General features: G+C 66.5%; 48 protein-coding genes (2 of these 48 cut by a window edge). 27 read left to right on the top strand and 21 right to left on the bottom strand.

The genetic code is table 11. The features are described 5' to 3' along the window. The 3 genes from HB681_RS14185 to mdeB all read right to left on the bottom strand — a co-directional run. A protein-coding gene (locus HB681_RS14185) for an efflux RND transporter permease subunit (RefSeq protein WP_213955456.1) crosses the window boundary here: on the bottom strand, positions 1 to 3171 show its 5' portion. Its footprint begins 18 nt before the window's first position; only the first 3171 of its 3189 coding nucleotides appear in the window; the start codon lies at positions 3169 to 3171; its stop codon lies off the left edge, out of view. Between the two features lie 6 nt (positions 3172 to 3177). Further along, the gene (locus tag HB681_RS14180; RefSeq protein ID WP_256353918.1) at positions 3178 to 4452 is read right to left on the bottom strand and encodes an efflux RND transporter periplasmic adaptor subunit; all 1275 of its coding nucleotides are present in this window, start codon (positions 4450 to 4452) and stop codon (positions 3178 to 3180) included. A 564-nt stretch (positions 4453 to 5016) separates the two neighbouring features. Next, on the bottom strand, positions 5017 to 7653 hold the full coding sequence (gene mdeB / locus HB681_RS14175) for an alpha-ketoglutarate dehydrogenase (RefSeq protein ID WP_213955455.1): 2637 nt from the start codon (positions 7651 to 7653) through the stop codon (positions 5017 to 5019). Positions 7654 to 7758: 105 nt separating this feature from the next. Between mdeB and HB681_RS14170 the strand changes: the two genes are divergently transcribed. Beyond that, positions 7759 to 8232, top strand: coding sequence for an Lrp/AsnC family transcriptional regulator (locus HB681_RS14170; protein WP_213955454.1), 474 nt, complete (start codon positions 7759 to 7761; stop codon positions 8230 to 8232). Positions 8233 to 8279: 47 nt separating this feature from the next. Here HB681_RS14170 and HB681_RS14165 read toward each other — a convergent pair whose 3' ends face one another. Beyond that, the gene (locus tag HB681_RS14165) at positions 8280 to 9140 is read right to left on the bottom strand and encodes a TetR/AcrR family transcriptional regulator (RefSeq protein ID WP_213955453.1); all 861 of its coding nucleotides are present in this window, start codon (positions 9138 to 9140) and stop codon (positions 8280 to 8282) included. Between HB681_RS14165 and HB681_RS14160 the strand changes: the two genes are divergently transcribed. The 4 genes from HB681_RS14160 to HB681_RS14145 are packed head-to-tail and all read left to right on the top strand — an operon-like array spanning position 9130 to position 11971. Continuing rightward, entirely contained in the window at positions 9130 to 9681 is a 552-nt protein-coding gene (locus HB681_RS14160) for a flavin reductase family protein (protein ID WP_213955452.1), read from the top strand. The two genes, HB681_RS14165 and HB681_RS14160, sit on opposite strands and share 11 nt — an antisense overlap. 27 nt (positions 9682 to 9708) lie before the next feature. Then, a complete protein-coding gene (locus tag HB681_RS14155; RefSeq protein WP_213955451.1) occupies positions 9709 to 10917 on the top strand; it encodes a hypothetical protein in 1209 nt (402 codons plus the stop codon). A gap of 20 nt (positions 10918 to 10937) precedes the next feature. Further along, entirely contained in the window at positions 10938 to 11513 is a 576-nt protein-coding gene (locus HB681_RS14150) for a VOC family protein (RefSeq protein WP_218628210.1), read from the top strand. A gap of 26 nt (positions 11514 to 11539) precedes the next feature. After that, the gene (locus tag HB681_RS14145) at positions 11540 to 11971 is read left to right on the top strand and encodes a nuclear transport factor 2 family protein (RefSeq protein WP_213955450.1); all 432 of its coding nucleotides are present in this window, start codon (positions 11540 to 11542) and stop codon (positions 11969 to 11971) included. Positions 11972 to 12011: 40 nt separating this feature from the next. Here the strand turns inward: HB681_RS14145 and HB681_RS14140 are convergent, their stop codons facing one another. Continuing rightward, the gene (locus HB681_RS14140; RefSeq protein WP_213955449.1) at positions 12012 to 13616 is read right to left on the bottom strand and encodes a CocE/NonD family hydrolase; all 1605 of its coding nucleotides are present in this window, start codon (positions 13614 to 13616) and stop codon (positions 12012 to 12014) included. Positions 13617 to 13816: 200 nt separating this feature from the next. Beyond that, positions 13817 to 15085, bottom strand: a complete 1269-nt coding sequence (locus HB681_RS14135) for an AraC family transcriptional regulator (RefSeq protein ID WP_213955448.1) — start codon at positions 15083 to 15085, stop codon at positions 13817 to 13819. Here HB681_RS14135 and HB681_RS14130 point away from each other — a divergent pair. The 4 genes from HB681_RS14130 to HB681_RS14115 are packed head-to-tail and all read left to right on the top strand — an operon-like array spanning position 15065 to position 18466. Then, a complete protein-coding gene (locus HB681_RS14130; RefSeq protein WP_213955447.1) occupies positions 15065 to 16342 on the top strand; it encodes an MFS transporter in 1278 nt (425 codons plus the stop codon). The genes HB681_RS14135 and HB681_RS14130 overlap by 21 nt on opposite strands. Positions 16343 to 16399: 57 nt before the next feature. After that, positions 16400 to 17026 (top strand): hypothetical protein, encoded by a 627-nt coding sequence (locus HB681_RS14125; RefSeq protein WP_213955446.1) that lies wholly within the window; start codon positions 16400 to 16402, stop codon positions 17024 to 17026. Further along, positions 17023 to 18180: a zinc-binding dehydrogenase gene (locus tag HB681_RS14120; protein WP_213955445.1), complete on the top strand. Its 1158-nt coding sequence runs from the start codon at positions 17023 to 17025 to the stop codon at positions 18178 to 18180. Before HB681_RS14125 ends, HB681_RS14120 begins: the two co-directional genes overlap by 4 nt. Then, positions 18137 to 18466, top strand: coding sequence for a hypothetical protein (locus HB681_RS14115; protein ID WP_256734935.1), 330 nt, complete (start codon positions 18137 to 18139; stop codon positions 18464 to 18466). Before HB681_RS14120 ends, HB681_RS14115 begins: the two co-directional genes overlap by 44 nt. 63 nt (positions 18467 to 18529) lie before the next feature. On the opposite strand, the gene HB681_RS14110 is transcribed toward HB681_RS14115, so the two are convergent. The 5 genes from HB681_RS14110 to HB681_RS14090 form a co-directional block, all read right to left on the bottom strand. Beyond that, positions 18530 to 20005 carry an 8-oxoguanine deaminase gene (locus HB681_RS14110; RefSeq protein ID WP_213955490.1) on the bottom strand — a complete coding sequence of 492 codons (1476 nt, stop codon included), beginning with the start codon at positions 20003 to 20005 and terminating at the stop codon, positions 18530 to 18532. A 59-nt stretch (positions 20006 to 20064) separates the two neighbouring features. After that, entirely contained in the window at positions 20065 to 21492 is a 1428-nt protein-coding gene (locus HB681_RS14105) for a nucleobase:cation symporter-2 family protein (RefSeq protein WP_213955444.1), read from the bottom strand. Between the two features lie 153 nt (positions 21493 to 21645). After that, a complete protein-coding gene (locus HB681_RS14100; protein ID WP_213955443.1) occupies positions 21646 to 22551 on the bottom strand; it encodes a LysR family transcriptional regulator in 906 nt (301 codons plus the stop codon). A gap of 10 nt (positions 22552 to 22561) precedes the next feature. Next, positions 22562 to 23134 carry a nucleoside 2-deoxyribosyltransferase gene (locus tag HB681_RS14095; protein ID WP_213955442.1) on the bottom strand — a complete coding sequence of 191 codons (573 nt, stop codon included), beginning with the start codon at positions 23132 to 23134 and terminating at the stop codon, positions 22562 to 22564. An 8-nt stretch (positions 23135 to 23142) separates the two neighbouring features. Beyond that, positions 23143 to 24384, bottom strand: a complete 1242-nt coding sequence (locus tag HB681_RS14090; RefSeq protein ID WP_213955441.1) for an amidohydrolase family protein — start codon at positions 24382 to 24384, stop codon at positions 23143 to 23145. Positions 24385 to 24524: 140 nt separating this feature from the next. Between HB681_RS14090 and HB681_RS14085 the strand changes: the two genes are divergently transcribed. Both HB681_RS14085 and HB681_RS14080 read left to right on the top strand, forming a co-directional pair. Beyond that, entirely contained in the window at positions 24525 to 25919 is a 1395-nt protein-coding gene (locus tag HB681_RS14085; protein WP_213955440.1) for an FAD-binding oxidoreductase, read from the top strand. A 138-nt stretch (positions 25920 to 26057) separates the two neighbouring features. Next, complete coding sequence (locus HB681_RS14080; RefSeq protein WP_213955439.1) at positions 26058 to 26312, top strand: hypothetical protein; 255 nt, start codon at positions 26058 to 26060, stop codon at positions 26310 to 26312. A 29-nt stretch (positions 26313 to 26341) separates the two neighbouring features. Here HB681_RS14080 and HB681_RS14075 read toward each other — a convergent pair whose 3' ends face one another. Beyond that, entirely contained in the window at positions 26342 to 27646 is a 1305-nt protein-coding gene (locus HB681_RS14075; protein WP_213955438.1) for a glycerate kinase, read from the bottom strand. A 32-nt stretch (positions 27647 to 27678) separates the two neighbouring features. Between HB681_RS14075 and HB681_RS14070 the strand changes: the two genes are divergently transcribed. Beyond that, positions 27679 to 29076 (top strand): 8-oxoguanine deaminase, encoded by a 1398-nt coding sequence (locus tag HB681_RS14070; protein WP_213955437.1) that lies wholly within the window; start codon positions 27679 to 27681, stop codon positions 29074 to 29076. A gap of 163 nt (positions 29077 to 29239) precedes the next feature. Here HB681_RS14070 and HB681_RS14065 read toward each other — a convergent pair whose 3' ends face one another. Further along, positions 29240 to 30445: a urate hydroxylase PuuD gene (locus HB681_RS14065; RefSeq protein ID WP_213955436.1), complete on the bottom strand. Its 1206-nt coding sequence runs from the start codon at positions 30443 to 30445 to the stop codon at positions 29240 to 29242. A 160-nt stretch (positions 30446 to 30605) separates the two neighbouring features. Continuing rightward, positions 30606 to 31415, bottom strand: a complete 810-nt coding sequence (xdhC, locus tag HB681_RS14060) for a xanthine dehydrogenase accessory protein XdhC (RefSeq protein WP_213955435.1) — start codon at positions 31413 to 31415, stop codon at positions 30606 to 30608. 101 nt (positions 31416 to 31516) lie between these two features. Between xdhC and HB681_RS14055 the strand changes: the two genes are divergently transcribed. Then, entirely contained in the window at positions 31517 to 32011 is a 495-nt protein-coding gene (locus HB681_RS14055) for a lytic transglycosylase domain-containing protein (protein ID WP_213955434.1), read from the top strand. 13 nt (positions 32012 to 32024) lie between these two features. Here the strand turns inward: HB681_RS14055 and uraH are convergent, their stop codons facing one another. After that, the gene (gene uraH, locus HB681_RS14050; RefSeq protein ID WP_213955433.1) at positions 32025 to 32375 is read right to left on the bottom strand and encodes a hydroxyisourate hydrolase; all 351 of its coding nucleotides are present in this window, start codon (positions 32373 to 32375) and stop codon (positions 32025 to 32027) included. An 87-nt stretch (positions 32376 to 32462) separates the two neighbouring features. Here uraH and HB681_RS14045 point away from each other — a divergent pair, with 87 nt between their 5' ends. From HB681_RS14045 to HB681_RS38735, 5 genes are read left to right on the top strand one after another with little or no spacing between them, the layout of a single operon-like run. Continuing rightward, on the top strand, positions 32463 to 33131 hold the full coding sequence (locus tag HB681_RS14045; protein WP_213955489.1) for a GntR family transcriptional regulator: 669 nt from the start codon (positions 32463 to 32465) through the stop codon (positions 33129 to 33131). 14 nt (positions 33132 to 33145) lie between these two features. Further along, a complete protein-coding gene (gene puuE / locus HB681_RS14040; protein WP_213955432.1) occupies positions 33146 to 34084 on the top strand; it encodes an allantoinase PuuE in 939 nt (312 codons plus the stop codon). 13 nt (positions 34085 to 34097) lie between these two features. Next, positions 34098 to 35864 (top strand): 2-oxo-4-hydroxy-4-carboxy-5-ureidoimidazoline decarboxylase, encoded by a 1767-nt coding sequence (gene uraD, locus HB681_RS14035; protein ID WP_213955431.1) that lies wholly within the window; start codon positions 34098 to 34100, stop codon positions 35862 to 35864. 4 nt (positions 35865 to 35868) lie between these two features. Beyond that, complete coding sequence (locus tag HB681_RS14030) at positions 35869 to 37092, top strand: ArgE/DapE family deacylase (protein WP_213955430.1); 1224 nt, start codon at positions 35869 to 35871, stop codon at positions 37090 to 37092. A gap of 5 nt (positions 37093 to 37097) precedes the next feature. After that, entirely contained in the window at positions 37098 to 38369 is a 1272-nt protein-coding gene (locus tag HB681_RS38735; protein ID WP_345944677.1) for a prolyl oligopeptidase family serine peptidase, read from the top strand. Positions 38370 to 38398: 29 nt separating this feature from the next. Here HB681_RS38735 and HB681_RS14020 read toward each other — a convergent pair whose 3' ends face one another. Next, a complete protein-coding gene (locus HB681_RS14020; protein ID WP_213955429.1) occupies positions 38399 to 39460 on the bottom strand; it encodes an autotransporter outer membrane beta-barrel domain-containing protein in 1062 nt (353 codons plus the stop codon). Between the two features lie 111 nt (positions 39461 to 39571). Then, positions 39572 to 40468: a LysR family transcriptional regulator gene (locus HB681_RS14015; protein ID WP_213955428.1), complete on the bottom strand. Its 897-nt coding sequence runs from the start codon at positions 40466 to 40468 to the stop codon at positions 39572 to 39574. 128 nt (positions 40469 to 40596) lie between these two features. On the opposite strand from HB681_RS14015, the gene HB681_RS14010 reads away from it, so the two are divergent. Beyond that, positions 40597 to 42084, top strand: coding sequence for a nucleobase:cation symporter-2 family protein (locus HB681_RS14010; RefSeq protein ID WP_213955427.1), 1488 nt, complete (start codon positions 40597 to 40599; stop codon positions 42082 to 42084). 202 nt (positions 42085 to 42286) lie between these two features. Continuing rightward, positions 42287 to 43726 (top strand): NCS1 family nucleobase:cation symporter-1, encoded by a 1440-nt coding sequence (locus HB681_RS14005; protein WP_213955426.1) that lies wholly within the window; start codon positions 42287 to 42289, stop codon positions 43724 to 43726. A gap of 12 nt (positions 43727 to 43738) precedes the next feature. Here the strand turns inward: HB681_RS14005 and HB681_RS14000 are convergent, their stop codons facing one another. After that, on the bottom strand, positions 43739 to 44596 hold the full coding sequence (locus HB681_RS14000) for an aldo/keto reductase (RefSeq protein WP_213955425.1): 858 nt from the start codon (positions 44594 to 44596) through the stop codon (positions 43739 to 43741). A 247-nt stretch (positions 44597 to 44843) separates the two neighbouring features. Between HB681_RS14000 and HB681_RS13995 the strand changes: the two genes are divergently transcribed. The 3 genes from HB681_RS13995 to HB681_RS13985 are packed head-to-tail and all read left to right on the top strand — an operon-like array spanning position 44844 to position 48018. Further along, on the top strand, positions 44844 to 46172 hold the full coding sequence (locus tag HB681_RS13995; RefSeq protein WP_213955424.1) for a C4-dicarboxylate transporter DctA: 1329 nt from the start codon (positions 44844 to 44846) through the stop codon (positions 46170 to 46172). A gap of 38 nt (positions 46173 to 46210) precedes the next feature. Continuing rightward, positions 46211 to 46909 carry a GntR family transcriptional regulator gene (locus HB681_RS13990; RefSeq protein WP_213955487.1) on the top strand — a complete coding sequence of 233 codons (699 nt, stop codon included), beginning with the start codon at positions 46211 to 46213 and terminating at the stop codon, positions 46907 to 46909. A gap of 23 nt (positions 46910 to 46932) precedes the next feature. Beyond that, positions 46933 to 48018 carry an AI-2E family transporter gene (locus tag HB681_RS13985; RefSeq protein WP_213955423.1) on the top strand — a complete coding sequence of 362 codons (1086 nt, stop codon included), beginning with the start codon at positions 46933 to 46935 and terminating at the stop codon, positions 48016 to 48018. On the opposite strand, the gene HB681_RS13980 is transcribed toward HB681_RS13985, so the two are convergent. After that, complete coding sequence (locus HB681_RS13980) at positions 48019 to 48921, bottom strand: LysR family transcriptional regulator (protein WP_213955422.1); 903 nt, start codon at positions 48919 to 48921, stop codon at positions 48019 to 48021. 161 nt (positions 48922 to 49082) lie between these two features. Here HB681_RS13980 and gcl point away from each other — a divergent pair, with 161 nt between their 5' ends. The 3 genes from gcl to HB681_RS13965 all read left to right on the top strand — a co-directional run bounded on the left by gcl (position 49083) and on the right by HB681_RS13965 (position 52689). Continuing rightward, on the top strand, positions 49083 to 50876 hold the full coding sequence (gcl, locus tag HB681_RS13975; RefSeq protein ID WP_213955421.1) for a glyoxylate carboligase: 1794 nt from the start codon (positions 49083 to 49085) through the stop codon (positions 50874 to 50876). 116 nt (positions 50877 to 50992) lie between these two features. Beyond that, complete coding sequence (gene hyi, locus HB681_RS13970) at positions 50993 to 51769, top strand: hydroxypyruvate isomerase (protein ID WP_213955420.1); 777 nt, start codon at positions 50993 to 50995, stop codon at positions 51767 to 51769. Positions 51770 to 51789: 20 nt separating this feature from the next. Then, positions 51790 to 52689, top strand: a complete 900-nt coding sequence (locus HB681_RS13965) for a 2-hydroxy-3-oxopropionate reductase (protein ID WP_213955419.1) — start codon at positions 51790 to 51792, stop codon at positions 52687 to 52689. 253 nt (positions 52690 to 52942) lie between these two features. Here the strand turns inward: HB681_RS13965 and HB681_RS13960 are convergent, their stop codons facing one another. After that, positions 52943 to 54313: an NAD(P)/FAD-dependent oxidoreductase gene (locus tag HB681_RS13960; RefSeq protein WP_213955418.1), complete on the bottom strand. Its 1371-nt coding sequence runs from the start codon at positions 54311 to 54313 to the stop codon at positions 52943 to 52945. Between the two features lie 175 nt (positions 54314 to 54488). Between HB681_RS13960 and HB681_RS13955 the strand changes: the two genes are divergently transcribed. Continuing rightward, the gene (locus HB681_RS13955) at positions 54489 to 56789 is read left to right on the top strand and encodes an NADP-dependent malic enzyme (RefSeq protein WP_213955417.1); all 2301 of its coding nucleotides are present in this window, start codon (positions 54489 to 54491) and stop codon (positions 56787 to 56789) included. A gap of 83 nt (positions 56790 to 56872) precedes the next feature. On the opposite strand, the gene HB681_RS13950 is transcribed toward HB681_RS13955, so the two are convergent. Continuing rightward, on the bottom strand, positions 56873 to 57671 hold the 3' portion of the coding sequence (locus HB681_RS13950) for an alpha/beta fold hydrolase (RefSeq protein WP_213955416.1). Its footprint extends 266 nt past the window's final position; 799 of the gene's 1065 nt are visible here — the last part of the coding sequence; its start codon lies off the right edge, out of view — the gene reads right to left on this strand; it ends in the stop codon at positions 56873 to 56875.

Below are 57671 nucleotides of genomic sequence, written 5' to 3'. Positions count from 1 at the left end.
TGCGTTGGCGTGGGTGTTCGCGCCGGCGTTCGCAGCCCCGGCCGGCAGTTGCGGCGCTGGCGCCGGCTTCGTCCGCGCCAGCCGGTCTGCGACCACGACGTAGAACAGCGGGATCATGAAGATGGCCAGGAAGGTCGCCGCGGTCACGCCGCCGATCACGCCGACCCCGATCGCGTTCTGGCTGGCCGAGCCGGCGCCCCGGGCGAGCGCCAGCGGCAGCACGCCCAGCCCGAAGGCCAGCGAGGTCATGACGATCGGCCGCAAGCGCATGTGCGCCGCCTCGATGGCCGCATTCAGCGCGCTGCGCCCCTCGGCCTGCAGGTCGCGTGCGAACTCCACGATCAGGATGGCGTTCTTCGCCGACAGCCCGATGGTCGTGAGCAGGCCGACCTGGAAATAGACGTCGTTGGACAGGCCGCACAGCGTGGTCGCGGCCAGCGCACCCAGCACGCCGAGCGGGATGACCAGAATGACGGACAGCGGGATCGCCCAGCTTTCGTACAGCGCGGCAAGGCAGAGGAACACCACCAGGATCGACAGCGCATAGAAGTACGGCGCCTGCGAGCCCGACTGCTGTTGCTGCAGAGAGACGCCGGTCCATTCGAAGCCGACGCCTGGCGGCATCTGCTTCATCAGGCGCTCCATCGCGGCGATGGCCTGGCCGGTGCTGCGGCCCGGCGCGGCCTGCCCCTGGATCTCGATCGCGGGCACGCCGTTGTAGCGCTGCAGTTGCGGCGGTCCCCAGCTCCACGAGCCCTTCGCGAAGGCCGAGTACGGCGTCATGCCACCCTGCGCGTTGCGCACGTAGAGGCGGTCCAGGTCCTCCGGGTTCATGCGGTACGGCGCGTCGGCCTGCACGTACACCTTCTTGATGCGGCCATCGGTGTCGAGGAAGTTGTTGACGTAGCGCGCCCCCCAGGCGATCGAGAAGGCCTGGTCGGAATCGGCGATGGCAACGCCCAGGGCGCTGGCCTTCTCGCGGTCCGCCTCGACCTTGAAGGTCGGGTTGTCGGCCAGCCCGTTTTGACGCACCAGCGCAAGGTCCGGGTCGTGGCGGGCGAGGTCCAGCAGCTGGTCGAGTGCCTGCATCAGCTTCTCGTGGCCGACGCCGCCGCGGTCCTCCAGTTCGAAGTCGAAGCCGTCCGCCGTGCCCAGCCCCTGGATCGCGGGCGGGTTGATCGGGACGATCACCGCGTCCTTGAAGGGCCCGAAACGCTTGGTCAGGCGCGCGGTCAGCGCGTTGGCGCTGAGCTCGGGCCGCGTGCGCTCGTGAAAGTCCTTCAGCTGCACATACACCAGGCCCTGGTTCTGGCCGCGGCCGGCGAAGTTGAAGCCGTTCACCTGGAAGCTGGCCTGGACGGTGTCGGCCTCGTCCTTCGCCAGGTAGTCGCTGATGGTCTCGAGCACGCCGCCCGTTCGTTCCATGCTCGCGCCGGGCGGCGTCTGCACCTGGATGTAGAGGAAGCCCTGGTCCTCCGTCGGCAGGAAGGAGGTCGGCAGGTGGACGAACATCCACCCCACCGCGGCGATGATCGCCGCATAGATCACGAACCAGCGCCCGGCGCGGCCGATCACGTGGCGCACGCCGTGCACATAGCCGTCGCGCGAGCGGTCGAACTGGCGGTTGAACCAGCCGAAGAAGCCCGTCTTCGGCGTGCCCGATTCCCGGTCGGCGGGCTTCAGGATCAGCGCGCACAGCGCCGGCGTGAGCGTCAGCGCGACGAACACCGACAGCAGCATCGCCGAGACGATCGTGAGCGAGAACTGCCGGTAGATCGCGCCCACCGTGCCGCCCGAGAACGCCACCGGCACGAACACGGCACACAGCACCATCGCCACGCCGACCAGCGCGCCGGAGATCTGCTGCATCGCCTTGCGGGTCGCGTCGGCCGCCGACAGGCCTTCTTCCTCCATGACGCGCTCGACGTTCTCCACCACGACGATCGCGTCGTCCACCAGCAGGCCGATCGCCAGCACCAGGCCGAACATCGACAGCGTGTTGATGGTGAAGCCCAGCGCCGCCATCACGCCGAAGGTGCCCAGCAGCACCACCGGCACCGCGATGGTGGGTATGAGGGTGGCACGGATGTTCTGCAGGAACAGCAGCATCACCAGGAACACCAGTGCGATGCCTTCGAACAGGGTCTTCACGACTTCCTTGATCGACTCGCGGATGAAGGGCGTCGAGTCGTTCGGGTACACCACCTTCAGCCCGGGCGGGAAATACTTCGAGAGCTCCTCGATGCTGCCGCGCACCGCCTTCGCCGTCGCCAGCGCATTGCCGCCGGTGGACAGCTGCACCGCGATGCCGGCGGCCGGCTTGCCGTTGTAGTGGGTGTCGACGGCGAAGTTCTCGGCGCCCAGGTCGATGCGCGAGACATCCCGCAGGCGCACCTGCGAACCGTCCGGCAGCACCTTCAGCAGGATCGCGCCGAAGTCCTCCGGCGTGCGCAGCAGCGTCGCGGCCGTGATGGTGGCGGTGAGCTGCTGGTTGCCCACGGCAGGCGCCCCGCCCAGCTGGCCGCCGGAGACCTGCACGTTCTGGTTGGTCACGGCCGTGGTCACGTCTACCGGCGTGAGCGCGTAGCTGTAGAGCTTCTGCGGGTCCAGCCAGATCCGGATCGCGTACTGCGTGCCGAACACGTTGAGGTTGCCCACGCCGTCGAGCCGGCTGACCGGGTCCTGGACATGCGAGACGATGTAGTTGGCAATGTCGAACTTGTTCATGCTGCCGTCCGTCGACACGAAGGCCGCCACCAGCAGCGTCGAGCTGCTGGACTTGGTGATGCGCACGCCGGTCTGCTGCACCTGGGCCGGCAGCAGCGGCGTGGCCAGCTGCAGCTTGTTCTGCACCTGCACCTCGGCGATGTCCGGATTGGTGCCGGGCGCGAAGGTCAGCGTGGTGGTCGACTGGCCGGTGTCATCGCTGGCCGAGGACAGGTACAGCAGGTGGTCGAGCCCGCTCATCGATTGCTCGATCACCTGGACCACCGTGTCCTGCACGGTGGTGGCCGAGGCGCCGGGATAGCTGGTCGTGATCTGCACCGTGGGCGGCGCGATCTGCGGGTACTGCTCGACCGGCAGCGTGAAGATCGACAGGGCGCCCGCCAGCATGACGAGGACGGCGAGCACGATCGCGAAGATCGGCCGCGCGATGAAGAACTTGGCCATGGCGGATCACTCCTGGTTGGCGCTGGAGGCGACGACGGGGTGGACGGCCGCGCTGCCCGCAGCTGCGACCTTCACCGGCGCCAGCGGCGTGAGGGCCGCCGGTGGCGCCAGCGACGCGAGGGGTGCGCCGGGCGCGCCCTCCGGGGCCGTTTCCACCGGCCGCACCAGCGCGCCGTCCCGCACCTTCTGCAGTCCCGCCACGATCACTTTCTCACCATCGACCAGGCCGCCGTCGACGACCCAACGGTCGCCGATGGTGCGCGTCGCCTGCACCGTGCGCAGCGCGACCTTGTTGTCCGGACCGACGACGAACACCGTCGCCTGGCCCTTCGGATCGTGGGTCACGCCGACCTGCGGCACCAGCAGCGCGGCGTCGTCCACGCCCTGGTCGATGCTGGCGCGCACGAACATGCCCGGCAGCAGCACATGCTCCGGATTCGGGAAGACCGCGCGCACCGTTACCGAGCCGGTGCCGGCATCGACCGTGATGTCGCTGAACTCGAGCTTGCCCGGCTGCGGGTACCGGGTGCCGTCTTCCAGCGTGAGTTGCACCTTCGCCGCGTCGGCGCCGTCGAGCTTCAGCTTGCCGGAGGCGAGGTCGCGCCGCCATTGCAGCCCGGCCAGGCTGGAGCGGTTCAGGTCCACGTAGATGGGGTCCACTTGCTGCACGGTGGACAGCAGCGTCGCGGTGCTGCCCTGCACGTACGCGCCCTGCGTCACCTGCGAGATGCCGACGCGGCCGCTGATCGGCGAGACCACGTCGGTGTAGGCCAGGTTGATGCGCGCGGCCTCGACGGCGGCCTTGCCGGAGGCGACCGCGGCTTGCGCCTCGCCCTGCGCGGCGACCGCGTTGTCCAGGTCCTGCTTGCTCACCGCGTTGGCGTCGATGAGTTGCCGGTCACGCTGCGCCAACGCGTTGGCCGAAACCAGGCTGGCCTGCGCGTTCTGCAGCGAGGCCAGCGCGCCGTCGAGCGCGGCGCGGTAGGGCGCCGGATCGATGCGGTAGAGCGACTGGTTCGCCTTGACGTCCGAGCCCTCCTCGAACTCGCGCTTCAGTACGATGCCGTCGACTCGCGCGCGCACCTGCGCCACCAGGTAGGCCGAGGTGCGGCCCGGCAACTCGGTGGTGATCGGCACTGGCTGCCGGTGCACGGCGACCACCTCCACTTCGGGCGCCTGTGCCACGGGCGCATGTGGTTTCGAATCTCCGCATCCCGCCAGCAGGAGGACGCAAAGGGCAGCGCTGCCGCGGCTGCGCATGAGTGCTTGGAGTGAGTGCATGGAAGCGGCTCCTGTCGGGTGGGACGATGAGGGTTGCTGTCGGTGAGAGCCGATCGTGCGAGGGCTGCGTTGCGCTCGGGTTTCAGTCGCAGGGGCTCGTGTTTCAGCTGTAGCGCAGGCGCGCTTTCAACGACGGGAGCATCGGTGGGTGCGGCCGGCGAGGCCGGTTGCGCCATCGGGCCCTTGCCCCCAAGACGCCGTCGCTCGTCCTCAACGGGAGATCGCATCGAACCTTCGGACGAGGTATTTCAGCGATTTCCCCAATTTCAGCAGATGCTGAAGTTCCTTGGAGAATTGAAACTCCAAGAAGGATTCAAGGAAAGATCGCCGGGCCAAGGATGCCGGCACTCACGCCAGGCTTCCGACGCCTTGCGAAGAATTGGGGCTGCTCGAACCTGCGGCCGATGATTCCAATGGCGAGCGCACGAGCGCCAGCTTCAGCGCGGTAGCAGACATCGACGTGGCCAGCGGGCGCAAGAAGACCTGGGCCGAAGACTGGAAGCTGCTCAACTGCTGGCGCTGCCGAGCCCGGCACCAATGACCTGATCGGTCATCGACACATTTCTATTCGACGCGATGCAGCGCATGCCGCGCCGCCTTCGCGATGCTCACCGCATCCACCCCGAAGAAATCGCGCAGCGCCGCCCGCGTGTCGCTGCGACCGAAGCCGTCGGTGCCGAGCGTGATGTAGCGGCGGCCTTCCGGCAGATACGCACGCACGCTCTCCGGCACAGCGCGCACGTAGTCGGTGGCGGCAATGACAGGCCCCCTGCCCTGCGCAAGCTGCTGCGCGATGAAGGGCACGCCGCCGGCCTCGCCGCGCAGTTCAGCTTGCTCGCACGCTGCGCCGTCGCGGGCCAGTTCGCTCCAGCTCGTGACGCTGATCACCTCGGTGGCGATTCCTTCCGATGCGAGTTGCTGCGCGGCCTTGATGACCTCGGTGAGGATCGCGCCGGAGCCCATCAGCGTCAGCCGCGTCGCTGCCGCATCGGCAGGGAAGCGCCCGAAGCGATAGCTACCGCGCAACACATCGCCATGCGCTTCGGCCGGCAAGGTCGGCTGTGCGTAGTTCTCGTTCATGAGCGTGACGTAATAGAACACGTCCTTCTGCTCGACCATCATCTCCCGGATGCCGGCATCGACGATCACCGCCATCTCGCCCGCGAAGGCCGGGTCGTAGGCCTTGCAGTTGGGGATGGTCGCGGCCACGAGATGGCTGGTGCCGTCCTGGTGCTGCAGGCCCTCGCCGCCGAGCGTGGTGCGGCCCGAGGTCGCGCCCAGCAGGAAGCCGCGCGCGCGCTGGTCGGCCGCGGCCCAGATCGCATCGCCCACGCGCTGGAAGCCGAACATCGAGTAGTAGATGTAGAACGGCAGCATCGCCAGGCCGTGCACGCTGTAGCTGGTGGCCGCCGCCGTCCAGCTGGCGATGGCGCCGGCTTCGCTGATGCCTTCCTCGAGGATCTGGCCGTCCGTGGCTTCGCGGTAGCTGAGGATGGTGTCGATGTCCTCCGGCGCATAGCGCTGGCCCACGCTCGAGTAGATGCCGACCTGCTTGAACAGGTTGGCCATGCCGAAGGTGCGCGCCTCGTCGGCCACGATGGGCACCACGCGCGGGCCGATGGCCTTGTCCTTGAGGAGATTGCCGAGGATGCGCACGAAGGCCATCGTGGTGCTCATGTCCTTGCCGTCCGCCTCGACCGCGAATTTCGCGTACGCGGCCAGTTCAGGCTTGGGCACCACCTCGCACGCCGTCTCGCGCCGCGGCATCGCGCCGCCGAGCGCTTGTCGATGTGCTTTCAGGTACTGCATCTCCACGCTGTCATCGGCCGGCTTGTAGAAGGCCAGCGAAGTCGCCTGCTCGTCGCTGAGCGGCAGGTTGAAGCGGTTGCGGAACCCGATGAGGTCGGCGCTTTCGAACTTCTTGTGCGAGTGCGTGGTCATCTTGCCCTGCCCTGCGCCCATGCCGTAGCCCTTCTTGGTGTGGGCGAGGATCACGGTCGGCTGGCCTTGATGGGCGGCGGCCGCGGCATAGGCCGCGTGGATCTTCACGAGGTCGTGGCCGCCGCGCTTCAGGCGGTCGATCTGCTCGTCGGTCATGCCTTGCGCGAGGCGCGCGAGTTCCTCGTTCTGGCCGAAGAAGGTGTCGCGGTTGAAGCGGCCGTCCTTCGCGGCGAAGGTCTGCATCTGACCGTCGACCGTGTTGGCGAAGGCACGCGCCAGCGCGCCCGTAGTGTCGCGCGCGAACAGGCCGTCCCAGTCGCTGCCCCACACCAGCTTGATGACGTTCCAGCCTGCGCCTGCGAAGAGCTTCTCCAGCTCGTCGATGATGCGGCCGTTGCCGCGCACCGGGCCGTCCAGGCGCTGCAGGTTGCAGTTGACCACCCACACCAGGTTGTCGAGCTTCTCGCGTGCGGCCAGGGTCAGGGCGCTCATCGACTCGGGCTCGTCCATCTCGCCGTCGCCGAACACGCCCCAGACCTTGCGGGCGCCGCAATCGAGCAGGTTGCGGTCCGTGAGGTAGCGCATGAAGCGCGCGTGGTAGATCGAGCTGATCGGGCCGATCCCCATCGAGCCGGTCGGGAACTGCCAGAAGTCGGGCATCAGGTAGGGATGCGGATAGCTCGACAGGCCGCGTGCGCCCTCGCCTGTCGTGAAGGCCGGGGCGGTGAGTTCCTGGCGGTAGTGCGAGAGGTCGCCTTCGCTGAGACGCCCTTCGAGGAAGGCTCGCGCATAGACGCCCGGTGCGCTGTGTGGCTGGAAGAACACGAGGTCGCCACCATGGCCTGCGTCCTTCGCGTGGAAGAAGTGGTTGAAGCCCGTCTCGAAGAGGTCGGCCGCGCTGGCGTAGCTGGCGATGTGTCCGCCCAGTTCGCCATAGGAATGATTGGCCCGCACCACCATCGCGAGTGCGTTCCAGCGCATCAGCGACGCCAGTCGCTCCTCCACTGCGAGGTCGCCGGGAAAGGCGGGCTGCGCGTCAACCGCGATCGTATTGACGTAGGGCGTGCACAACTCCGGCGCCCAGCCGATGCGCTCGTCGCGCGCCATGCGCGCCAGTTCGTCGAGCATCTGCCGCGCGCGCACCGGGCCGTTCGCGGCGACCAGCGCGGCGAAGGCATCGCGCCATTCGGCGGTTTCCTGGGGGTCGGGATCGATGGCGCTGGAAAGCGCTGCGAGGTGGGGCGCTGAGAGGGCATTCATGGAGAGCACTTTAGAGCGGTCGGGGCCAAATGTGTTGCTGTGCAGCCTTGTAACCGGGTGCTTGTGCAGCATAAACTGCCGCGCACCAAAGCAATCACGGCATCCATGAAGCTCGATAGCCTCGACCTCCGCATACTCGACGAACTGCAGCGCAATGGCGCACTCTCGAATGTCGACCTCGCGCGCCGCGTGCACCTCTCGCCCTCACCCTGCCTTGCACGCGTGAAGGCGCTCGAAGGCGCCGGCGTGATCGACCGCTACGTCGCCATCGCCAACGCCGCGGCACTGGGACTGGGGCTCAACGTCTTCATCTCCATCAGCCTGACGACGCAGAGCAAGGCATCGCTCGCCACCTTCGAGCAGCGCATCGCCGAGCATGACGAGGTGATGGAGTGCTACCTCATGACCGGCGACAGCGACTATCTGATCCGCGTGCAACTGGCCGACATCGGGGCGCTGGAGAAGTTCATCCTGGAACAGCTCACGCCCATCCCGGGTATCGAGAAGATCCGCTCGAGCTTTGCGCTCAAGCAGGTGCGCTACAAGACCGCCCTGCCCTTGCCGTCGGCTCGGCCTTGATGGCTTTTGAACCGCAGGGCTGGCTACAAGAGCGGTCGCCGGATCCTCTAGGCTTCATCTTCAATCTCGTGATCCTCTCGACCAGAACCCGCCAGCGGCCTCCAGGCCAGCCGCTGCCCGCTGATCCATTCGTCCAGGTGCCGCCGTGAGAACTCGACACCGCGTTCGCGCAGTTCGGTGCTGCAACCCAGGGACTGGAGCGCCATCCTGACGGAGATGTCCATGTACGCATGCGGATCCGCCACGCCGCTGCGCACGCCCTGGATGCCTCCGGCCGACGCGCCCATCAGGAAGTCGCAGGCCGTCTGTGCATCGTCTATGTGGAACTGACCGAGGCCACTGCCGCGTTCCAGGTCGCGCGCCATGTAGGTGGCCACCAGTGAGTCGCGCGGCCACGCATTCATGCGCGTGACGAACGCCGCCCAGTCGGGGTCCTGCCACGCGCGAATGAGGAACAGCCGAAAGCCAACCGCCGCGCGTTGCCACGGCTCCTTCAGGCAGTCGTAGAGCGGAAGGATCTCCGCGATCATGCGTTCGTTCATCCCGGTGCTGGCAGCCCGCAGCGCATCGTCGAGCGAAGGAAAGTGCTGGTAGAACGTGCCGCGCGAGATCCCTGCCTCGCGCACCACGTCCTCGATGACGGGCATGTCGTCGCCCCGGCGCACGAACACCCGCACGGTCGCATCGAGGATGCGTTTGCGGGTGCGCTCGCGTTTGCGCAGCGCGCTCTGCACACGGTGATCGTTGTCGCCGGCTCCAAGGCTCGGCGCTCCTGACGATGCCTGCATTCGTTGTCTCCTGACGCTTCGATGCCAAGCGGACATCTTGACGATTCGGCATTCTGACTTGCGGAAAGCAGGCATGGAAGCGCCGCCGCCAAAGATCAAGAATTCGCCCATGGCCGCCATCCTTCCCGACTCGGAGCAACGCACGATGAACTCCATCGAACCCAGCCTCTTTCGCTCGGTCATGGGACGTTTCGCCACCGGCGTGACCGTGGTGAGCTATCACCGGGAAGGCCGGCCGGCGGGCATGACCGCCAATGCGTTCCTGTCGGTGTCCCTCGATCCTCCCCTGGTGCTGGTGTCCGTGCGAAGAAACTCCCAGTTCACGACCCACGTGCGGCACGGCAGCCGTTATGGCGTGAATCTGCTGGCCGAGAGCCAGCAGGACCTGAGCTCGCACTTCGGCGGCCGGTCCGTCGAGGGGATGCCCATCCCGTTCATGCACTCGGCCGGCACGCCGCTGATCGATGGCAGCCTGGCACACATCGTGGCGCGCGTCGTCGACATCCATTCGGCCGGCGACCACCTGCTCTACATCGGCGAAATCGAGCATCTGAGCCATGGCACCGACGCCAGTCCGCTCATCTTCTACGGCGGCAACTACCGCCAGGTGCACACCCACGCGAAGCCCGCTGTTCAGTGGCAATCCACCGATGGCTGGTGAATGCCATCTCACCCTGAAGGAAACAACATGTCCCATCTCCATCCGGATCCTGAAGTCACAGACCTGCGTGCGGAACTCGTCCGTCGCGCCCATGCGCTGAAACCGCTGCTGCAGAAGAATGCAGCGCAGACCGAAAAAGACCGTCGTGTCGTCGAGGAAAACATCCAGGCGCTGAGCGAGGCCGGCCTGTTCCGCACGCTGCAGCCGCGGCGCTACGGTGGCTACGAGGCGGGCGTGCGAACGCACCTCGACGTCACCGCGGCGATCGCGGAATACTGCCCCTCGAGTTCGTGGGTGGTCAACCTGATCGGCGTGTGCACCTGGTTCGCCTCCCTGCTTCCGGGCCGGGCGCAGGACGAGATCTTCGGCGCCAATCCGCTGGCCCGCGTGGCAGGCGTCTTCACGCCGAGTTCGCAGACGCACCGGCGCGCGGTCGATGGCGGCCTGGTGGTCTCCGGCAAGTGGTACTACGCATCGGGTTGCCTGCACGCCGACTGGGGCTTGATCGGCTTGACCGAGCAGAACGAGAAAGGCGAAGTCACCGACCAGTTCCTGGCCTACGTGCCGATGAGCGAACTGCGCATCGAGGACACCTGGCATACCGTCGGGATGCGAGGCAGCGGAAGCAACTGCCTGGTGGCCGACGAGATCTTCGTGCCCGACCATCGCATGTATTCGATCCAGCGGGCCATCGGTGGCGACTACGCGAGCGAGTTCAAGGAGGAGCCGCTCTACCGCAGCGCCTTCGTACCGGTCGCAGCCTTGATCCTGGTGGGTCCGCAGCTGGGCATGGGCACCGCCGCGCTGAAATATGTCATCGACATGGCCGGCAAGCGCAACATCGCATACACCGTGTACGGCAAGCAGTCGGAATCGGTGGCCTTCCAGATGCAGATTGCCGAAGCGGCCATGAAGATCGACACGGCGCATCTGCATGCGTACCGGGCGGCGGAAGACATCGAGCGCTTCGCGGCCGCGGGCAACTATCCGGACTTCGTCGCGCGGGCCAGGGTGCGTGCCGACACGGGCCATGCCATCACGCAGATCGTGGAGGCACTCAACATCCTGGTCACGGCGCACGGCGCGGGATCCTTTGCGGAATCGAGCCCGATGCAGCGTTTCTGGCGCGATTCGAACACCGGCGCCCGGCATGCCGTGGCATCGCCCCTGATCGCCGCCGAGGTGTACGGCAAGGCACTGCTCGGCGTCGACACCTTCGTCACGCCACTGGTGTGAGTCACTCAAAGAGGATCAACATGTCAATCCGACCCACGAGCTTCGCGCACGTCGTCTACCGCACTTACCGCTTCCAGCAGATGCTGGCGTGGTACGTGAAGGTGTTCGACGGCAAGGTTCAATACCAAAGTCCGGTCATCGCCTTCGTCACCTACGACGACGAGCACCATCGCGTGGCCTTGCTCAACATGGGCATCATCGTCGGGGAGTCCGAGGCGCGCTCTCCGCGCGGCCAGCCCGGGATGGACCACGTGGCCTACGGCTACCGCTCGCTCGCCGAACTGTTCGAGAAATACGCCGAATTGAAGGCGTCGGGCGTGCTCCCGTATTGGTGCATCCACCACGGCATCACGGTCTCGCTCTACTACGCCGACCCGGACGGCAACCAGATGGAGTTCCAGGCGGACAGCTACACCTCGAACGACGAGGCCAACGCGTTCATGTACGGCCCGAACTTCGAACTCAATCCGATCGGCGTCGAGTTCGATCCCGAGGTCTTCCTGGCCCGCTTGCGTGCCGGCGAAAGCGAAGCGGCGCTGTTGACGCGCACCGAGCATCTGCCCGTCTCGGAAATTCGCGGCTCGATGTTGGGCTGAGCGGCTGGGCATTGAAAACCCATGACATGAACAGCGATCAAACCCAACCAACCCGCATCGAGGACGAGGCCGCCTGCGCGCGCCTGTGCGTCGACTTCGCGAACCACCTCGATGCGCGGCGCTATCCCGAGGTACTCGACCTGTTCACGCCGGACGGCGCCCTGGATCGCATGGGGACGGTGTTCGCCGGCCGCGCGGCGATCGGGGGCTTCCTCGACGCGCGGCCGACGGGCATGGCGACCCGGCACCTGTGCACCAACATCCGCGTGCATTTCGCCGAGGACGCGGACGAGGCCACCGGCTTCTGCTACGTCCTGTTCTTCCAGGGCAGCGCAGAACCGGGTCCCTGCATCGCGAAAGGTCCGCCATCGGTGGTGGAGTACCACGACCGCTTCAGCCGCACTGCGTCGGGCTGGCGCATCCGGGAGCGGCGCATCCGCATGGCCATCCAGGGTTGAAGAGGCTCCGATCAAGCCCTCGCGGCGCGCGGCAATCGGCCTACTTCCGAGCCTGGACTGGCAACTGCAGATATGACGCGCGCCCTCCTCCGGTGTGGATGACGTGCTGGCCGCTGTTGGCGCCCACATACTCCTCGATCGCTGGCATCAGGGTGCCCAGGAGATTGCGGGAACTGACGATGAAGCGCAACTGCTGGCCGGGGTAGAACGCGAGGCCCATCGGCATCAGGTCGATCTCGATGTCCACGATCTGCCCAGGGCTGGGTTTCTCCACCCGGTCGAAGCTGTGCGCAGGCACATCGCCGGTGGCCAGCTTCTCGTCCAGGTGACGGGCGGAGACGCGCAGGCGTCCATCCGATCCCTTGTACCGCAGGATGGTGGCGCCATGGTCGGTGAGATCGTGTGCCATCGCGCTCTGGTTGGGAACGGTGAATGCCTGGAGTGGCGTGCCGTACTTGTCCAGCTTCTGCACCAGCACGAAGAGGTCCATGTCATCGGCATCCCGCGCCTCGACCCACAGGTGCGCCTTCGGATAGCCGACGATCACTGTCTCCTCGTCAAAACGCGTGAGGAACGACACTGCGTTGGGATTGGACGCCACGGCGTAGGAAGCGTGGAATTCGGCGGCGGGCGCATCGAGGGTCAATGTGCGCGAGCGGCCGTCGAGATAGAACCTGGTCGGAACGACATCCGTCGGTGGGAACCGGGTCGCGGGGAGATCGACGCGATCACCGCCCTCCAGGTCGAGCACGCTGTATCGCACGGGCGGCGTCTGCTCCCAATCGTTCTCCACGTTCTTCAGGTAGCGGTCGAAGAAGCGCAACAGGTCAGCCCGATTGCGCTCGTCGTAATAGTCCGGCCACTCCTGGCCGTTGTGGATGCGCAGCCATTTGTCGTTCGAAGCGATGCGCCTCCAGGCGCGGAAGGTACCTGCGGTGTGGAGGGTGTTCGAGTAGCTGGCGACCACGTAGGCGGGAACCGTGATCCGGTCGAACTCGGGGATCTTGTTTTCCCACAGCTCGTTGATTAGCGGATATTTTTCGACCTCCGCAAGAAGATCCTCCTTTCGGTTCTTGCCGAAGAAGCTGCCCTCCTGCAGTTGTCGTGCGAAGCCCACATCGGGCATGCCTCCGCGCATGACGAGGTCGCGATACACGTCGCTGACCCCCTCCCACGGATTGATGGCCGCCAGGTGCGCAGGCTGCTCGGCCGCAGTGAACCATTGCGACACGGCAAGGTAGGAAGTTCCGCTCATGCCGACCTTGCCGTTGCACCACGCCTGCTCGGCCAGCCACTCGACGATGTCGTGGCCGTCGCGACCGTCCTGCCGGTCCCAGATCACGGAGTCACCCTCGGAATCGACCACCCCGCGGATGTCGGGGTTGCAGATCGCGTAGCCCTGCGCCACCCAGAAGGCAGGATCGGGCGCCTCGAACTTCGCGAGGCCGGAGACCACGTTGTTGTTCAGGCCGACGAGACCGAACACACCCATGACGCTGGCAGAAGTGCCCTGCCCCTTGCCATAGGGGCTGTAGGCCACGATAACGGGCACTTTTTCCGATCCAAGCGGACGAAAGACATCAACGTGAACGGTCACGCCGTCGCGCAGCTTCAACGGAACATCCTTCTCGAACAGGATGTCCACCGGGATGGGCCGGAACGCAGGCGCGATCTGGAAGCCCGCCTTCAGGATGCGGGTCCCTGGATCGAACGGGGTCAACAGGCCGGTGCGCGGGGCAGGCAGTGGGCTGGACGGGATGTATATCTTCTTGTCATTGCGCACGCAAAGTTCCTTTGGACCGAGTGGTCCGTGTCACGCGGTTATACGTTTGCGCAGTGGCGTCTTCAAGCACCTGGTGCTTTGGAGGCGCCCGCGACCATCTGCTCTCGCCGCCGGATGGCGAGCGGTGTCTCCCCAAACCAGCGCTTGCACGACCGCGTCAGCGCCGACTGCTCCGACAGCCCCAGCTGCTCGCAGACCTGTACCAGCGGCAAGGGCCCTGCAAGATAGCGAAGCGCCGCTTCGCGCATCACGGCGTCGCGCACATCGGCGAAACGCACGTCTTCCGCGCTCAACTGGCGCTGCAGTGTGCGAGGGTGCAAGGCCAGCATCGCCGCGACGCCTTCCAGCGCGCATTGCGACGTGCCCAGCGTGCGCGCAATTGCGAGCTGCACGCGTGTGCGCGTGCTCTTCTGCGGGGCATCGAAGGTGCTTTCGAGATAGTGGGTCGCCAGGTTGCGCAACGTCGCATTGGCCTGCGGCAACGCTGCATCGAACAGCTTGCGCGGCACGATCAACGAAGCGCTGGGTTGGTTGAAGCGCGGTGCGATGCCGAACGCATGCCGGTAAGCCGACGCGCTGGCGACCGGAGCATGCGGAAGGTGCACGGCTTCCAGCCGGTAGCGATCCCCGCCGAGCAGCGCCAGGATGCGGTGACCACCGCACAGCATCAATTCGAACGCCTGCCGGGACTCGGGCAAATGCATGCCGGACGTCTCATAGCGCAGTTCGGCGAAATTCGCGCCCGCACTGCCGTCGGTGACAAGCGTGATCGCCAGTCCCTGGTTGTGCACGTACATGTAGCGCGATGCGATCTTCAAGGCTTCGCCGAGCGTGGGCGAGTTCTGGATGGCTACCGCAATCGGCCCGAGGATGCCCATGTCCTGCGCCTGGGCCAATCGCAAACCGAAATCCGGACATTCGAGCTCGCGTGCGGTGGCCTCCAACAGCCGCGCCAGCTTGAACGCGGGCACCAGCAATTCATCGTCGCCCAGCAACTTTTCCGGCAGCTTCTGGCTGCGCAACATGGCCGCGGGATCGCCGCCAAGGCTTCGCACCAATTCACTGAAGCCACGCAAACTCGCGGCGCGAACACTGTTGGACATGTGTCGTGAAATGTCAAATATTCGTCGCGCGGCGTCAAGCCCTGGGTTGCCCGCACCGGCGACCATCAAGCCGCCAGCTGCTTGCTGGCTCCCCTGCCCCACGCCAGACAAGAAAGACGAGACATGCGCATCCAAGAAAGCAAAAACTTCAAGATAGGCGGCCCGCGCGCCACCTATGTGCTGGTCATCTGCTCGCTGCTGAACGCAGTGGCCTACGCCGACTGGCAAGTGATGGCGGTCGTGCTGCAGTCCATCAAGCGCGATCTCGGGTTGAGCGATTCGCAGATCGGCGCGGTCAACTCGGCCTACTTTCTCGGCATCATCGTGTGCACGCTGCCGGTGGCGCATCTGGTCGATGCCTGGAGCCGCAAGAAGATGATCGGCTTGATGGCGCTGGCCTGGAGCGGCTTCACGCTGGCGACCGGCTTTGCGGGTGGCTTCGCATCCTTGCTGCTGACGCGCCTGGGCGTAGGCATCGGCGAGGCGGGCTATGCGCCTGGCGGCACCGCGCTTGTTTCGGCGTCGTATCCCGAGTCGCAAAGGGCGCGAAAGCTCGGCGTCTTCAACCTCTTCATCACCGTGGGCGTCATCCTCGGCGTGATCGTCGGTGGCTACCTGTCGGCTCACCATGGCTGGCGCACACCTTTCGTGGTGTTCGCCGTACCGGGCATCGTGCTCGGGGTGCTGGCGTTCTTCATGCAGGACTACCGGCTCGAACGAGATGCCGGGCAGGCGCGCGCCCACGGCAGCATCCTCGCCAATCTGAAGCTGCTGCTGTCGGTGCCCACGCTTCGCTGGATGTACTTCGGGCTGGGCATGTTCGCGGTGCTGCAGGTCTCGGTCGGTACCTGGTTTCCGTCACTGCTGATGCGCGCCTACGACATCAAGGAGGACAAGGCCGGCCTCGTGATGGGCGTGGTCACGATCTTTGGCTTGGCCGGCCCGATCCTGGGCGGCGTGCTGGCCGATCGCTGGCACCAGCGCGTTCCCGGCGGCCGTATGCGCCTCGCCTCGGCCAGCATTGCCATCGCCGCCGTGTTCATGTTGCTGGTGTTGCTTGCCGGCCTGGACCTGTCCAACAAACCGCTGATGATGTTCTGCGCGGCCATGATGCCGCTGCACAGCATCTTCGTCGGCATGGCGTTCCCTGCCGTCGCGGCCACGAGCCAGGACGTGGTTCCCCCACACCTCAAGGGGCTTTCCTGGGGTGCGGCGATGGTGGCGCTGTTCATGCTCGGCGGCGCCTGGGGACCACTTCTCGTGGGCGCGGTTTCCGACCGTCTCGCCGGCGGCTACCAGGGGCTGGCGATCGGCCTGGCGGTGACCGGCGTGTTCGGCTTCATCGCGAGCTGGGCCTGGTTCGTCACGGCGCGCCATGTCGAGGCAGACATGGCGCGAGCGTCCAGCCTTGGGTTGTCCGAGTCCGACGAAAAACAGCTCGCAAGCGGCCATCGCTCGGCGGTGACCAACGCAAACCTCCGCTGAGTTCACCCCGCACCCACGAGCGCAACCCAATCAATAAACCTCAGAAAGAAGAAAGACATGGCCTCCGAAATCGACATGAGCCGCCTCGACATCACCCGGCAGAACGTTGCCGTCGAAAAGGCGCTCGCCAACACCACGAACCCCCGCCACCGCTATCTCCTGCAGGCTTACCTTCGGCATCGCTATCTCGAATCCGCGGGACGGTGGCAGGAAATCCTGGACCCATCCCTGACGGTGGACAAGCCGTTCTACCGCTTCAACCTGGCCGGCCGTGAGCCGTTCACGCTCGAAGGCAAGGAGCAGGTGGGCATGCTCTACGGACATTGGACCGCGACGAACCAGTGCATCTTCTACGTCGAAGACGAAGACGTGGCCGTCGGCGATCACATGGTGATCGGCCGCGGCATCGGCTATCAACAGACGCTGGGCGCCGAACTCGCCGCCGCCGGCCTGGACGTCGATCCCACGGCCATGTACCTCAAGAAGTCCCAGATCATGATGCTGTGGCCCTACGACGACCACTGCCGGTTGCTGGGCGAGGACGTCTGGGAATTCGATACCGCAAAGTCCGGCCTGTACAAGCTCGACCCGGCCGATGTGCTGACGGCCGCGCAAAGCCGCGAGCTGCTCGACCCCTTCATCAAGCCACTGCCGGTCTTCGACGACAGCATGCTGCCCCGATGAAAGCGGTCGTTTGCCAGGACGCGAAGCTCGACGTGATCGACCTGCCCGAGCCCGAACCCGGGCAGGGCCAGCTCGTGCTCGAGGTGACGCGCTGCGGGATCTGCGGCTCCGACCTGCACGCTCGCCACCACGCCGATGCCCAGGCCGATGTGCTGGCCGAGGCCGGCTACGACGGCTTCGCGCGATCGCACGAGGCGGTCGTGTTCGGCCACGAGTTCTGCGGCAACATCGTCGACCACGGGCCGGGCACCTCGAAGAAGATCAAGACCGGCACCCCAGTGGTCGCGCTGCCGCTCGTGCGCCGGCCCAACGGGATGCATGCGATCGGCCTTTCCGCCTCCGCGCCTGGCGCTTACGCGGAACGCGTGCTGATCGAAGAAGCGTTCATGATCCCCGTGCCCAACGGCCTCGCTCCCGAGATCGCGGTTCTCACCGAGCCGATGGCCATCGGTCATCACGCCGTCAATCGATCGGAGATCACCCGCAAGGATGCCGCGGTGGTCATCGGTTGCGGCCCGGTGGGCCTGGCGATCATCTGCCTGCTGAAGACCAAGGGCATCGAGACCATCGTCGCGAGTGACTTCTCGCCGGCCCGGCGCGCGCTCGCCACTGCGTGTGGCGCAACCGTGGTCGTCGACCCTGCGGCGGCCTCGCCCTACGAGGCGCTCGCAGCGCGTGGCTACACCACCTCGATCGCCGACCACGCGGCGGGTGGCCTGAAGGCAATGAAGGGTCTGCGCAGCCTGCCCCTGCCTTGGCACCTGACCCTCGGCGCGTTGAAGGCGCTGGGCGCCACTGCGCCAAAGCGGCCGATCGTGTTCGAATGCGTCGGCGTTCCCGGCATCATCGACAGGATCATCAGCGACGCTCCGCTCAATTCCCGCGTCGTCGTCGCCGGCGTCTGCATGACGCCGGACCAGTTCCGCCCGGTGATGGCGATCAACAAGGAAATCGACCTGCGCTTCGTCATGGGCTATGACCCGCTGGAGTTTCGCGACACCTTGCGGATGCTGGCCGACGGCAAGATCGACGCGTCGCCTCTTGTCACCGGCACTGTCGGGCTCGATGGTGTCGCTGGCGCATTCGATGCCCTTGCCGCGCCGGACAAGCATGCCAAGATCGTCATCGATCCCCGAAGCGCCGCGGTCTTGTAGCCGCCGCGAGACCGGGCTGCATTCGTCGGGGGCTGGGCTGCTGGACTTCGACGAGGTGCTGGTGCGTGCCTGGCCGCCCGGGCAGGTGGTCGACACGCACACCCATCCGTTCGCTGTGAAGGCGCTGGTGGTGCAAGGCGAGATGTGGCTGACCGAAGGCGGTGATACACGGCCGCTGAAGCCCGGTGACTCCTTCGAACCGGGCTACGCCGCTCCGCATGCGGAGCGCTACGGCAGCAAAGGCGCGGTCTACTGGGCCGCCCGGCGCAACACCAGGCCCGATTGACAGACGGCGCGATGTCGGCCGGTCGCCGCTGTCAGCGACGCCGTGCAGGCCCCCACCGCCAGACTACGCAGGTTCGGCTTCGTCGCAAGCCGGCTCCGCTGCTGCATTGCCCAAGCTGAACCGCGTTTTCGTGGCCGCCGTGTGCGGATGCCGCGCCGAATCGTAGAGACTGCGCGCCAGCGCGCGGTGCATCGCCACCAAGGGTTCGAGTTCGAGGTCGACGAACTGCCCGTCGCGAATCCGCACTCGCCCGTTGATCACGCTGAGCGATGCGTTGATGCTCTGGCAGAACACCAGCGCCGCGACCGGGTCGTGCCCCGCGCCCGCATGCCCCACGCCGCGCAGATCGAAGGCCACGAGGTCGGCCGACATGCCCGGCGCCAGCGCGCCGATGTCGTCGCGGCCGAGCACCTTGGCGCCGCCCAGCGTCGCGATCTCCAATGTCTCGCGCGCCGTCAGTGCCGCCGGACCGAAGCCCACACGTTGGAGCAGCATCGCCTGCCGCGCCTCGCCCAGCATGTGCGCGCCATCGTTCGATGCGCTGCCGTCGACACCCAGGCCGACCGGCACGCCTGCGCGGCGCATAGCACCGATCGGCGCGATGCCCGAACCCAGCCGCATGTTGGAACAGGGGCAATGCGCAACGCCGGTGCCGGTGCGCCCGAACAGCGCGATGCCGGCGGGGTCAAGCTTGACGCAGTGCGCATGCCACACGTCGCGGCCGACCCAGCCCAGGTCCTCGGCGTACTCGGCGGGCGTCATGCCGAACTTCTCGCGCGAATAGGCGATGTCGTTGTCGTTCTCGGCCAGGTGCGTGTGCAGCGAGACGCCGTACTCGCGCGCCAGGAAAGCCGACTCGCGCATCAGGTCGCGCGACACCGAGAACGGCGAGCACGGCGCCAGCACGATGCGGCGCATGCTGTGGCGCGATGCGTCGTGCCAGCGCGTGATCAGGCGCTCGCTGTCGGCCAGGATCGCGGCTTCGCTCTCCACCACCGAATCGGGCGGCAGGCCGCCCAGGCTCCTGCCCACGCTCATGCTGCCGCGCGCCGCATGGAAGCGCATGCCCATCGCCTCTGCCGCCTCGATCGAATCGTCGAGCCGCGCGCCGTTGGGGAACAGGTAGAGGTGGTCGCTGGTGGTCGTGCAGCCCGAAAGCATCAGCTCCGCCATCGCGGTCTGCGTCGAGACCTGCACCATCTTCGGCGTCAGTCGCGCCCACAGCAGGTAGAGGTTGGTGAGCCAGCCGAACAGCTCCGCGTCCTGCGCCTCGGGCACCACGCGCGTCAGGCTCTGGTACATGTGGTGGTGCGTGTTGACCAGCCCCGGCATCAGCACGTGGCCGCGCAGGTCGATGGCATCCGCCCCGCCGCTGGCCAGCGCGTCGCGCCATCGCGCAGGGAGTTCGCTCGTCGGGCCGACCCAGGCGATGGCCGGCCCTTCGACCACGACGGCCCCGTCGGCGATCTCGCGCCGAGCGGCATCCATCGTGACCACCACGTCGGCGTGGCGCAGGACCAGGGGGCGGCTCATCTTCATGCTGTGGCTCATATCGATCTTGTTGCAGGCGTCGGCGCTGCTGCGTTGCGAGGAAAAGCTCATGCCTCGGCCGAATGGGCGGCACCCGCGGCGAGCGCGAACGAACGCTCCTTCGACAGCACGCCGTGATAGAACAGGTTGAGGATCACCGCCGACAAGGTGCCCAGCACGATGCCGCTGTGCGTGATCGGATGCGTCCAGGCCGGCAGGTGCTGGAAGAAGGTCGGCGACAGCGTCGGGACCAGGCCGAGCCCGATCGAGATCGCGATCACGTAGAGCGCATGCTTGTTCTTCGCATAGTCGATCGAGCCCAGGATGCGCACACCCGTCGCCGCCACCATGCCGAACATCACGATGCCCGCGCCACCCAGCACGAAGGGCGGCACCGAAGCCACGATGTGCGCCACCTTCGGGAACAGCGCCAGCAGGATCAGCAGGCCGCCGCCCATCGCCGCCACGTAGCGCGAGCGCACGCCGGTCACCGTCACCAGCCCGACGTTCTGCGAGAAGGAGGTGTACGGGAAGGTGTTGAAGATGCCGCCGATCAGCGTGCCCAGGCCGTCGGCGCGCAGGCCGCGCGTCAGCAGCTCGGGCGTCATGCGCTTGCCGGTGATCTCGCCCAGCGCGAGGAACATGCCGGTCGATTCCACCAGCGTGATCAACATCACGATGCACATCGACACGATGGCCGCCGCATCGAAGCGCGGCATGCCGAAGTGGAAGGGCGTGGTCAGCGCGATCCAGCTCGCGTCCTCGATGCCGTCGAAGCTCATGAGGCCCAGCGCGAGGGACACCAGCACACCCGCGACGATGCCCAGCAGGATCGCGATGTTGGCCCACAGCCCGCGGCCGAAGCGCGTGATGAGCAGCACCACGACCAGCACCAGCGCCGCGATCGCGAGCTTGGCCGGGTCGCCATAGTCCGGATTGGCGATGGCATGCGCCACACCGTCGACCATGCGCGTGGAGCTCGGTTGCCCACCCGCGGCCCAGTTGATGGCCACGCCCATCAGCGACACGCCGATCAGCGTGATCACCGTGCCCGTGACCAGCGGCGGAAACACGCCGAGCATGCGGCCCATCATCGGCGCCACCACGATGCCGAACAGGCCGGCGGCCATCGTGGCGCCGTAGATCGAGCGGATGTCGAGCGACGGGTCCAGGCCGATCGCGATCATCGGGCCGACGGCCGCGAAGGTCACGCCCATCATCACCGGCATGCGGATGCCGAAGCCCCAGATGCCCAGCGCTTGGATCAGCGTCGCGATGCCGGCCGCCAGCAGGTCGGCGTTGATGAGGAAGGCGATGTCCGCCTTCGACAGCCCCAGCGCGCCGCCGACGATCAGCGGCACCGCAACGGTGCCCGCGTACATCACGAGGACGTGCTGCAGGCTCAGCGCCGCGCAGCGTGGAAGGGGGACTTTCTGGTCGACCGCGTCGCGCGTGGCGTTGTCTCCGGCGGCGGTCGTGTTCGTGTGGGAACGCATGTCTCTGGACCTTTCTGCAGTGGGGCGCTCGGGTGGCGCATCTGTCGGCGGGACCGGAGTATGGAAGCGCACCATCCCCTCGCGCAAAGTCAATAAATCGCGCGGCGCGTCCACTAAAAGTGCACGCCCGGGAAGACCCGGGTTGCGCCTGGATCAGCTCGCCACCAACGCTTCCTCGATGCAGACGATCACCTGCTGCACCAGCACCTCCGCCGCAGCGCTCAACGCGGCACCGGCGCGCGTCACCAGCGCCAGGCTTTGCGGGCGCAGCCCGCTGTCGCGCAGCGGCACGAACACCAGCGTGCCGGCACGCACGTCGTCGCCGACATCGAGGCGGTTGAGCAGGCTGACGCCCGCACCCTGCCGCGTGAGCTGGCGCATGAGCGCGGTGGAGGTGGTCTCGATGACCGGCGCCACGCTGATGGCCGAGCGCCCCAGCGCGCCGTCGAGGATCGGCCGCAGCGTCAGCGAGGCGGTCGGCAGGATCAGCGGAAAGCCCACGCAATCGGCCAGCGTCGTGGAGCTGCGCGCACTCAGCGCATGGCCCGGCGGCACCACCGCGCCGATCGGCCACTCGCTGGTGAACAGCGTGCGAAGGCCGGCGTTGTCGGGCACGTCGTAGGCCAGCGCCACGTCCACGTCGCCTTCGGTGGCTGCCTTGAGCAGCGCCGTGATCTGCATGTCGATGAGCTTCAGGTAGATGCCCGGATAGCCGGCCCGGCAACGCTGCGCCACCGTCGGCAGGAAGGCGCTGGCCAGCCCTGCCGTGGTCGCCAGAGAAGCCTCGCCCTGTCGCAGGCCGCGCACCGCATCGATCTGCTGCCGCACGCCGTCGAACTCGCGCAAGGTACTGCGCGCATGCGCCAGCACGATCTCGCCGACCGGCGTGAGCTTGAGCTTGTTGTGGATGCGCTCGAACAGCGGCGCGCCCAGCTCGGCTTCGAGATTCAATATCTGCCGGTTGACCGCCGTCGGCACCACATGCAGTTGCTCGGCCGCCTTGCGGATCGAGCCGGCGCGCACCACCTCGACGAAGTAACGGACCACCTTGGCATGCATCGGTGCGCCTTCAGCCCGGGCCAGGCGCCGGCACGTCGAGCAGCGCCGCCAGCCGCGCCAGCGCATCGACCGCCGACGGCGCCAGCGCTGTCGAGCGCGTCAGCATGAGGTTGAGCCGCTGCCCGAGCCCCTCGACCATCACGCCGCTTCCGGCTTCGCGCAGCACACCCTCGTCGTCGCGGATGCAGTCCACGGCGGCGCTCACCCTTTGCGCATAGCTGCCCTGCTCCACGCCATAGCCCACCACCGGCTTGCCCAGCGCCACCGCAAAGCCCACCTCGAACACCGTGCCCGAATCCGGCTCGTGCCCGCGAAAGCACATGAGGTTGGCCACGACGCCGTCGGCCTCCTGGATGAGCCGGATGTTGCCCTCGTAGATCCGTTGCGCACGCTCGTCATCGCTGCCGCCGGCCGCCTCGGCAATGGCGGCATCGGACGGCGCCAGGCCGACCATGCCCAGCCGCTCGCAATCCGCCTTCAGTGCCTGGAAGATGGCCGCGCTGTCGCGGAAGAAGACATCGGGGCCGGCAAGGTAGACACGAGGTCGGCGGGAGGCTGGAGCCTGGCGCGGGGTCAAGGGCATGGCGTTCATCAAAAGTGGATGATGCCTTCCTTCATGACCATGCGCAGGTTGGATTGCTGCTGCAGCAGCCGGACGTCGTCGGTCGGGTCGCCTTCCACCAGCAGCAGGTCGGCGAGGAAGCCTTCCCGCACCAGGCCCAGTTCATGGCGCAGCCCCATCAGGTCGGCGCCGACCGCGGTGGCGCAGCGCAGTGCCTCCGCCGTGCTGAAGCCGAAGAAGTCGACGAAGTGCGCGATGTCGCGCGCATTGGTGCCCATCGGCGTCAGGCTGAAGCCGTAGTCCCCGCCCACCACGATGCGCACGCCACGCTTGTGCAGTTCCTTGTAGGTGGCCACGCAACTGTCGAACTTGTGCTGCATCTTCATCTGCTCGACGGCCTCGCGCGGCATGCCGAAGAGGTGGTGCTCCTTCACCGTGTTGTGCAGGAGGCCGAACGCCGGGCCGACGAAAAGCTTGTCCTTGTTGGCCTCGAGCATGTCGAGCGCTTCGCTGTCGGCATAGTCGCAGTGGTAGATGCAATCGATGCCGGCACGCACCGCCATCTTCACGCTCTCGCTGGAGCGCGCGTGCGCCACGGTGGTCTTGCCGTACTTGCGCGCGATCTCCATGAAGGCGTCGAGTTCATCGACGCACAGCGGCGTCTGCTCGCCACGTGCATGGGGCACGAACTGGTCGCCCGAGATGTTGATCTTGAGGTTGTCCACGCCCTCCCGCACGCAGGTGCGTGCTGCCAGCCGCATCGCTTGCGGGCCGTCGGCCACCAGCCCGAAGCCGATGCGATCCTGGTGCATCTGGCCCTCGTCGCCCAAGCCGCCGGTCACCGTCAGTTCGGGACCGGCCGCACGCAGCCGCGGGCCGGCCAGCTGGCCCGCGTTGATCGCATTGCGCAAGGCCACGTCGATGCGCATGCGTGCCGATGCGGCCGAGAACGCGCTGGTGAAGCCATGCCGCAGCAACAGCGTCGCGTTGGCGGCCGAGGCCAGCACATGGTCTTCGGGCGGGATGTTGCCGACGTCGGCATTGGAAGTGAGGGCCGTGAACGACAGGTGGCAGTGGCCTTCGACCAGGCCCGGCATCAGGGTGCAACCGCTGCCGTCCATATGGCGGGCGACATCCGCCGCCTGCTCGCGCAAGGCGCCACGCTGCTCGCTGATCCTGGCGATCCGCGGGCCGTCCACGAGCACATCCGCCGCCCGCCGTCGGGCATGTTCCGCATCCCAGACCAGCGCGTTCTCGATGAGTGTCAACATGGTTCCACCGCGATAGAAGTGACCCGGACAGTGTCCGCGCGAAGCCCGCGCGCCGCAAGTCGCGCCCGCCGTTCGGCAGATTGTTTCCGTTGCCGCGCAGGCGTAGAGTTTCCGCCTCGCTGAGGCTTCAGGAGCCGGACATGACACAGCAGGCGAACGACCGCGTCGAGGCTTTCATTTCGGGATTCAACGGGCAGGCGCTCACTGCCGGGCATGCGGAATACGACAAGTCCCGCTCGCTCTGGAACGGCGTGATCGACCGCAAGCCGCTCTTGATCGCGCACTGCGACGCCGCGGCGCAGGTCGCCGACGCCATCCGCTTCGGCCGTGCGGAAGGCTTGGCCATCGCGGTGCGCGGCGGGGGCCACAGCTATGCCGGCAACTCCTGTTGCGACGGCGGCCTGATGATCCACCTCGGCACGATGAACAAGGTGGTCGTCGATCCGGTCAAGCGCCGCGCCGTGTGCGGCGGCGGCGCCACCTGGGGCGATCTCGACGCGGCCACGCAGGCGCACGGGCTGGCCACGCCGGGCGGCTTCATCAGCCACACCGGCATCGGCGGCCTCACGCTCGGCGGCGGCATCGGCTGGCTGTCGAAGCTCGCCGGCCTGTCCTGCGACAACCTGGTCGCCGCCGAGGTCGTCATGGCCGACTCGCGCATCCTGCGCGCCACGGCCGACGAGAACCCCGACCTCTTCTGGGCGCTGCGCGGCGGCGGCGGCAACTTCGGCGTGGTTACCTCCTTCGAGTTCGCGCTGCACCCGGTGGGCATGGTCAGCCTCGGGCTGTTCTTCTTCGGCCTGGAGCAGGTTGCGGAGGCGCTGCGCTTCTCGCGCGAATTGGTCAAGTCATTGCCCGCCAGCGTCAACGGCTTCCTCGCCATCGGCCTCAGCGCGCCGCCTGCGCCCTTCGTGCCGCCCGAGCATCACTTTCGCACCGGGCATGCGTTGCTGGTCGCGGGCCTCGGCCCCGAGGAAGAGCACCAGGCGGTGGTCGCGCAGGTCCGCAACGCCGTGCGCCCGCTCTTCGAATGGGTCACGCCGATTCCCTACGTCGCGCTCCAGCAACTGTTCAACGGCAGCGCAACCTGGGGTTCGCTCGGCTACGAGAAGGCGCTCTACCTCGACGAACTGAGCGACGCGGCCATCGCCGTGATCGGCGAGCATGTGCCGAGGAAGACGAGCCCGCTCTCGTTCTGCCCCGTCTTCACGATGACGGGCGCCTACCGCACGCCAGCCGACGGCGACACGGCCTTCGGCGGCAGCCGCGGCGCGGGCTACGTCTTCAACATCGAGGCCGCCGCGGCGGACCTCGAGACCTACGAAGCCGACCGCGCCTGGGTGCGCAACTTCTGGGACGCGATGCGCCCGCATGCCACCGGCTCCGGCGGCTACGTCAACTTCATGGTCGACGCCGACGAGGACCGCGTGCGCGCCTCCTACGGCGATGCCAAGTACCAGCGCCTGGCCGCCATCAAGACCCGCTACGACCCCGACAACACCTTCCGCCTGAACGTCAACATCAAGCCGGCGTAGCGGACGGGCGCGGCGTTGCGCCGCCTCCCCAAGAATGAGTACGGCAATCGACCTATACGCCGTCTGGCCCTTTGCATTCGTGCTGCGCTGCAGCGACGATGAAGGCACGCGCCGTCCGGCGCAAGCAAAGGAGTCGCCATGGGCCCCGCCGCTTCCTTCTTTCGCACACCGCTTCTTGTCGCAGGCATGCTGCCCTTCTTCTGCGCCGCGCTGTCGGGCCCTGCCGGCCTCATCGCACCGCCGCCGGAGGAAGGCAGTCCGGCCTACCTGGCGGTCCAGCATGCGCGCGATGCCTTCTCCACCGAAGTCGAGATCGACCTGTCCGACACCGAGCAGGCTCTGGCGGCCATGCAGCAGGCCAACCAGATCGTTGCGCCGAGCTTCTATTTCTGAGCCGACAAGCCGACAGGGCCGGGCTACCTCTACAAGACCAGCAGCGCGCGGAAGTCGTTGACGTTGGTGTTGGTCGGTCCCGTCACCAGCAGGTCGCCGATCGCATCGAAGTAGCCATACGCGTCGTTGCGGTCCAGGTGATCGCCGAGCTTCCGGCCGACGGACGCCGCGCGGACCAGCGTGTCGGGCGCGACGAAGGCGCCCGCGTTGTCTTCCACACCGTCGATGCCGTCGGTGTCCGCCGCCAGCGCCCACACCTGTGATTGCCCCATCAGCGCACCGGCCAGCCCCATGCAGAACTCACCCGCGCGACCGCCGCGGCCCCTGGCTTGGCCGGGCTGGCGTGGCCGGATCGTCACAGTGGTCTCGCCACCCGACAAGATCACGCAAGGCCGCGCGAAGGGCGCGCCGCGATGCGCCACGGCGCGGGCCAGCGCGGCATGCACCTTGCCCACTTCGCGCGACTCGCCTTCGATCTCGTCGCTGAGGATGTGCGCATCGATGCCCGCCGCGCGCGCCGCCGCGGCGGCTGCCTCGAGCGACTGCTGCGGCGTGGCAATCAGGTGGACCTCATTCGTCGCGAAGATCGGATCCTGCGGGTCGGGCGTTTCCAGCGCGCCGCTTTCGAGGCTGGCGCGCACCGCTGGCGGAATCTCGATGCGATAGCGGTCCAGGATCGCCAGTGCATCGGCGCAGGTGCTGGCATCGGGCACCGTCGGCCCGCTGGCGATGATGGCCGGGTCATCGCCCGGGACGTCGCTGATCGTCAGCGTGACCACCTTGGCGGGCGCGCAGGCCGCTGCCAGCCTGCCCCCCTTGATACGCGACAGGTGCTTGCGCACGCAGTTCATCTCGCCGATGCCCGCGCCGCTGTCGAGCAGTTGCTTGTTGATGCGCTGCTTGTCGGCGAGCGTGAGCCCCTCGGCCGGCAGCACCACCAGGTCGTCCGCCGTGAGCCCGTTGGCCAGCGCGAGGATGCGCTGCGCGGCCTGTTCGCCCGCGGCATCCGGCACCGGGTGCGCCGCCTCGACGATCTCGATGCGTTGCGGCAAGCCTTCGGGCCGCGGCGGAATGTGGTCGTAGCGCGTGACCACCAGGCCCGACAGCGGCGCATCCACGGGCCACAGCGCCTCCAGCGCCTGAGCCATCGAGCCCCCCGCCTTTCCCGCGCCCAGCACCAGCGTGCGCCCCTTCGGCGGCGCGGGCAGATGCGCGCCCATCGTGGACAGCGGAAGCGCACGATCCACCGCGACGCGATAGATGTGCTCCAGGAACTCGCGCGGCTGCGCGCGAGCATCCGGCACCGTCGACAGGCCGGTTTTTGATGCGATCATTTGTGCTTTGTCCAGTCAGGGATTACCGCGCGATGAGCACGCTTTTGATTCGAAATGCCGAGTGCATAGCCACCTTCGACAACCAGCGCAGCGAGCTGCGGCACGCATCGATTTATATCCGGGATCACCGCATCGAGGCGATCGGCGCCGATGCCGATATCGCCCGGTCTGCCGACGAGATCATCGACGCGCGCGGCCACCTCGTGGTGCCGGGGCTGGTCAACACGCACCACCACATGTACCAGTCGCTCACGCGCGCCATTCCGGGCGTGCAGGATGCCGAGTTGTTCTCCTGGCTGCGCGGGCTCTATCCGATCTGGGCCGGCCTCACGCCGGAGATGGTGCATGTGTCGACACAACTCGCCATGGCGGAATTGCTGCTCTCGGGCTGCACCACCAGCAGCGACCACCTCTACATCTACCCCAACGGCGTGCGCCTGGACGACAGCATCGAGGCCGCGCGCGAGATCGGCATGCGCTTCGTCGCCACGCGCGGCAGCATGAGCGTCGGCAAGTCGCAGGGGGGCCTGCCGCCCGACAGCGTGGTCGAGAAGGAAGACGCGATCCTGAAGGACACGCAGCGCCTGATCGAGACCTTTCACGATGCTTCGCACGGCGCGATGGTCAACGTGGCCGTCGCGCCCTGCTCGCCCTTCAGCGTGAGCCGCGACCTGATGCGTGAATCGGCCGTGCTGGCACGCCAATACGGGGTGCGGCTGCACACGCACCTGGCCGAGAACGACCACGACATCGCCTACAGCCGCGAGAAGTTCAACTGCACGCCCGCCGAATACGCGCAGGACCTCGGTTGGCTCGGACACGACGTGTGGCATGCGCACTGCGTGAAGCTCGACGCGGAGGGCATCGCGCTGTTCGCGAAGACGAAGACCGGCGTCGCCCACTGCCCCTGCAGCAACATGCGGCTGGCCTCGGGCATCGCACCGATCCGCAAGATGATCGACGCCGGCGTGCCGGTGGGCCTTGGCGTGGACGGCAGCGCCAGCAACGACGGTGCGCACATGGTCAACGAGGCGCGACAGGCCTTGCTGCTCGCCCGCGTCGGCCGCGCGCTGGAACCTTTCGGCTGCGACCACGGCCCTTCTGAAATGACGGCGCGCAACGCATTGGAAGTGGCCACGCGCGGCGGCGCCGAAGTGCTGGGCCGCCAGGACATCGGCCACCTCGCGCCAGGCATGTGCGCCGACCTCGCGTTGTTCGACTTGCGCACGCTGGGCTTTGCCGGCGGCGCGGTGCACGACCCGGTGGCCAGCCTGCTGCTGTGCGCGAGTCCGAACAGCGCGTGGACCATCGTCAACGGGCGCGTGGTGGTGCGCGAGGGACAGTTGGCGACGGTGGAGTTGGGTCTGTTGGTCGAGCGGCACAACCAGCTTGCCTTGCAGTTGGCGGCAGGTTCGCACTCGGGAGGCTGAACAAGTCCCCGTGAAAGAGAGCACCTCGGCCGGGGACAGGATGCCAGGCGCAAGCCATAGCCACAGCGAGGAATTGCAACGCCTCAGACGGAAAAAAGCCCCTGAATCATCAAGACTCAGGGGCTTCTTGCTTCGTGGCGCTACCGTGAAACCGCGCGTCAGGTCATTTCGTCGGCGCGCCGCCTTCAAACCACTTCCCGATCAGCGCCCGCTCCGCATCGGTGATGCCCGTCGCGTTGTTCATCGGCATGATCTTCGTGACCACCACCTGCTGGTAGATGCCCTGCGCATGCGCAGCCACCTGGTCGGGCGAATCGACCCGCACGTTCTTCATCTGCATCGCCGTGCCGTGGCACATGTAGCAGCGCTGCTCCAGCACCTTCTGCACCTCGCCGAAGGACACCTTCTGCTCCACCGCGCCAGGCGCTGGCGCCGCGGCCGGCTCCGGCTTCATCCACACGATGGTCAGGCCCAGCACCGCGATGCCGAACAGCGCGTACGGCAGCGGGTTGCCCGCATTGCCCAGCTTGAAGCGGTGCCGCACCACGAAGAACTGGCGGATCGCCGCGCCGCCCAGCATGATGAGCAGCAGCACGATCCAGTTGTACTGGTGCGTATAGGTGAAGCTGTAGTGGTTGCTCAGCATCGCGAACAGCACCGGCAGCGTGAAGTAGGTGTTGTGCACGCTGCGCTGCTTGCCGCGCTGGCCGTGCACCGGGTCGACCGGCTGGCCTGCGCGCAGCGCCGCGACGTTCTTGCGCTGGCCGGGGATGATCCAGAAGAACACGTTGCCGCTCATGGTCGTGGCCATCATGGCGCCAACCAGCAGGAAGGCCGCGCGGCCCGCGAACAGGTGGCAGGCCAGCCAGGTCGCGAACACGATGAACAGCGCGATCAGCACGCCGACGACGGTGTCGCCGTTCTTGCGCTTGCCGAAGATCTGGCAGATGCCGTCGTAGACCATCCAGAACACGACGAAGAAGGCCAGCGCCACGCCGATGGCGGCGCCGGGTTGCCAGTCCATCTTGCTCTTGTCGATGAGGTAGGTGCTCGCGTTCCACAGGTACGACATGGTGAAGAGCGAGAACCCGGTGATCCAGGTGGTGTAGCTCTCCCAGTACGACCAGTGCAGGTGGTCCGGCAGCACCTTGGGCGCCAGCAGGTACTTCTGCATGTTGTAGAAGCCGCCGCCGTGCACGGCCCATTGCTCGCCGCCCACACCCTTGTCGAGCGATTCCTGGTCTTGCGGCCTTTCGAGGCTGTTGTCCAGCATCACGAAATAGAACGAGGCGCCGATCCATGCGACCGCGGTGATGACGTGGACCCACCGCAGGAGCAGATTGGCCCAATCGAGGTAGTAGCTTTCCATGATGCTCTCAACCCTGGCGGCACTGCTTGGCGCCGCGTTTATGTTTACCTCTGCTCACCACTGCGGGGCTGTGAACAGAAAGAAAGCCGCGATTCCCTCGCTCCGCTGCGGCTTGTGGACCGAAGTGTATACAATTTTTTCGCGCTGCGTCCATAGTTTTTCAGCCTTGGCGCAGTTGCAACAACTGTGCCGCAACCGCAACGGCGATCACCTCCGGCTCCTTGCCGGTGATGCCCGGCACGCCGATGGGGCACGTAATCCGCGCCAGCTCGCTTTCCGCAAACCCGCGCGCCTCCAGCCTGTGCCTGAAGGTCGCCCATTTGGTCTTGCTGCCGATCAGGCCGACATAAGGCAGGTCATCGCGCTCGCGCAGGCGCTTCAGGCAGGCGATGACGATGTCGAGGTCTTCCGCATGGCTGAAGCTCATGATCACCACGTGCGAACCGGGCGCAAGCTGGGCCACTGCGTCCTGCACCGGCTCGGAGTATTCGGTTTCGACCTGCGCCGGCAGGGCGTCGGGGAACACGCCGTCCCGGCTGTCGATCCAGCGCACCGAATACGGCAGGCCGGCCAGCAAGCGCGCCAGCGCCGCGCCTACGTGGCCGCCGCCGAACAGCGCCGCCGGCGCCAGCCGGGCCACGAGTTCGCGCTGCAGTGCGGCACGGTCGCCTGCCGAGATGTGCTGATACGAAAGAAACACCACGCCGCCGCAACACTGTCCCAGGCTCGGGCCGAGCGGGTAGCGCCGCACCTCAGGGATGGGCGCGCCGCCCAACAGCCAGTCGCGTGCCTCCTGCGTGGCCTGGAACTCGAGCTGGCCGCCGCCGATGGTGGCGGTGAGCCCATCGGCCCAGACCGCCATCCAGGTGCCGGCTTCGCGCGGCGCGGAGCCCTGGGTGCGGGTGATGCGCACCAGCACGCCGTCCTCGCGCGACAGGCGGTCGAGCAGCAGGTCGACGTCGCCGCTCACTGGAACATCTCCAGGCCGTGCGCCGCGGTCGGGACCTGCCGGGCAAGGCGCCGAAACCTCCAGTTGCCCTCGGGTTTTGCGAGCACGGTATAACCCCGCCGATGAACCTTTCGCCCACCCTGCGCCGACTCGCCCAAGCCAGCGCCCTGCTCTGCGCCGCGTGGCTCGCCGGCTGCGGCAGCACCGGCACCGTTCCCGGCCAGTTGAGCAATGCCACGCCGGGCCGCGACAAGGCCGCGACCGCCCCGCCCCGCCCGTCGAACGCCGGCACTGCACGCGACTACCGGCGCGATGCCGCCCGCCACATCTACGAGATCAATGCGCAACGCATCTACGAGGGCAAGCTGCCGCCGATGCTCTATGCCATCGGCACGCTGGAGGTGAATGTCGACGCCGGCGGCAAGGTCGTCTCGATGCACTGGATGCGTGCGCCGCAGCATGCGCCGGAGGTCATTGCCGAGATCGAGCGCACCGTGCTCGCCGCCTCGCCCTTCCCCGTCGCCACGAAGCTGGGCAAGGTGACGTACACCGACACCTGGCTGTGGGACAAGGGCGGTCGCTTTCAACTGGACACACTCAGCGAAGGGCAGCTGTAACCACTGACGCGGTTCACGAACCGCGGTAGGTGGAATAGCTCCAGGGGCTGACCAGCAACGGCACGTGATAGTGCTGGTCGGTATGCGCCACGCCGAAGTCCAGCGCCACCTTGTTCAGGAAATTGGGCTCGGGCAGCGTCACGCCCTTCGCCTTGAAATAGCCCGCCACGTCGAACACCAACCGGTAGGTGCCGACCTTGATGGTGGTGTTGTCGTATAGCGGGCCGTCGCTGCGGCCGTCGTGGTTCAGCGTGAACTGGCGCACCAGCGTGGCCTGCTCGCCGTCGGTGGTGTAAAGCGCCACGGACATGCCGGCCGCCGGGCCGCCATGCATCGTGTCGAGTACGTGTGTGCTCAAGCCCATGAGAAACGCTCCTGGAAATTTTGTCGCGGGAAATTCCGGTGGACAAAAGTGTATACAGTTCTTGACTTTCGGACTATCATAAAAATCATGGAGTCCTCATCCGCCACTCGCTCTATCGTCGACGCGCTGACCAAAGCCATTGTCGACCACCGCCTGCAGCCCGGCACCAAGCTGGCCGAGCAGAAGCTGGCGGACCACTTCGGCGTGTCGCGCACGCTGGTCAGGCAAGCCCTGTTCCAGCTCTCGCAAAACCGCTTGATCCGGCTGGAGCCCGCGCGCGGTGCCTTCGTGGCGGCGCCTGCGGTGGACGAGGCAAGGCAGGTTTTCGCGGTGCGCCGCATGCTCGAAGCCGAGATGACGCGCGCCTTCGTGCGCACCGTCACCCCGGCCAAGATCAAGGCGTTGAAGGAACACGTGGCGCTGGAGAAATCCGCCGTCGCAGGCGAGGACATCTCGGGCCGCACCGAGTTGCTGGGCGACTTCCATGTGCGCATGGCGGAACTCATGGGCAACACGGTATTGGCCCAGATCCTGGGAGAGCTGATTTCACGCTGCGCTTTGATCACCTTGATGTATCAGAGCGCCAGTGCAGCAGAACATTCGAATGATGAGCACGCCGACATCGTGAAAGCGCTGGCGGCGAGGGACGAAGAACGCGCAGTGCGCCTGATGACTGAACACCTTGAGAACGTCGAGGCCAACCTGACCTTCGACCGCAAGGTTCCGACAAACGATATTTCCCTCGCGCTGTCCTAGCGGCGCAAACCATCATGAGCGATTCCCCGAAGACTCCCTACCCAAGGGACATGATCGGCTACGGCCGCAATGTTCCCCATGCCCAGTGGCCCAACGGCGCGAAGATCGCCGTCCAGTTCGTCCTCAACTACGAGGAAGGCGGCGAAAACAACGTGCTGCACGGCGACCCGACCTCGGAGACCTTCCTCTCCGAACTGGTCACCGCGCAGGCCTACGAAAACCGCCACATGACGATGGAGTCGATGTACGAGTACGGCTCGCGCGCCGGCGTCTGGCGCATCCTGCGCGAGTTCGAATCGCGCGGCTTGCCGATGACCGTCTTCGGTGTCGGCATGGCCCTGCAGCGCTACCCCGAGCTGCTCGACGTATTCCTGAAGAACGACTACGAGATCGCCAACCACGGCCTGCGCTGGATCCACTACCAGAACCTGCCCGCGTCCAACGAGAAGCGGCACATGGACCTGGCCACGCATGTCATCCGCGACATGACCAAGGGCCAGTGGCCGCTGGGCTGGTACACCGGCCGCGACAGCCCCAACACGCGCCGCCTGCTGGCCGACCACGGCGGCTACGAGTACGACAGCGACTATTACGGCGACGACCTGCCTTTCTACATGCAGGTCACCAAGTCCGACGGCAGCGTGGTGCCGCACCTGGTGGTGCCCTACTCGCTCGACTGCAACGACATGCGCTTCGTGCAGGCCCAGGGCTTCAACACCGGCGAGCACTTCTTCAACTACCTGCGCGACAGCTTCGACGCGCTGTATGCCGAAGGCGAAGAGGCGCCCAAGATGATGAGCATCGGCATGCATTGCCGCCTGCTCGGAAAGCCCGGCCGCATCGGCGCGTTGAAGCGCTTCCTCGACCATGTGCAGAAGCACGACAAGGTCTGGGTATGCCGCCGCATCGACATCGCACAGCACTGGAAGAAAGTGCACCCGTTCACTGCATAAAGGGAGACTCCAAATGGCACTGACCATCGAACAACTGAACAGCGCTTCGGCGCCTGAAGCCGTCGCCATGCTCGACGGCATCTACGAGCACTCGCCCTGGGTGGGCGAGCGCGCGCTGGCCGAGCGGCCCTTCAAGTCGCTCGCGCATCTGAAGTTGGCGATGGTGCAGGTGCTGGAGCGTGCCAGCGAGGACGAGAAGCTCGGCCTGATCCGCGTGCACCCCGAGCTGGCCGGCAAGGCGATGGAAGCCAAGACGCTGACTGCCGAATCGACCAACGAGCAGGGCAAGGCCGGCCTCACCAACTGCACGCCCGAAGAACTCGCACACATTCGCGGGCTCAACAAGGCCTACGGCGAGAAGTTCGGCTTCCCCTTCATCCTCGCGGTGCGCGGGCCGCGCGGCACGGGGCTGAACAAGAAGACCATCATCGAGACCTTCGAGCGCCGCGTGCACCATCACCCCTCGTTCGAACTGGGCGAGGCGATGCGCAACATCCACCGCATCGCAGAGATCCGCCTGAACGACAAGTTCGGCCGCGACATCACGCTGGGCAACGAGGTGTGGGATTGGCAGGAACAACTCGCGGTCTACACCGACTCGGGCTATGCCGAACTGGGCCAGCTCACCGTCACCTACCTCACCGACGCGCACCGCGCCTGTGCCGCACTGATCTCCACCTGGATGACCGAGTGCGGCTTCGACTCGGTGCACATCGACGCGGTCGGCAACGTGGTCGGCCGCTACGAAGGCGCGACGCCTGGCGCCAAGGCGCTGATCACCGGCTCGCACTACGACACCGTGCGCAACGGCGGCAAGTACGACGGCCGGCTCGGCATCTTCGTGCCGATGGCCTGCGTGCGCGAACTCCATCGCCAGGGCAAGCGCCTGCCCTTCGCCTTCGAAGTGGTCGGCTTCGCGGAAGAAGAAGGCCAGCGCTACAAGGCGACCTTCCTCGGGTCCGGGGCGCTCATCGGCCACTTCAACCCGGAATGGCTGGACCAGCAGGATGCCGACGGCATCACCATGCGCGAGGCCATGAAGCATGCGGGCCTGAAGGAAGAAGACATCCCGAAGATCCAGCGCGACCCGGCGCAGTACCTTGGCTTCGTCGAGGTGCACATCGAGCAGGGGCCGGTGCTGACCGAGAAGGACTTGCCGCTCGGGATCGTCACCTCGATCAACGGCAGTGTGCGCTATGTGGGCGAAATCATCGGAATGGCCAGCCACGCCGGCACCACGCCGATGGACCGTCGCAACGACGCGGCCGCGGCGGTGGCGGAGTTGATCCTCTTCGCCGAGCAGCGCGCCGCGAAGGATGGCGACTCGGTCGCCACCGTCGGCATGCTGCAGGTACCCAATGGCTCCATCAACGTGGTGCCTGGCAACTGCAAGTTCAGCCTCGACATCCGCGCGCCGAACAACGCGCAACGCGACAGCATGGCCAACGACATCCTGGCCGCGCTCAAGGACATCTGCGAGCGCCGCAGCGTGCGCTACACGCTGGAAGAAACCATGCGCGCGGCCGCCGCGCCCAGCGCGCCCGAATGGCAAGCGCGCTGGGAAGACGCGGTCGGCTCGCTCGGCCTGCCGCTGTTCCGCATGCCCAGCGGCGCCGGCCACGACGCGATGAAGCTGCACGAGGTCATGCCGCAAGCCATGCTGTTCGTGCGCGGCATCAACTCCGGCATCAGCCACAACCCGCTCGAATCGAGCACCTCGGACGACATGCAGCTGGCCGTCGAGGCCTTCCAGCATCTCCTGAACAACCTGACGGCCTGAATATATGACTGACTACGCAAAGCTAGACGCCTGGATCGACGCCCACTTCGACGAGGAAGTGAAGTACCTGCAACAACTGGTGCAGGTGCCCACCGACACGCCGCCCGGCAACAACGCGCCGCATGCGGAACGCACGGCCGAGCTGCTGAAGGAGTTCGGCTTCGAAGCCGAGAAGCACGCCGTGCCCGAGCAGGAAGTGAAGGACTACGGCCTCGAATCGATCACCAACCTGATCGTGCGCCGCAAGTACGGCCCCGGCCGCACCATCGCCCTCAACGCCCACGGCGACGTGGTGCCGCCCGGCGAAGGCTGGACGCACGACCCCTACGGCGGCGAGATCAAGGACGGCGCCCTCTACGGCCGGGCCGCCGCCGTCAGCAAGAGCGACTTCGCCAGCTTCACCTTCGCGCTGCGCGCGCTCGAAGCCGTCGCCCAGCCGAGCAAGGGCACCGTGGAGTTGCACTTCACCTACGACGAGGAATTCGGCGGCCTGCTCGGCCCGGGCTGGCTGCTGCAAAAGCAGTTGACCAAGCCCGACCTGATGATCGCCGCCGGCTTCAGCTACGAAGTCGTCACCGCGCACAACGGCTGCCTGCAGATGGAAGTGACGGTGCACGGCAAGATGGCGCACGCGGCCATCCCGACCAGCGGCATCGACGCGCTGCAAGGCGCGACGAAGATCCTCACCGCGCTGTATGCGCAGAACACGCTCTACCAGCAGGTCACCTCCAAGGTCGAGGGCATCACGCATCCCTACGTGAACGTGGGCCGCATCGAAGGTGGCACCAACACCAACGTGGTGCCCGGCAAGGTCGTCCTGAAGGTCGACCGCCGCATGATTCCCGAAGAAAATCCGGTCGAGGTCGAAGCCAGCATCCGCAAGGTGATCACCGATGCGGCGGCGGAGCTGCCGGGCATCACTGTCGACATCAAGCGCCTGCTGCTGGCCAACTCGATGCAGCCGTCGCCCGGCAACAAGCCGTTGGTCGATGCGATCCAGAAGCATGGCGAGGCCATCTTCGGCGAGCCGCTGAAGGCGGTCGGCACGCCGCTCTACACCGATGTGCGGCTCTACGGCGAGGCAGGCATTCCCGGCGTGATCTATGGCGCCGGCCCGCGCACCGTGCTGGAGTCGCATGCCAAGCGCAGCGACGAGCGCGTGGTGCTCGAAGACCTGCGCCGCGCCACCAAGGTGATCGCGCGCACGCTGGCGGACTTGCTGGCCTGAGCGCGGTGCTCCGCCGCGCGCTCTTCATCGGCCTTGTCCTGTGGGCCGGCCTGGCGTCTGGCCAGACGCGCTGGCCGGACTACATGTCGTCACTGGAGCCCGACGCATCGGAGAGCGCCGTCATGGCCGCGCTCCCGGCGGACGCAGCGGTGCACGCGCCAGACGCCGCATTGCCGGCGTCCCGCCAACGCTGGAGCGGCACATGGTCAGGCTGGGCTTGCGCGGCGCGCATCTGCGACGTCAGGCTGGCCGTCGAGCAGGTCACCGATCAAGGCGCGACGATCGTCTATGCCGCGGCGTCCTCCGCGATGGGGCGCTACAGCGAACGATTCGATGCACGCTTCAATGCCGACGGCGAACTGCAGGGCACGCTGACCAATGGCAGGCAGCTTGTGTTCCGCCTGCGTGACGCTGGCGTGATGGAGTTCCTGTCTCGCCGCAGTGCGACGGAGTTCGCCGCAGGCGTCTTGTCCAGGGACGATGCCGGCGGGCCGCAACGCGTGGTCGAACGCATTCCGACACCCTTCGTCGAAGGAGGCAAGCCCGTGACGCTTGAAGTCGTGATCTTCAAGCCGGCGGGCGCAGGGCCCTTCCCCTTGCTGATGGTCAACCATGGCTCGACCGGCAATGGCGACAACCCCGCCCTCTTCACCAGCACCTTTACCAGCCCGACCCTCACGCAGTACTTCACCGGCAAGGGATGGATGGTCGCGTACCCGCAGCGGCGCGGCCGAGGGAAGTCGGACGGGCTCTATGACGAAGGCTTCAACCGCGAACGCTCAGCCTACAGCTGCAATCCAGCGCTTTCACTGGCGGGCTTCGACCACGCGCTGGCCGACGTCGACGCCGCCGCCAGCTTCCTGCTCGCCAAACCCGAGGTCGACGCCGGGCGCAGTGTGATCGCCGGCGTCTCGAGGGGCGGCGTCCTGTCGGTCGCCTACGCCGGCATGCACCCCGAGCGCTTTGCAGGCGTCATCAACTTCGTCGGCGGCTGGATGGGCGACGGCTGTCCGCAAGTGGACGCCATCAACGCACCGGCCTTCGAACGCGGCGCATCGTTCAGGAAGCCCGAACTCTGGCTCTACGGCGAGAACGACCCGTTCTACAAGGTCACGCACAGCCGCAAGAATCACGATGCCTTTGTCGCCGCCGGTGGCAAGGCCGACTTCATGGTCATCGACCCCGGCGCCGGTCAAGGCGGCCACGGCATCCATGCGCGGCCCGAACTCTGGCGCAATGCCGTGGAGCGCTACCTCGGCGAGATCGCCCACCCCTGAATGAAACCACCGGGCCTGCTGGCACCTGATCACCAGCTGTACTTCATCCCCGCCCGCGCCGTCCAGGCGCTGTACGACGACCCAGCCTGCCACCCGATATCCCCCCATCCGGCCCACCCGCCTGCGAACCGGAGGTCGGCGCCGGCCTTCAGTTCGTAGCGGCTGGTGGGAAACACGTCCTTGCTCGGCAACTGACTGCCGTACGTCAGCTCATCCTCCAGGTGGTCGTAGAGCCAGTTGATGGCCGCATAGGGCTTGATGCGCGTGTCGCCGTCCCCGATCCAGCCAGGGTACATGCGCACGCCCAGGCGCGACGTCCAGCCGCCGCGCTTTGCGCCGTCGACCTGGGTGCCGTCGGACTGAGTCACGTTGTAGGCGTGGTTGTGGGCATAGATGAGTTGGCCTTGGGGCTGGATCACCCAGGAACTGTTGTCCGACAGGCGCAGCGCATACCCTGTCTCGACCGACGCCATGCCGTTGTGCGACGTATAGCTGGCTTGCCGGATCAGCGGACTCTCGACCTCGTTGCGGAAGCGGGCGTATTGCGTCCAGGTGTCGGCATACCAGCCGAGCCGGGTCTGGTCGTCCTGGTACCAGGTGGCATAGAAGCCGAAGCCGCCGCCATCGGTGCGACCCTGCGCGGTGAACAGGCGGCCGGGTGCGGTGCCGTCGGTGCGGCCGCCGCCGACGCTGAGCAACGCACCCACCGACAGCCGGCCGGTGCTGCCCAGCGACCATTGCCAGACATCCACGCCGGCCTGCAAGACGGCCTGCTTGCTGTCGACACCGAAGCCGATGCCGTCATCCTTCAGGCGGAAGCCCTCGCCGCCCGTGCGCATCCAGAAGCCGCGGTCCGCACCCGACGCGCCCTGGCTTGCCGTGGACACGGAACCGTCGCCCATCCTGTCGTCGAGGCTGTAGACGAAGAGCAGATCCGTGATGCGGCGATTGCCCATGTACGCGCCGGTTTCGGGCCGAAGCGAAGTGCCGCAAGAAACGCCAAGGGCCGCGCTTGCCGGCACGCATTGCGCCAGCGCGCCACCGCCGCCACCGCACAGCAGGACCGCGATTGCAAGGGACGGACGATGCACGGATTCGGCCTCCATGTCAGACGACGCATCAGGGCCTGTTCTCAGGCGCGTTCGAACGAATTCTGGAGAAAGTAAATGACTGTCACCTGAACGCCGCCCCCGAGTCCGCCGTCATGCCTCCGGCACGGCGCTGCCGAGCAGCAACTCCCGAAACGCCGCCGCAGCCGGCGACAGCGAATTGCCCGGTGCACGCAGCAAGGTCATGGTGCGCGCGAACTGCGGCCGGCCGACGGTGCGAATCTCCAGCCCGTTCCATTGCGCCAGCGGCCGCAGCGCCATGGTGACGACGGCGATGCCGAGCCCCTCGCGCGCCAGGCCGATCATGGTCCAGGGCAGTGCGATCTCGTAGGCATAGGCCAGCACGATGCCGCGCTCGGCCAGCTTCTCCTCGAGCATGCGACGCACCGGATTGCCCGGCAGGTAGCCGATCAGGGGCTCGCGCGCCAGTTGCGCCCATTCGAGCGAACGGCGCGACGCCAGCGGGTGGCTCGGCGGCAGAGCGGCGATGAACTCGTCGGAAGACATGGCGGTGGAAACCAGATCGGTGCGCGCATCGGTCTGCGTGGCAATGCCCAGGTCGGCCACGCCGCTTCGCACCAGCTCCTGGACTTCGTGCTCGGGCACGTCCTGCACCACCACGCGCACGCCCGGATGCGAGGCGCCGAAGGCCCGGATCACCGGTGGCAGCAGCAAGGCGCACTGCGCGCTCGGCGCGGCGACCGCCACGCGTCCGCGCGAGAAACGGGCGAAGTCGCGCGCATCGGCAAAGAGATGGTCCCAGTCCGCGACGAGGCGCCGCGCCGCGGGCAGCAAGGCGGCGCCGGCCTCGGTGACGCGGCATGCGCGCGTGTGGCGGTCGAAGAGGCGCGTGCCGAGCTGCTTTTCGAGCTTGACCAGGGACGCGCTGAACGACGACTGCGACATGCCCAGGCGCTCGGCCGCACGTGTGAAGTGCCCATGTTCCGCCAGCGCCACGAACACCCGCATCTCGGCCAGGGAGGCTTTCATCGCGAATCCAGATTGATTTATTGGATTGTGCGTCTTTTTCGATTTGCGCCGCGGGCCTATTCTTTGCGTGCACGCAGCATTCGCCGCCCCGTTCGTGCGCCGCCCATTCGTCCGCCCAGGAGTCCTTCATGAGTTCAGCCGGTTCGTCCTCCGTCCACCCTATCGACCAACGATTGCCGGCCGGCAAGTTGACGGCGCTGGGGCTCCAGCACGTGCTGGTGATGTATGCCGGCGCGGTCGCGGTGCCGCTGATCGTCGGCCGCGCGCTCAAGCTGAGCCCGGATGAAGTGGCGATGCTGATTTCGGCCGACCTGTTCTGCTGCGGCATCGCCACGCTGATCCAGTCGCTGGGCGCCACGCAGTGGTTCGGCGTCAAGCTGCCGGTGATGATGGGCGTGACCTTCGCCTCCGTGGCGCCGATGGTGGCCATGGCCAACGCCAACCCGGGCACGGCCGGTGCGCAATTGCTGTTCGGCTCGATCATCGGCGCGGGCATCGTCTCGATCCTGATCGCGCCGCTGGTCAGCCGCATGCTGCGCTTCTTCCCGCCGGTGGTGACGGGCACCATCATCGCGGTGATCGGCATCAGCCTGATGCGCGTGGGCATCAACTGGATCTTCGGCAACCCTTTCGGCCCGACCGCGCCCAACGTGGTCGACCCGGCCTACACCAAGTGGCTGTCGGACATCACGGCGCCGGGCTCCGCGCTGCCGCCGGTGCCCAAGGGCCTGGCCATCGTGCCGACCGTGCCCAACCCCAAATATGCCGACCTCACCGGCGTGGGCATCGCGGCGCTGGTGCTGGTGTCGATCCTGCTGATCGTCAAGTACGCCAAGGGCTTCGTGGCCAACATCTCGGTGCTGCTGGGCATCGTCATCGGCGCCGTCGTTGCCACGATGATGGGCATCATGACCTTCGAGAAGGTCGGCAAGGCGGAATGGGTCGACATCGTGACGCCTTTCCACTTCGGCATGCCGCAGTTCGATGCGCTGCAGATCCTGACGATGACGCTGGTGATGATCGTGGTGATGATCGAGTCGACCGGCATGTTCCTCGCGCTCGGCGAGATGACCGGTCGCAAGATCACACAGCAAGACCTGGCGCGAGGCCTGCGCACGGACGGGCTGGGCACGCTGATCGGCGGCATCTTCAACACCTTCCCGTACACCAGCTTTTCGCAGAACGTGGGCCTGGTGGCGGTGACCGGCGTCAAGAGCCGCTTCGTCTGCGTGGCCGGCGGCGTGATCCTCATCGTGCTGGGGCTGCTGCCGAAGATGGCGGCGCTGGTGGAGTCGCTGCCGACCGTGGTGCTGGGCGGCGCCGGGCTGGTGATGTTCGGCATGGTGGCCGCGACCGGCATCCGCATCCTGGCCAACGTGGACTTCAAGACCAACCGCTACAACGCCATGATCGTGGCGGTGTCGATCGGCTTCGGCATGATTCCGCTGATCGCGCCCAACTTCAAGCAGTGGATGCCGCACAGCATCCACTCGCTGATCGAGTCGGGCATCCTGCTGACCTCGATCTGCGCGGTGGCGTTGAACCTGTTCCTGAACGGGGCGAAGCACGACGAGGACGCGATCATCGCGGCGGCCAAGCAGGCCGAGGCGCATTGAGCAACGCGGGCCGGCATCTGACATGAGGTGGCGGGGTCGGCCCTTCCGGCGGCGCCCGGAGGGGGCCGGCGGAGCAAGCAGCCGTACGGCTCAGGGTTTTCCGCCATACGAGCTCTCGACTAAAGTGTATACAGTTTAGCGTACACCACGGTGCACGCCGAGGTGATCTCTTTCCCCTCACCCATCACTGCAGGCGGACACCATGGAACACGGCGATCACGGCATCCGGGGCGCAGACCCCCGGCTCATCAACGAAGACCTGGCGCCCGTCACCGGCGCGCGCAAAGGCTGGTCCTACTACAGCGTGTTCGCGATGTGGATGTCCGACGTGCACAGCGTCGGCGGCTACACCTTCGCGGCCAGCCTGTTCCTGCTCGGGCTCTCCGGCTGGCAGGTGCTGGCGGCGCTGGTGATCGGCATCTCGGTGGTCAACGTCCTCATGAACTGGATCGGCCGGCCGAGCCAGCAGCACGGCATTCCGTTCCCGGTGATGGCGCGCGTCAGCCTCGGCGTGATGGGCGCGAACTTCGCGGCGGTAATCCGCGGCGTGGTCGGCATCGTCTGGTATGGCGTACAGACCTACTTCGCGTCCAAGGCGGTGGCCACGCTGGTGCTGGTGTTCTTTCCCGACGCGGCATCGCTGCACGGCATGAGCTTCCTGCGGCTCGACATGCTGGGCTGGGCCTGCTTCCTGTTCATGTGGTTCTTCCAGCTGCTGATCTTCCAGCGCGGCATGGAAGCGATCCGCAAGTTCATCGACTTCTGCGGCCCGGCCGTCTACCTGGTGATGTTCCTGCTGATGGGCTGGATCATCTGGAAGGCCGGCTGGTCGCTCGACCTCACGCTCAGCGACAAGGTGCTGACCGGCGGCGAAGCGTGGATCGCGATGGGCAACGCGGTCCTGCTGGTGGTGAGCTACTTCGCCGCGCTGCTGCTAAACTTCGGCGACTTCTCGCGCTACGCCAAGACCGAGCGCGACATGAAGATCGGCAACTTTCTCGGACTGCCGATCAACTTCATCCTGTTCGCGATCATCGTGGTGGTGGTCACCTCCGGCAGCGCCAAGGTGTTCGGCCACATGATCATGGACCCGATCGAGATCGTCGGGAAGATCGACAACAAGTGGGCCGTCGTGCTGGGTAGCGTGACCTTCATCATCGCCACGATGGGCATCAACATCGTCGCCAACTTCGTCTCACCGGCATTCGACATCGCCAATCTGTTCCCGCGCCACATCAGCTTCAAGAAGGGCGGGCTCATTGCCTCGATCCTGGCCGTCTGCGTCTGCCCGTGGATCTTCGTCGACAGCCCGAAGGCGATCACCGTGTTCGTGAGCGTGTTCGGCGCGGTGCTGGCGCCGATGTTCGGCGTGATGGTGGCCGACTTCTACCTTCTGAAGAAGCAGGTGGTCGACGTCGAGCAGCTCTACACGATGGCGCCCAATGGCCGCTACAACTACGACGGCGGCTGGAACAAGGTGGGCCTGGCTGCGCTGGGCCTCTCGAGCGCCATCGCCATCGGCTGGGAGTTCGCCGCACAGTTGTTCCACGTGATTCCGGACAACAACTTCGGCTGGTTCATCGGGGCGATCGCTGGCGCCGTGATCTACATGGCAATGATGCGGGGCGCCAAGCGAACCTGAGCGCGCAACGCATCAGATCATCGCGAGGGGGGCCTTGCGTCGGGGCGGCGGGTACAAGCGATCGATCGCCGCGATCTCCTCGGGTTCAAGCGTCAATTCGGCGGCGGCGAGGTTCTCGCGCAGGTGTACTGCGCGAACCGCTTTGGGAATGGCGACGACACCGGGCTCGGCCAGCAGCCGCGCAAGCGCGATCTGCGCCGCCGTCACGCCGCGCAGGGCGGCCAGCGCACCCAACTCCGGGCTGGTGGCCAGCGCTCCCTGGTCGATGGGGCTGTAGGCCATCATCGGCTGGCCGTGGTTGCGCAGCCAGGGCAGCAAGCTGAACTCCGGACCTCGCTCGCCCAGCGAGTAGTAGACCTGGTTGGCGGCGCAAGCCTTGCCCTCGCCGAGCGCATTCAGTTCGGCCATGTCGTCGACGTCGAAATTGCTCACGCCCCATTGGCCGATGTCGCCCTGCGCCACCAGCGCCTGCAACGCTGCACAGGTATCGCGCAACGGGTGCGAGCCCTGCCAGTGCAGCAGGTACAGGTCGATGCGGTCGATCCCCAGCCTGCCCAGGCTCCGCGCGCAGGCCTGCACGGTGCCCTTGCGGCTGGCGTTGTGCGGCAGGACCTTGCTGACGATGAACAACTCGTCACGCCGCACCTCGCCGGCGCGGACAGCCTCGGCGATGGCTTGGCCGACGACCTCCTCGGAACCGCCGTCGCCGTACATCTCGGCGGTATCGATCAGCCGGTACCCCATGGCGATGGCAGAACGCACGGCCGCGACTTCTGCATCCCGCCGATTCGCAACTTCGCCCAGCCGCCAGGTGCCCAGGCCGAGCACAGGCATCGAGCCGCCTGAAGGCAAGGAAACGGCGCGCGTCATGGCTTCATCCCGCAGAGCTGCAAGTCGTGTCCGGTTTTCATTCGTCGATCTCCCTGCGACGGGGGTTCGCCGCGGCTGCGCCGTGGAACGGGTCTTGCGTTGGATGCAACGCGCGAGGCCACGTTCTAGCAGCTTGCGTGCTCCGGGAATACCCTCTGCGTTTTCATCGCAATCTTGCCTACATTTCTTGCATGCAAGATTGATCGATGTTGCATGCAACCTTGCACTTTGAACAGGAGCCTCTTTCATGCCCCGTTTCGCGAAATCCCTTTTTGGCCAGGTTGTCATCGCGCTGGTCATCGGCGTGCTGGTCGGCCTGTTCTGGCCCGCCTTCGGCACCAAGCTGCAGCCGCTCGGCGATGGCTTCATCAAGCTGATCAAGATGATCATTCCGGTGCTGGTGTTCTGCGTGGTGGTGCATGGCATCGCCGGCGCGGGCGACCTGAAGCGCGTCGGGCGCGTCGGCGTCAAGGCGCTGGTCTACTTCGAGGTGCTGACCACCATCGCGCTCGCGCTGGGCCTGGTGCTCGCCTTCGTGTTCAAGCCCGGCGTGGGCATGAACGTCGACCCCAAACTGCTCGACGCCTCGGCCATGAGCGCCTATGCGTCCAACGCCGACAAGCTCAGCAGCGGGGGCACGGTCGAGTTCCTGATGCGGCTGATCCCGACGACCGTGGTCAACGCCTTCGCCACCGGCGACGTGCTGCAGGTGCTGCTGTTCGCGGTGCTGTTCGGCTGTGCGCTGACGCTGCTCGGCGACCTCGGCAAGCCGGTCGCGCAGGTGGTGGACGCGCTCTCGCTGGTGCTCTTCAAGATCATGGGCATTCTCATCAAGCTGGCACCGCTCGGCGTGCTCGGCGCCATCGCCTTCACGGTGGGCAAGTACGGCATCGGCTCGCTCAAGCAGCTCGGCATGCTGGTGGCGCTGTACTACGCGTCGGTGCTGATCTTCGTGTTCGGGGTGCTCGGGCTGATCATGCGCATGTCGGGCTTCAGCCTGGTCAAGCTGCTGCGTTACCTGCGCGAGGAACTGACCATCGTCTTCGCCACCACCTCGTCCGACAGCGTGCTGCCGCAGATCATGGCCAAGCTGCGCCACATGGGCATCCGCGACTCGACGGTGGGCCTGGTGATCCCGACCGGCTATTCGTTCAACCTCGACGCCTTCTCGATCTACATCACGCTGGCGGCCGTGTTCATCGCTCAAGCGACCAACACGCCGATCTCGATGTCCGACCTGCTGACCATCCTCGCGATCGCGCTGGTCACCTCCAAGGGCGCGCACGGCGTGCCGGGCTCCGCGATCGTGGTGCTGGCGGCCACGCTGCATGCCATCCCGGCCATCCCCGCGATCGGGCTGGTGCTGGTGCTGTCGGTCGACTGGTTCATGGGCATCGCCCGAGCACTCGGCAACCTGGTCGGCAACTGCGTTGCCACCGTCGCCATCGCGGCATGGGAAGGCGACATCGACCGCAAGCGCGCGCATGCGGTGCTCGACGGCAACTATTCCCCGGACGACGAACCGCTGGCCGAACCCGGCGTGGTCGTGTCGCCCGCACTCACACCCAGCCATTGAAGATGAAGGACCAAGAAGTGCCTGGCGTGGTGCCTCCGATGGCGGCCGTGTCCCCGACGGTCATCGCCGAGCAGGTGGTCGAGTCCATCCTTGCGCAGAAGCTGGCCCCCGGCGAGCGGCTCGGCGAGCAGGCCCTGGCCACCCACTTCGGCGTGAGCCGCACGATGGTGCGCGAGGCGTTGATGCAATTGCAGGCGCGCGGCTTCGTCGAGGTGCAATCGAAGCGCGGCTGGTTCGTGGTGGAGCCGTCGGCCGAGGAGGCGCGCGACGCGTTCTCGGCGCGGCGCATCGTCGAGTCGGGCATCCTCGGCGACGCCGGCAAGCCGCTGCAAAGGGTGATCAAGCGGCTGCGCGAGCACATCGCCGACGAGCAGCGCGCGATCGATGGCGCCGATGCCGCCACCCGCGCCTTCCTGCTGGCCGACTTCCACGTCTGCCTGGCCGAGCAGATGGGCCATCGCCTGCTCAGCGACATGCTGCGCGACCTCACCGCCCGCACCACGCTGGCCGCGACGCTCTACCAGTCGAAGCACGAGGCCGCGCAATCATGCGCAGAGCACGCGGCCATCGTCGCGGCGCTCGAGCGCGGCAACAACGAGGCGGCGCGCACGCTCATGCTCGAGCACATCGGCAACGTCGAGAAGGAACTCGAGGTCGAACGCGCGGTGGAACCTGACGCGCCGACGCGGCTTCGGGCCACGCTGGCGCCGGTTGCCCGGCGACGCATCGCCACCTGAGCGCCCGCTACGCTGCGGTGAATATGAATTCATCGCAACTTCAGCGCGGCGTTTTCCTGGCGTTGCTGGCGGCTGTCACTGCAGGCTTCGCCTGGATCCTGCTCCCCTTCTTCGGCGCCGTGTTCTGGGCCATGGCGCTGGCCATCCTGTTCACGCCGATGTACCGCTGGCTGCTGAAGCGGCTGCCCAAGGGGCACAACTTCGCGGCGCTGGTGACGCTGGCGCTTTGCCTGGTGGTGGTGATCCTGCCGCTGGTCATGATCACCCTGTCCGTGATCGAGCAGGTCACCTTGCTGGCGCAGGCGATCGGTTCGGGGAAAATCAACTTCGCCGCCTACTTCCAGCAGATCCTCGACGCAACGCCGCGCTGGCTGATGGACCTGGCGCGGCGTTTCAACCTCGGCGACATGGGGGCATGGCAGGCACGCATCTCGGCCGGCGCGTCGCAGGCGAGCCAGTCGATCGCGACGCATGCGCTGTCGATCGGGCAGAACACCTTCGAGTTCCTTGTCAGCTTCTTCGTCATGCTGTACCTGTTGTACTTCCTGCTGCGCGACGGCGCGGACCTGTCGAAGACGGTGCGCAACGCCTTGCCGATGGCCCGGCCGCACACGCACTACCTGCTCAACAAGTTCACCACCGTGATCCGCGCGACCATCAAGGGCAACGTGGCCGTGGCCATCGCGCAGGGCACGATCGGCGGGCTGGCCTTCGGGTTCCTGGGCGTGCAGGGCGCGCTGCTGTGGGCGGTGCTGATGGCCTTCCTGTCGCTGCTGCCGGCCGTGGGCGCGGCGCTGATCTGGGGGCCGGTGGCGCTCTACTTTCTCGCGACCGCCCACTACTGGCAGGCCGGCGTGCTGGTGTTCGTGGGCGTGGGCGTGATCGGCCTGGTCGACAACATCCTGCGGCCGCTGCTGGTCGGCAAGGACACGCAGATGCCGGACTACGTCGTGCTGATGGCGACCATCGGCGGCATGTCGATCTTCGGCATCAACGGCTTCGTGATCGGGCCGGCGATTGCGGCGCTGTTCATGGCGGCGTGGGGCCTGTTCGTGGACTCGGGCAACCTGGACGACATGCCGGACGAAGTGGTCACGCCGCCGAAATGATCAGCCCGCCCACCAGCCTTCGGCAAAGCGGCCCTGCATGAACGCGATCAGGCTCAGCACCTTGCCAGGCACCAGCTTCGGCGACGGGAAGACCGCGTGAATCTCCTGCTCGGCCAGCGCATGGTCGGCGAGCACCCGAACCACCTTGCCGGTGGCCAGGGATTCGCTTGCCACGTAGTGCGGCATCATCGCGACGCCCAGGCCGTTGCGGGCCGCGACCAGCACCGCGGAGACGTTGTTGGAGCGCAGGCGGCCCGACACCGACACCGTCACCGGCTCGCCCTTGGGCGTGTGCATCTGCCAGACGTCGTCGCCGACCACGCTGCTGTAGATCAGCGCCACATGCGCGCTCAGGTCCTGCGCCCGCTTCGGCGTGCCATGCGCCTTGAGGTAGCTCGGCGCAGCCACCATGACCCACGGATTGCGGCCGAGGAAGCGCGCACCCAGCGACGAGTCGGCCAGCTTGCCCATGCGGATGGCGACATCGATGCCCTGCGCCACCAGGTCCACATAGCGGTCCTCGAAGCTCAGGTCCACCTGCACCTGCGGATGCCGCGCCATGAACTCCAGCACCTGCGGCACCACCACGCGGCGCCCGAAGGCCACCGACGTGCCGATGCGAAGCAGCCCCTGCGCCTGCGTCTGGCGCAACTGCACCGAGTTGTCGGCCTCCTCCGCATTGCGCACGATGTCCTTGCACTTCTCGTAGTAGAGCGCACCGGTCTCAGTGAGGCTCACGCCGCGCGTGTTGCGGTTGAGCAGGCGCACCTTCAGGCGCGACTCGATCGCGGCCACCTGCTTGGTCACGGTGGGCTGCGTGGTGTTGAACTCGCGCGCAGCCTTGGAGAAGCTGCCGGTCTCCACGACACGCACGAACATTTCCATGGCAAGAAGGCGATCCATTCCATCCACTCCTCGGGCGGGTTGCTGCCGACCGCGGGCCGGCCTGGCAGCGATCGATGGTACTCACTCATTCCGGATTGGAATAGGTTTTATGGCTGCGTACCCACTTCTTGGAAAGCCCTTTGATTCCCAGAATCGAGCCATTCACAAGGAGCTACGACATGGCAAAGATGACAGCGGCGCAGGCCGCAGTGCTGGTGATGGAAAAAGAGGGCGTGACGCAGGCGTTCGGTGTGCCGGGTGCGGCCATCAATCCGCTGTACTCGGCGTTGCGCAAGCAAGGGACGATCGCGCACATCCTGGCGCGCCACGTCGAGGGCGCGTCCCACATGGCCGAGGGCTACACCCGCGCGGTGGCCGGCAACATCGGCGTGTGCATCGGCACCTCCGGCCCGGCCGGCACCGACATGATCACCGGCCTCTACTCGGCCTCGGCGGATTCGATCCCGATCCTCTGCATCACCGGCCAGGCGCCGCGTGCACGGATCTACAAGGAAGACTTCCAGGCGGTCGATATCGAGTCGATCTCCAAGCCCGTCACCAAGTGGTCCGTCACCGTGCGCGAGCCGGGCCAGGTGCCGCAAGTGTTCCAGCAGGCCTTCCACATCATGCGGTCAGGCCGTCCGGGCCCGGTGCTGATCGACCTGCCCTTCGACGTGCAGATGGCGCAGATCGAGTTCGACATCGACACGTATGAACCGCTCAAGCCCTACAAGCCAGCCGCCTCGCGTGCGCAGATCGAGAAGGCCATCGGCATGCTCAACGCGGCGGAGCGCCCGTTGATCGTCGCCGGCGGCGGCATCATCAATGCGGATGCAGCCGACCTGCTCGTGCGCTTCGCCGAAGCGACCGGCGTGCCCGTCATCCCGACGCTCATGGCCTGGGGCGCGATCCCCGACGACCATCCCTTGATGGCCGGCATGTGCGGCCTGCAGACCAGCCACCGCTACGGCAATGCCACGATGCTCGCGAGCGACTTCGTGCTCGGCATCGGCAACCGCTGGGCCAACCGCCACACCGGCTCGGTCGAGGTCTACACCAAGGGCCGCACCTTCGTGCACGTCGACATCGAGCCGACGCAGATCGGCCGCGTGTTCACGCCGGATTTCGGCATCGTGTCGGATGCCAAGGCCGCCCTGGAACTCTTCGTCGAAGTGGCCGAGGAAATGAAGGCCAAGGGCCAGTTGCCCGACCGCGGCACCTGGGCCGGCGAATGCCGCCAGCGCAAGAAGACGATGCTGCGCAAGACCAACTTCGCCGACGTGCCGATGAAGCCGCAGCGCGTGTACCAGTGCATGAACAACAACTTCAGCCACGACACCTGCTACGTCAGCACCATCGGCCTCTCGCAGATCGCGGCGGCGCAGTTCCTGCACGTCTACAACCCGCGCCACTGGATCAACTGCGGCCAGGCCGGCCCGCTCGGCTGGACCATCTCGGCAGCGCTCGGTGTGCGGGCCGCGGACCCGACCCGCAAGATCGTCGCGCTCTCGGGCGACTACGACTTCCAGTTCATGATCGAGGAGCTGGCCGTGGGCGCGCAATTCAAGCTGCCCTACATCCACATCGTGGTGAACAACAGCTACCTCGGCCTGATCCGCCAAAGCCAGCGCGGCTTCGAGATGGACTACTGCGTGCAGCTCGGTTTCGACAACCTCAATGCCGGGCCGGACGCGGGCATCGAGGCCAGCTATGGCGTGGACCATATGAAGGTCGTCGAAGGGCTGGGCTGCAAGGGCATCCGCGTCTACAAGCAGGGCGAGATGCAAGGCGCGATCCAGCGTGCCGAGCAGCTCATGGCCGAGTACGGCGTGCCGGTGGTGATCGAGGTGATGCTCGAGCGCGTGACCAACATCGCGATGGGCACCGAGATCGATGCGATCAACGAGTTCGAGGCGCTGGCCGAAGGGCTCGAGGACGCGCCGACCGCCGTGGCCGCAGCAATGCTGGACTAGCTCCAGGCTCCGCGCACCTTTCATGCGCGCCTTCCGCCCCCTCACAGGGGCTACACCAACGGCCCGGCATCGCCAGTGCCGCGGTGTTCCACGCACATTCATTTCAAGTTGAACCCATGCCCAAATTTGCAGCCAACCTGACGATGCTCTTCACCGAGCTACCGTTCATGCAACGCTTCCAAGCCGCCGCCAATGCCGGCTTCGAGGCAGTCGAGTACCTGTTCCCCTATGCCTTCAGCAAACAGGAACTGACTGCCGCCCTGCGCGACAACCGGCTCAAGCAAGTCCTGCACAACCTGCCCGCGGGTGACTGGGACGGCGGCGATCGCGGCATTGCCTGCGACCCGGCCCGCACCGCCGAATTCCGCGAAGGCGTGGCCAAGGCCATCGACTACGCGACGGCGCTGGGTTGCCCGCGCGTCAACTGCCTGGCCGGCAAGCTGCCGCCCGGCGTGAGCCCGCAAGTCGCCCGGGCCACGCTGATCGAGAACCTGCGCTTTGCCGCGAAGGAGTTGCAGGCCGCCGGCATCCAGTTGCTGATCGAGCCCATCAACAGCTTCGACATTCCCGGCTTCTTCCTGACGCGCACCGACCAGGCGCTGGCCATCATCGACGAGGTCGGCTCGCCCAATCTCTTCGTCCAGTACGACATCTACCACGCGCAGCGCATGGAAGGCGAGCTGGGCAACACGCTCAGCAAGCAGCTCGCGCGCATCGGCCACATCCAGCTGGCCGACAACCCCGGCCGCGGCGAGCCCGGCACCGGCGAGATCAACTACGCCTGGCTTTTCAAGCACATCGACGCGATTGGCTATGACGGCTGGATCGGCTGCGAATACAAGCCGCGCACCACCACCGCCGATGGCCTCGGTTGGCGCGAGGCGCTGACCTAACAAGAGGAGGAGACGAACGCATGAGCACCACCACACCCCAGAAGATCGGCTTCATCGGCCTCGGCATCATGGGCGCCCCCATGGCCGGCCACCTGCTCGAAGCAGGCCACCAGCTTTTCGTCAACACGCATGGCAAGGCGCCGGAGCCCTTCGCGTCGAAGGCCACCGTCTGCCTGACGGCCACCGAGGTCGCACGCCAGGCCGACATCATCTTCGTGATGGTGCCCGACACGCCCGACGTCGAACTCGTGCTGTTCGGCGAAGGCGGCATCGCGGCCGGATTGTCAAAGGGCAAGACCGTGGTGGACTGCAGTTCCATCGACCCCGTAGCCACCAAGGGATTCGGCAAGAAGATCGAGGCGCTCGGCTGCGGCTATGTGGACGCACCGGTGTCCGGCGGCGAAGTCGGCGCGAAGGCTGCGAGCCTCACCATCATGTGCGGCGGCCGGGATGCCGAGTTCGAAAAGGTGAAGCCCTTGCTCGACAAGATGGGCAAGAACATCACGCTGGTCGGCGGCATCGGCGACGGGCAGGTCTGCAAGGTGGCCAATCAGATCATCGTGGCGCTGAACATCGCGGCGGTGGGCGAAGCGCTGGTGTTCGCCAGCAAGGCCGGCGCCGACCCGGCCAAGGTGCGGCAGGCGCTGATGGGCGGCTTTGCCGCATCGCGCATCCTGGAAGTGCACGGCGAACGAATGATCAAGCGAACCTTCGCGCCCGGCTTCCGCATCGCGTTGCACCAGAAGGACCTGAACCTGGCGATGCAGAGCGCACGCGCGCTCGGCGTGGCGTTGCCCCAAACGGCCGGCGCCGCGCAGCTCATGAACGCCTGTGCCGCCTTGGGGCACGGCCAGTCCGATCATTCGGCGCTGGTGCGCGCGCTCGAAGCGATGGCGCAGCATCCGGTGCAGCCAGACTAGTGATATATGAGACCAGCGCAGCACGACTGCGCTCTGATCACTCCCTCTCCCGCCTGCGGGAGAGGGCCGGGGTGAGGGTGTGTTCCAACGAGCGTGTGCGTTCACCGCAGCGAGCGTAGTTCCAGCGTAGCAACACCGCGCTCCGTGCGGACCGGATGGCCGTCAGTCCGGGCGGCGGGAAAGGTTGGGCTTGGGCCCGGCTTGCCCTCACCCCAGCCCTCTCCCGCAAGCGGGAGAGGGAGTGAATCCCACCTCACCCCTTCTCGTACACCGCGTCCCTAGGCGCCTCCAGCCCCGACACAGCCAGCGACGCCTTCAAATTCTTCCTCCGCCAGGCCCACGTCGCAAAGGACTGCTTCATGATCGTGATGCACGAGATGTAGTAGATGAGCTTGAAGCCCATCAGCCGCGGCCAGATCGGTGTCTTGCGGAACAGGTCGCCGGCCAGGATCGAGATCAGCGCCTCCTGCATGCGCCACATGTTGCGCGGGTTCATGAAGATGTTGCGGATCGCCGGCGAGGTGATGCGGTAGATGAACCACGAGAACATCTTCGGCCCGTGCCGCATGGTCCGCTCGAATTGGCGGAAGGCCTGCTCCGCTTCCTTTGCCTCGCCCTTGAGCCAGTGGTCCACCGCGGTCGCGCTCGCAAAGGCGCTGTTCATCGCAAGGTACACGCCCGACGAGAACATCGGGTCGACGAAGGCATAGGCGTCGCCGATCATCGCGAAGCGGTCGCCGCGGCAGAACTTGGAGTCGTAGGCGTAGTTACCGGTGGTGGTCGCGCCTTCCAGCAGCGTCGCATCCTTGAGACGCTCGGCCAGCTTGGGCGCCAGCGCGATGGTCTCCATGAGGAAGTCGGTCAGCGTGCCGGTGCGCCGCTTGAAGTAAGCCGGCGAAGCCACCGCGCCGACGCTGGTGGTGCCGTCGCGCAGCGGGATGAACCAGAACCAGCCATGGTCGAACCAGAACAGCGTGACGTTGCCCTCGTACTTGCCGGGCGTGCGCTTCGCGTTGGCGAAGTGGCCGAAGATCGCCGCGCTCGCATGCCTGGGGTTGCGCTTCTTGGCGTCGAGCTGGTTCGACAACACGGTGTCGCGACCGCTCGCGTCGATGACGAAGCGCGGGCGCCATTCGGTTTCGGCGCCGTCGTCGGCCTTCACCTTGATCAGCGCACGGTTGTCGGGCGTGCCCTTGCCAGCATTCATGTCGACATGCGTGACCTTGTGTCCTTCGAAGGTGCGCGCGCCGCGCTTGCCGGCATTGCGAAACAACAGCTCGTCGAACTCGGAGCGGCGCACGTGCACCGCATAGGGGAAGGACTTGTCCATCGCCTCGCCGAACAGGAACAGGCTGGTGTGGTCGTGCCAGGGCGAGACGAATTCGCCGCCGTGCTTCGTGATGCCGATGTTCTCGACTTCCTTGCGCACGCCCAGGCGATCGAACAGGGGCATGTTCATCGGCAACAGCGACTCGCCGATGTGAAAGCGCGGGTGCTGCGCTTTCTCGAGGAGAACCACGTCGTACCCCTTCTCCGCCAGCAGGGCCGACACCGTCGAGCCCGCCGGGCCGCCGCCGATCACGACGACATCGGGCGATGCTTCATCAAGATTCTGTATTGCCATGAAAGCGCGCCTCCTCCGGCGCATTGTGATCCCAGCCCTCCCCGATTGCGGACTGGAGTTTATCCACCGGCGCACCCCGACTGACTGCCAAAACATGCCACCGTGCTTCCACTACGCGAACGCAGTGCACTTTTGGAGTAGCCTTCCGAGCCCAGAGAACCAAGGAGATTTTCAAATGGCCGCCCCCCTGTCACCGGCAGAAGAAGCGCTGCGCGAAGCAGCCCGCGAATACCACCGCAGCCCCGTCAAGGGCAAGATTTCCGTCACGCCCACCAAGCCGCTGATGAACCAGCGCGACCTGTCGCTGGCCTATTCGCCGGGCGTCGCCTACCCCTGCCTCGACATCGAGGCCGACCCTGCGATGGCAGCCGAGTACACCTCGCGCGGCAACCTGGTGGGGGTGGTCACCAACGGCACCGCTGTGCTGGGCCTGGGCAACATCGGCCCGCTGGCGAGCAAGCCGGTGATGGAGGGCAAGGGGTGCCTGTTCAAGAAGTTCGCCGGCATCGACGTGTTCGACATCGAACTGGCCGAGAACGACCCCGACAAGCTGGTCGACATCATCGCCGCGCTGGAACCCACGCTCGGCGGCATCAACCTCGAGGACATCAAGGCGCCCGAGTGCTTCTACATAGAGAAGAAGCTGCGCGAGCGCATGAACATCCCGGTGTTCCATGACGACCAGCACGGCACCGCCATCATCTCGGCCGCCGCCTTGCTCAACGGGCTGGAACTGGTCGGCAAGAAGATCGAGGACGTGAAGATCGCCGTCTCCGGCGCGGGCGCGGCGGCCATCGCCTGCCTCGACGTGATGGTCGGCCTGGGCGCGAAGATCGCGAACATCTATGCGGTCGACTCCAAGGGCCTGATCTACGAAGGCCGTGCCGGCGGCTTCGACGAATCGAAGAAGCGCTACGCCCAGAAAGATACGGGTGCGCGCACTTTGGCCGACGTGGTCGACGGTGCGGACGTGTTCCTCGGCTGCTCGGCGCCCGGCGTGCTGTCGGCCGACATGGTCAAGACCATGGGCACGCAACCGATCATCTTGGCGCTGGCCAACCCGGAGCCCGAGATCCGGCCCGAGCTGGCCAAGTCCGTGCGGCCCGACTGCATCATCGCCACCGGCCGCTCGGACTATCCGAACCAGGTCAACAACGTGCTGTGCTTCCCCTACATCTTCCGCGGCGCGCTCGATTGCGGCGCGAGCAAGATCACGGAAGAGATGAAGCTGGCCTGCGTGCGCGAGATCGCCGACCTGACCAAGGCCGACATCAGCGAGGAAGTGGCCACTGCCTACGAAGGCCAGGAGTTGGCTTTCGGCCCCGACTACATCATTCCGAAGCCCTTTGACTCGCGCCTGATCCTGCGCATCGCGCCGGCCGTGGCCAAGGCCGCTGCGGAATCTGGCGTGGCGGCACGGCCCATCGAGGACATAGAGGCCTATCGGCAGCACCTGATGCGCTTCGTCTACCAGACCGGCATGTTCATGCGCCCGGTGTTCAGTGCGGCCAAGGTTGCCACCGCCAAGCGCGTGGCATACGCCGAAGGCGAGGACGACCGCGTGCTGCGCGCCGCGCAACTGGCCGTGGACGAAGGCCTCGCGCGACCCATCCTCATCGGGCGCCCGAACATCATCGAGGCGCGCGTGAAGAAGGCCGGCCTGCACCTGCGGCTGGGCGAGGACGCCGAGGTCGTCGACCCCGAGAACGATCCGCGCTTCCGCAACTACTGGGAGGCGTACCACAAGATCATGGGCCGCCGCGGCATCACGCCCGACGCCGCCAAGGCCATGGTGCGCCGCTCCAACACCACCATCGCAGCGCTGATGGTGCACCTGGGCGATGCCGACGCCATGCTGTGCGGCCTGGTCGGCCGCTTCGACAGCCACCTGAAGATCCTGCGCGAGGTCACGGGGCTGAAGCGCGGTGCGCCCGGCTTTGCCGCGCTGAACGCGCTGACGCTCGACAAGGGCACGCTGTTCATCGCCGACACCTTCATCCACGAGGACCCGAGCGCCGAGATGCTGGCCAGCATCGCCGTGATGGCTGCCGAGGAGGTGCGCCACTTCGGACTGCCGCCCAAGGTGGCGTTCCTGTCGCATTCCAATTTCGGCTCGTCGGAGCGGGCCTCCGCACGCAAGATGCGGCTGGCGCGCGACCTGTTCTCGCGCATGGCGCCCGACGTCGAGTGCGACGGCGAGATGAACGGCGACGCCGCGCTGTCGGACGAAGTGCGCAACAAGGCGCTGCCCGAGAGCTCGCTGAAGGGCGAAGCCAACCTGCTGATCTGCCCGAACCTCGACGCCGCGAACATCCTGTTCAACGTGCTGAAGATGACCGGCAGCAACGGTGTGACGGTGGGCCCGATCCTGATGGGTGCGGCAGCTTCCGTGCACATCCTCACGCCGAGCGCCACGGTGCGGCGCGTGGTCAACATGACGGCGCTGGCGGTGGCGAACGCTGGGATCCAGAAGTAGGGAGCCGCCTCGAGGCCGCAGGCCGGGGACATTCGCGGAGGGGAATACCCGCTGTCCTCGGCCCGCGCTCCGCCGGACGCACCTCACGGCTTCGGCAGCGCCTCCAGCCACTGCTGCATCTGCGTCTTCCAGAACTTCGCCATGCCGGTGGTGCCGTGCCCGCGCGTGTCCTTGCTGGCCGGGATCAGGTAGAGCTTCGCGTTCTTCACGCGCTTGAGTTCGCGCTCCATGATGCCCAGCTCCGGCGGGTTGCGTTCATCGTCGGCGGAGTTGATCGCGAGCACCGGTACGCGGATGCGCTCGAGCTGCGGCGATGGGTTGTAGTCGCGCGATGAATCCCACTGGTAGAGGAAGTCGTTCGCATCGGGGGTGAACGGCGCCGCCAGGCGCGCGTCCAGCAACTTGTCGGCGGCTGCGCGTGTCGGCGCCTGGTCCTGGTAGGCCAGCGTACCGCCGATGGAGACGATGCCGAAGAACGCATTCGCCACGCGAACGGCCTGCGGTTGCGTGGTGTAGTTGCCGTTGTTCCATGCGGGGTCGTTGCGGATCGAATCGATGACCATGCGCCGCATCATCCAATTGCGGCCGGACATCTCGGAAGGCTGCGAGGCCATCGGCACCAGCGCGTCCATGAAGTCGGGATGCTGCTCGCCCCACATCCAGGTCTGCATGCCGCCCATCGAATTGCCGATGACGAGGCGCAGGTGCTTCACGCCAAGCCCTTCGGCGAGCAGGCGATATTGGCCCTGCACCATGTCGTCGTAGTTGTAGCGCGGGAACTTCGTGCGCAGCCCGTCCGATGGCTTGGCCGACTTGCCGTGGCCCACCGCATCCGGAAGGATGATGAAGTACTTCGCGGCATCGAGCGGCTGGCCCGGACCG

The sequence above is a fragment of the Variovorax sp. dw_954 genome (assembly GCF_018449755.1).
Lineage (GTDB): Bacteria > Pseudomonadota > Gammaproteobacteria > Burkholderiales > Burkholderiaceae_C > Variovorax.
Note: the sequence above shows the minus strand (reverse complement) of the source record. Positions and strands in the feature narration are given on the sequence as shown.

Excerpts from the sequence above, each read along its gene's own strand:
- uraD (WP_213955431.1), top strand. The coding sequence starts at position 34,098 with ATGGCACTGACCATCGAACAACTGAACAGCGCTTCGGCGCCTGAAGCC.
- HB681_RS14110 (WP_213955490.1), bottom strand. The coding sequence starts at position 20,005 with ATGAAGATGAGCCGCCCCCTGGTCCTGCGCCACGCCGACGTGGTGGTC.
- HB681_RS14105 (WP_213955444.1), bottom strand. The coding sequence starts at position 21,492 with ATGCGTTCCCACACGAACACGACCGCCGCCGGAGACAACGCCACGCGC.
- HB681_RS14170 (WP_213955454.1), top strand. The coding sequence starts at position 7,759 with ATGAAGCTCGATAGCCTCGACCTCCGCATACTCGACGAACTGCAGCGC.
- HB681_RS13995 (WP_213955424.1), top strand. The coding sequence starts at position 44,844 with ATGCCCCGTTTCGCGAAATCCCTTTTTGGCCAGGTTGTCATCGCGCTG.
- gcl (WP_213955421.1), top strand. The coding sequence starts at position 49,083 with ATGGCAAAGATGACAGCGGCGCAGGCCGCAGTGCTGGTGATGGAAAAA.
- HB681_RS13965 (WP_213955419.1), top strand. The coding sequence starts at position 51,790 with ATGAGCACCACCACACCCCAGAAGATCGGCTTCATCGGCCTCGGCATC.
- HB681_RS14090 (WP_213955441.1), bottom strand. The coding sequence starts at position 24,384 with ATGTTGACACTCATCGAGAACGCGCTGGTCTGGGATGCGGAACATGCC.
- HB681_RS14070 (WP_213955437.1), top strand. The coding sequence starts at position 27,679 with ATGAGCACGCTTTTGATTCGAAATGCCGAGTGCATAGCCACCTTCGAC.
- HB681_RS14145 (WP_213955450.1), top strand. The coding sequence starts at position 11,540 with ATGAACAGCGATCAAACCCAACCAACCCGCATCGAGGACGAGGCCGCC.
- HB681_RS14010 (WP_213955427.1), top strand. The coding sequence starts at position 40,597 with ATGAGTTCAGCCGGTTCGTCCTCCGTCCACCCTATCGACCAACGATTG.
- HB681_RS14160 (WP_213955452.1), top strand. The coding sequence starts at position 9,130 with ATGGCCGCCATCCTTCCCGACTCGGAGCAACGCACGATGAACTCCATC.
- HB681_RS14165 (WP_213955453.1), bottom strand. The coding sequence starts at position 9,140 with ATGGCGGCCATGGGCGAATTCTTGATCTTTGGCGGCGGCGCTTCCATG.
- HB681_RS13955 (WP_213955417.1), top strand. The coding sequence starts at position 54,489 with ATGGCCGCCCCCCTGTCACCGGCAGAAGAAGCGCTGCGCGAAGCAGCC.
- HB681_RS14120 (WP_213955445.1), top strand. The coding sequence starts at position 17,023 with ATGAAAGCGGTCGTTTGCCAGGACGCGAAGCTCGACGTGATCGACCTG.
- HB681_RS14055 (WP_213955434.1), top strand. The coding sequence starts at position 31,517 with ATGAACCTTTCGCCCACCCTGCGCCGACTCGCCCAAGCCAGCGCCCTG.
- uraH (WP_213955433.1), bottom strand. The coding sequence starts at position 32,375 with ATGGGCTTGAGCACACACGTACTCGACACGATGCATGGCGGCCCGGCG.
- HB681_RS14115 (WP_256734935.1), top strand. The coding sequence starts at position 18,137 with ATGCCAAGATCGTCATCGATCCCCGAAGCGCCGCGGTCTTGTAGCCGC.
- HB681_RS14030 (WP_213955430.1), top strand. The coding sequence starts at position 35,869 with ATGACTGACTACGCAAAGCTAGACGCCTGGATCGACGCCCACTTCGAC.
- puuE (WP_213955432.1), top strand. The coding sequence starts at position 33,146 with ATGAGCGATTCCCCGAAGACTCCCTACCCAAGGGACATGATCGGCTAC.
- mdeB (WP_213955455.1), bottom strand. The coding sequence starts at position 7,653 with ATGAATGCCCTCTCAGCGCCCCACCTCGCAGCGCTTTCCAGCGCCATC.
- HB681_RS14085 (WP_213955440.1), top strand. The coding sequence starts at position 24,525 with ATGACACAGCAGGCGAACGACCGCGTCGAGGCTTTCATTTCGGGATTC.
- hyi (WP_213955420.1), top strand. The coding sequence starts at position 50,993 with ATGCCCAAATTTGCAGCCAACCTGACGATGCTCTTCACCGAGCTACCG.
- HB681_RS14180 (WP_256353918.1), bottom strand. The coding sequence starts at position 4,452 with ATGCACTCACTCCAAGCACTCATGCGCAGCCGCGGCAGCGCTGCCCTT.
- HB681_RS13960 (WP_213955418.1), bottom strand. The coding sequence starts at position 54,313 with ATGGCAATACAGAATCTTGATGAAGCATCGCCCGATGTCGTCGTGATC.
- HB681_RS14075 (WP_213955438.1), bottom strand. The coding sequence starts at position 27,646 with ATGATCGCATCAAAAACCGGCCTGTCGACGGTGCCGGATGCTCGCGCG.
- HB681_RS14100 (WP_213955443.1), bottom strand. The coding sequence starts at position 22,551 with ATGCATGCCAAGGTGGTCCGTTACTTCGTCGAGGTGGTGCGCGCCGGC.
- HB681_RS14125 (WP_213955446.1), top strand. The coding sequence starts at position 16,400 with ATGGCCTCCGAAATCGACATGAGCCGCCTCGACATCACCCGGCAGAAC.
- HB681_RS14065 (WP_213955436.1), bottom strand. The coding sequence starts at position 30,445 with ATGGAAAGCTACTACCTCGATTGGGCCAATCTGCTCCTGCGGTGGGTC.
- HB681_RS14045 (WP_213955489.1), top strand. The coding sequence starts at position 32,463 with ATGGAGTCCTCATCCGCCACTCGCTCTATCGTCGACGCGCTGACCAAA.
- HB681_RS14095 (WP_213955442.1), bottom strand. The coding sequence starts at position 23,134 with ATGCCCTTGACCCCGCGCCAGGCTCCAGCCTCCCGCCGACCTCGTGTC.
- HB681_RS13985 (WP_213955423.1), top strand. The coding sequence starts at position 46,933 with ATGAATTCATCGCAACTTCAGCGCGGCGTTTTCCTGGCGTTGCTGGCG.
- HB681_RS14080 (WP_213955439.1), top strand. The coding sequence starts at position 26,058 with ATGGGCCCCGCCGCTTCCTTCTTTCGCACACCGCTTCTTGTCGCAGGC.
- HB681_RS13980 (WP_213955422.1), bottom strand. The coding sequence starts at position 48,921 with ATGGATCGCCTTCTTGCCATGGAAATGTTCGTGCGTGTCGTGGAGACC.
- HB681_RS14005 (WP_213955426.1), top strand. The coding sequence starts at position 42,287 with ATGGAACACGGCGATCACGGCATCCGGGGCGCAGACCCCCGGCTCATC.
- HB681_RS13990 (WP_213955487.1), top strand. The coding sequence starts at position 46,211 with ATGGCGGCCGTGTCCCCGACGGTCATCGCCGAGCAGGTGGTCGAGTCC.
- HB681_RS14155 (WP_213955451.1), top strand. The coding sequence starts at position 9,709 with ATGTCCCATCTCCATCCGGATCCTGAAGTCACAGACCTGCGTGCGGAA.
- HB681_RS14015 (WP_213955428.1), bottom strand. The coding sequence starts at position 40,468 with ATGAAAGCCTCCCTGGCCGAGATGCGGGTGTTCGTGGCGCTGGCGGAA.
- HB681_RS14150 (WP_218628210.1), top strand. The coding sequence starts at position 10,938 with ATGTCAATCCGACCCACGAGCTTCGCGCACGTCGTCTACCGCACTTAC.
- HB681_RS14000 (WP_213955425.1), bottom strand. The coding sequence starts at position 44,596 with ATGACGCGCGCCGTTTCCTTGCCTTCAGGCGGCTCGATGCCTGTGCTC.